At 67.8% G+C, this 55,092-nt stretch carries 36 protein-coding genes; 25 read left to right on the top strand and 11 right to left on the bottom strand.

Features of this window, described 5'->3' with window-relative positions; genetic code table 11:
• Nucleotides 1–272 precede the first annotated feature (272 nt).
• The 6 genes from IAE58_RS06315 to IAE58_RS06290 all read left to right on the top strand — a co-directional run bounded on the left by IAE58_RS06315 (nucleotide 273) and on the right by IAE58_RS06290 (nucleotide 5,384).
• Nucleotides 273–1,220 (top strand): hypothetical protein, encoded by a 948-nt coding sequence (locus tag IAE58_RS06315; protein ID WP_199933052.1) that lies wholly within the window; start codon nucleotides 273–275, stop codon nucleotides 1,218–1,220.
• The gene (locus tag IAE58_RS06310; RefSeq protein WP_199933053.1) at nucleotides 1,213–1,761 is read left to right on the top strand and encodes an ATP/GTP-binding protein; all 549 of its coding nucleotides are present in this window, start codon (nucleotides 1,213–1,215) and stop codon (nucleotides 1,759–1,761) included. The genes IAE58_RS06315 and IAE58_RS06310 overlap by 8 nt, the downstream gene beginning before the upstream one ends.
• Nucleotides 1,754–2,170 (top strand): roadblock/LC7 domain-containing protein, encoded by a 417-nt coding sequence (locus IAE58_RS06305; RefSeq protein WP_108751061.1) that lies wholly within the window; start codon nucleotides 1,754–1,756, stop codon nucleotides 2,168–2,170. Before IAE58_RS06310 ends, IAE58_RS06305 begins: the two co-directional genes overlap by 8 nt.
• Nucleotides 2,171–2,224: 54 nt before the next feature.
• Nucleotides 2,225–2,584: a hypothetical protein gene (locus tag IAE58_RS06300; protein ID WP_108751060.1), complete on the top strand. Its 360-nt coding sequence runs from the start codon at nucleotides 2,225–2,227 to the stop codon at nucleotides 2,582–2,584.
• 134 nt (nucleotides 2,585–2,718) lie between these two features.
• Nucleotides 2,719–4,449 (top strand): bifunctional isocitrate dehydrogenase kinase/phosphatase, encoded by a 1,731-nt coding sequence (gene aceK / locus IAE58_RS06295; protein ID WP_199933054.1) that lies wholly within the window; start codon nucleotides 2,719–2,721, stop codon nucleotides 4,447–4,449.
• A gap of 62 nt (nucleotides 4,450–4,511) precedes the next feature.
• Nucleotides 4,512–5,384 (top strand): energy transducer TonB, encoded by an 873-nt coding sequence (locus IAE58_RS06290; RefSeq protein WP_233614766.1) that lies wholly within the window; start codon nucleotides 4,512–4,514, stop codon nucleotides 5,382–5,384.
• A gap of 24 nt (nucleotides 5,385–5,408) precedes the next feature.
• On the opposite strand, the gene IAE58_RS06285 is transcribed toward IAE58_RS06290, so the two are convergent.
• The 4 genes from IAE58_RS06285 to IAE58_RS06270 form a co-directional block, all read right to left on the bottom strand.
• Nucleotides 5,409–6,983 carry a sensor domain-containing diguanylate cyclase gene (locus IAE58_RS06285; RefSeq protein ID WP_199933056.1) on the bottom strand — a complete coding sequence of 525 codons (1,575 nt, stop codon included), beginning with the start codon at nucleotides 6,981–6,983 and terminating at the stop codon, nucleotides 5,409–5,411.
• A 106-nt stretch (nucleotides 6,984–7,089) separates the two neighbouring features.
• Nucleotides 7,090–8,106 (bottom strand): cupin-like domain-containing protein, encoded by a 1,017-nt coding sequence (locus IAE58_RS06280; RefSeq protein ID WP_199933057.1) that lies wholly within the window; start codon nucleotides 8,104–8,106, stop codon nucleotides 7,090–7,092.
• Nucleotides 8,107–8,168: 62 nt separating this feature from the next.
• Nucleotides 8,169–11,156, bottom strand: a complete 2,988-nt coding sequence (locus IAE58_RS06275) for a TonB-dependent receptor (protein ID WP_199933058.1) — start codon at nucleotides 11,154–11,156, stop codon at nucleotides 8,169–8,171.
• 563 nt (nucleotides 11,157–11,719) lie between these two features.
• On the bottom strand, nucleotides 11,720–12,727 hold the full coding sequence (locus IAE58_RS06270; protein WP_199933059.1) for a LacI family DNA-binding transcriptional regulator: 1,008 nt from the start codon (nucleotides 12,725–12,727) through the stop codon (nucleotides 11,720–11,722).
• A gap of 341 nt (nucleotides 12,728–13,068) precedes the next feature.
• Here IAE58_RS06270 and IAE58_RS06265 point away from each other — a divergent pair, with 341 nt between their 5' ends.
• The gene (locus tag IAE58_RS06265) at nucleotides 13,069–15,600 is read left to right on the top strand and encodes a glycoside hydrolase family 3 protein (protein ID WP_199933060.1); all 2,532 of its coding nucleotides are present in this window, start codon (nucleotides 13,069–13,071) and stop codon (nucleotides 15,598–15,600) included.
• Nucleotides 15,601–15,738: 138 nt separating this feature from the next.
• Complete coding sequence (locus IAE58_RS06260) at nucleotides 15,739–16,713, top strand: hypothetical protein (RefSeq protein ID WP_199933061.1); 975 nt, start codon at nucleotides 15,739–15,741, stop codon at nucleotides 16,711–16,713.
• Nucleotides 16,714–16,946: 233 nt separating this feature from the next.
• Here IAE58_RS06260 and rho read toward each other — a convergent pair whose 3' ends face one another.
• Together rho and trxA are read right to left on the bottom strand one after the other, a co-directional pair.
• Nucleotides 16,947–18,698 (bottom strand): transcription termination factor Rho, encoded by a 1,752-nt coding sequence (gene rho, locus IAE58_RS06255; protein ID WP_108754357.1) that lies wholly within the window; start codon nucleotides 18,696–18,698, stop codon nucleotides 16,947–16,949.
• A gap of 227 nt (nucleotides 18,699–18,925) precedes the next feature.
• Nucleotides 18,926–19,255 (bottom strand): thioredoxin, encoded by a 330-nt coding sequence (gene trxA, locus IAE58_RS06250; protein WP_025878607.1) that lies wholly within the window; start codon nucleotides 19,253–19,255, stop codon nucleotides 18,926–18,928.
• A gap of 523 nt (nucleotides 19,256–19,778) precedes the next feature.
• On the opposite strand from trxA, the gene rhlB reads away from it, so the two are divergent.
• The 5 genes from rhlB (at nucleotide 19,779) to ung (ending at nucleotide 24,909) form a co-directional block, all read left to right on the top strand.
• Nucleotides 19,779–21,500 carry an ATP-dependent RNA helicase RhlB gene (gene rhlB / locus IAE58_RS06245; protein ID WP_108754356.1) on the top strand — a complete coding sequence of 574 codons (1,722 nt, stop codon included), beginning with the start codon at nucleotides 19,779–19,781 and terminating at the stop codon, nucleotides 21,498–21,500.
• 211 nt (nucleotides 21,501–21,711) lie between these two features.
• Complete coding sequence (gene ftsE, locus IAE58_RS06240; RefSeq protein WP_108751049.1) at nucleotides 21,712–22,398, top strand: cell division ATP-binding protein FtsE; 687 nt, start codon at nucleotides 21,712–21,714, stop codon at nucleotides 22,396–22,398.
• A 3-nt stretch (nucleotides 22,399–22,401) separates the two neighbouring features.
• Complete coding sequence (ftsX, locus tag IAE58_RS06235; RefSeq protein ID WP_199933062.1) at nucleotides 22,402–23,349, top strand: permease-like cell division protein FtsX; 948 nt, start codon at nucleotides 22,402–22,404, stop codon at nucleotides 23,347–23,349.
• 7 nt (nucleotides 23,350–23,356) lie between these two features.
• The gene (locus IAE58_RS06230; protein WP_108757344.1) at nucleotides 23,357–24,199 is read left to right on the top strand and encodes a response regulator; all 843 of its coding nucleotides are present in this window, start codon (nucleotides 23,357–23,359) and stop codon (nucleotides 24,197–24,199) included.
• The gene (ung, locus tag IAE58_RS06225; RefSeq protein WP_199933063.1) at nucleotides 24,196–24,909 is read left to right on the top strand and encodes a uracil-DNA glycosylase; all 714 of its coding nucleotides are present in this window, start codon (nucleotides 24,196–24,198) and stop codon (nucleotides 24,907–24,909) included. The genes IAE58_RS06230 and ung overlap by 4 nt, the downstream gene beginning before the upstream one ends.
• A 21-nt stretch (nucleotides 24,910–24,930) precedes the next feature.
• Here the strand turns inward: ung and IAE58_RS06220 are convergent, their stop codons facing one another.
• Entirely contained in the window at nucleotides 24,931–25,281 is a 351-nt protein-coding gene (locus IAE58_RS06220; RefSeq protein WP_233614767.1) for a helix-turn-helix transcriptional regulator, read from the bottom strand.
• A gap of 432 nt (nucleotides 25,282–25,713) precedes the next feature.
• Here IAE58_RS06220 and IAE58_RS20080 point away from each other — a divergent pair, with 432 nt between their 5' ends.
• The 4 genes from IAE58_RS20080 to rpoH all read left to right on the top strand — a co-directional run bounded on the left by IAE58_RS20080 (nucleotide 25,714) and on the right by rpoH (nucleotide 43,705).
• Nucleotides 25,714–27,798 (top strand): DUF11 domain-containing protein, encoded by a 2,085-nt coding sequence (locus IAE58_RS20080; RefSeq protein WP_199933065.1) that lies wholly within the window; start codon nucleotides 25,714–25,716, stop codon nucleotides 27,796–27,798.
• A 110-nt stretch (nucleotides 27,799–27,908) separates the two neighbouring features.
• Nucleotides 27,909–38,891 (top strand): Ig-like domain-containing protein, encoded by a 10,983-nt coding sequence (locus IAE58_RS06210; RefSeq protein WP_199933066.1) that lies wholly within the window; start codon nucleotides 27,909–27,911, stop codon nucleotides 38,889–38,891.
• A gap of 10 nt (nucleotides 38,892–38,901) precedes the next feature.
• Complete coding sequence (locus tag IAE58_RS06205; RefSeq protein WP_199933067.1) at nucleotides 38,902–42,510, top strand: hypothetical protein; 3,609 nt, start codon at nucleotides 38,902–38,904, stop codon at nucleotides 42,508–42,510.
• Between the two features lie 319 nt (nucleotides 42,511–42,829).
• Complete coding sequence (gene rpoH, locus IAE58_RS06200; protein ID WP_199933068.1) at nucleotides 42,830–43,705, top strand: RNA polymerase sigma factor RpoH; 876 nt, start codon at nucleotides 42,830–42,832, stop codon at nucleotides 43,703–43,705.
• 133 nt (nucleotides 43,706–43,838) lie between these two features.
• Here rpoH and IAE58_RS06195 read toward each other — a convergent pair whose 3' ends face one another.
• Nucleotides 43,839–44,279 (bottom strand): hypothetical protein, encoded by a 441-nt coding sequence (locus tag IAE58_RS06195; protein ID WP_199933069.1) that lies wholly within the window; start codon nucleotides 44,277–44,279, stop codon nucleotides 43,839–43,841.
• Nucleotides 44,280–44,430: 151 nt separating this feature from the next.
• Here IAE58_RS06195 and IAE58_RS06190 point away from each other — a divergent pair, with 151 nt between their 5' ends.
• Nucleotides 44,431–44,820 carry a type II toxin-antitoxin system RelE/ParE family toxin gene (locus IAE58_RS06190; RefSeq protein ID WP_199933070.1) on the top strand — a complete coding sequence of 130 codons (390 nt, stop codon included), beginning with the start codon at nucleotides 44,431–44,433 and terminating at the stop codon, nucleotides 44,818–44,820.
• On the top strand, nucleotides 44,804–45,136 hold the full coding sequence (locus IAE58_RS06185) for a DNA-binding transcriptional regulator (protein WP_199933071.1): 333 nt from the start codon (nucleotides 44,804–44,806) through the stop codon (nucleotides 45,134–45,136). The genes IAE58_RS06190 and IAE58_RS06185 overlap by 17 nt, the downstream gene beginning before the upstream one ends.
• 117 nt (nucleotides 45,137–45,253) lie before the next feature.
• Here IAE58_RS06185 and purD read toward each other — a convergent pair whose 3' ends face one another.
• The 3 genes from purD to purH are packed head-to-tail and all read right to left on the bottom strand — an operon-like array spanning nucleotide 45,254 to nucleotide 49,063.
• Entirely contained in the window at nucleotides 45,254–46,537 is a 1,284-nt protein-coding gene (gene purD, locus IAE58_RS06180; protein WP_199933072.1) for a phosphoribosylamine--glycine ligase, read from the bottom strand.
• Nucleotides 46,538–46,595: 58 nt separating this feature from the next.
• On the bottom strand, nucleotides 46,596–47,462 hold the full coding sequence (locus tag IAE58_RS06175) for a hypothetical protein (protein ID WP_199933073.1): 867 nt from the start codon (nucleotides 47,460–47,462) through the stop codon (nucleotides 46,596–46,598).
• 17 nt (nucleotides 47,463–47,479) lie between these two features.
• Nucleotides 47,480–49,063 (bottom strand): bifunctional phosphoribosylaminoimidazolecarboxamide formyltransferase/IMP cyclohydrolase, encoded by a 1,584-nt coding sequence (gene purH / locus IAE58_RS06170; RefSeq protein ID WP_199933074.1) that lies wholly within the window; start codon nucleotides 49,061–49,063, stop codon nucleotides 47,480–47,482.
• Between the two features lie 181 nt (nucleotides 49,064–49,244).
• On the opposite strand from purH, the gene IAE58_RS06165 reads away from it, so the two are divergent.
• The 6 genes from IAE58_RS06165 to IAE58_RS06140 are packed head-to-tail and all read left to right on the top strand — an operon-like array spanning nucleotide 49,245 to nucleotide 55,035.
• Nucleotides 49,245–49,862 (top strand): CDP-alcohol phosphatidyltransferase family protein, encoded by a 618-nt coding sequence (locus tag IAE58_RS06165; RefSeq protein WP_199933075.1) that lies wholly within the window; start codon nucleotides 49,245–49,247, stop codon nucleotides 49,860–49,862.
• A gap of 24 nt (nucleotides 49,863–49,886) precedes the next feature.
• Complete coding sequence (locus IAE58_RS06160) at nucleotides 49,887–51,638, top strand: bifunctional alpha/beta hydrolase/class I SAM-dependent methyltransferase (protein WP_199933076.1); 1,752 nt, start codon at nucleotides 49,887–49,889, stop codon at nucleotides 51,636–51,638.
• A gap of 23 nt (nucleotides 51,639–51,661) precedes the next feature.
• Entirely contained in the window at nucleotides 51,662–52,972 is a 1,311-nt protein-coding gene (locus tag IAE58_RS06155; RefSeq protein ID WP_199933080.1) for a phosphatase PAP2/dual specificity phosphatase family protein, read from the top strand.
• Nucleotides 52,969–53,406: a hypothetical protein gene (locus IAE58_RS06150; protein WP_199933077.1), complete on the top strand. Its 438-nt coding sequence runs from the start codon at nucleotides 52,969–52,971 to the stop codon at nucleotides 53,404–53,406. The genes IAE58_RS06155 and IAE58_RS06150 overlap by 4 nt, the downstream gene beginning before the upstream one ends.
• Before the next feature lie 10 nt (nucleotides 53,407–53,416).
• On the top strand, nucleotides 53,417–54,046 hold the full coding sequence (locus IAE58_RS06145; RefSeq protein WP_199933078.1) for a lysophospholipid acyltransferase family protein: 630 nt from the start codon (nucleotides 53,417–53,419) through the stop codon (nucleotides 54,044–54,046).
• Nucleotides 54,043–55,035 carry a phosphatidate cytidylyltransferase gene (locus tag IAE58_RS06140; protein WP_199933079.1) on the top strand — a complete coding sequence of 331 codons (993 nt, stop codon included), beginning with the start codon at nucleotides 54,043–54,045 and terminating at the stop codon, nucleotides 55,033–55,035. Before IAE58_RS06145 ends, IAE58_RS06140 begins: the two co-directional genes overlap by 4 nt.
• Nucleotides 55,036–55,092: the final 57 nt, after the last annotated feature.

The following is a 55,092-nucleotide window of genomic DNA, read 5'->3' as shown; positions in this document are numbered from 1 at the left end:
AACAACACCCCGGGGCTCGGGCGGGGTTTTTTTTTTGCGGGGGCCGGGGGGGGGGCCGGGGTCGGATCCCGCTGCGAAGCAGAGGGCTCCGACCCCTTTCTCCAATGCCGTCAACACGGCATGAAACTTGCCCCCGATGGCCGTCGCAGAACCGCTGTGTGCCCCTTCACCACCCGCTGCAATCTGAGCAATGGGTCACGGCCTGCCGCGTCTCACTTGTCCTAGCCTTGGCCTGCGAAACCGCCGGGGAGGCGGTTGCCCGGGGAACTCGGATGGCACGCGTGCTGGTGGTGGGAACCGATATCCAGGGCGAGCAGGCACTGCTGCAGCGCCTGCGTGTGGCCTCGGCATTGCCCGACGGGCAGATCCGCCGCAGCCAGGATCTGGACGACTGCGATCTGCTGGTGATCCGCGATACGCCGGCACTGCGCAATGCGGCACTGCGCATGCGCCAGCAGCGGCCCCGCCTGCAGTGCTGGATAGAAGACATCGGCGGGCAGCTGCGCCGCGGCGATGGTGGCCACGATGTGCTGGACGACGGCGCCATCGGCCATGCATTGCGCGGCATGCAGGCCGCACCGCCGTCCACACCGGTACGCCTGGCCGACGGGGCCCATGCCATCACCCGCCTGCTGCGCGAGCGCCTGCCGTTGCGCCAGGGCCAGTTGCAGCTGGGCCTGGATGGCCAGCCCCTGCTGCTGATGGATATCGACCAGGACCAGGCGGTGCTGTTGCAGGAGCCGGCCGCGCAACTCGTGGAGCGCCTGGCCGACGGATTCGAACGCCTGCAGCTAGATGCGCTCACGGCCGCGCAGCTGCAGGCGCTGGCCGGTACGCGGGCGCGCCAGCCACTGCGCCCGCTGCTGTGGCAATGGGCGCAGCGCAGCCGCCACTGGCAGGCGCTGGACGAGCGCCTGCGCGGGGCCACGGTGAAGCTGCTGCGTTGGCCGGATTTCCGCGTGCTGGGCCACGATCACGATGCCTTCCGCCTGTGCTCGCTGCTGCTCAAGCGCGCCAGTACGGTGGACGAATGCGCGATGCTGCTGGAGCTTCCCGCCGCGGCCGTGCGTGATTTCGTGCATGCGGCCTACCTGTGTGGTTACGCCCAGTTGCAGGGTTCGGCCATATCCACGGCCACGCCGCTGCGCAGCACCAGCCCAGACCCTGGCCTGCTGGCCCGTCTGTGGCGCAGCCTGCGCGGGAACGAGCGCCATGCGTGAACACAAGGTGGTGGTGCTGGGCGGCATGGGCAGCGGCAAATCGACGCTGGTACGCAGCATCGCGGCCGGCGCGGTGATTGATACCGATGTGGCCAACAATGATCGCGGCGGTGCCGACAAAGCATCGACCACTGTGGCCCTGGACTACGCCGATATCGACCTGCCCAACGGCGAACGCCTGCGCCTGTACGGCACGCCGGGCCAACAGCGCTTCGACTTCCTGTGGCCGATCCTGCTGCAGGGTGCGGGCGGTGCGGTGCTGCTGCTGGACGCCCGTCGCAGCGGCGTGGCCACCGAACTGGACACCTACCTGCTGGCCCTGCAGCCCTTCGCCGGTTCGCTGGCGCTGGTGGTGGCGGTCACCCACCTGGACCTGGCACCGGCGGGGGCACTGGACGACTGGGCGGCACGCGCCGTGCTGGACGGACAACCGCTGCCGCTGCTGCCACTGGATGCCCGCGATCGTGAGCAGGGACTGCTGCTGATGGATGTACTGATGAGTGAAATGGAAGCGCACGCCCTGGTGGCCGCGCATGGCTGACGGACAGCCGGCCCTGCTGCCGGACGAACGACAACGCGCCCGCCTGCAGCCGTTGTTGCACGACCTGCGCCAGCGCGTGGAAGGCGTGCGTGCGGTGGTGCTGGCCAGCGTGGATGGCTTTGCAGTGGTCAGTGCCGGTGCCGAAGGGCGCGGTGAACGGCTGGCGGCGATGACCAGCGCCATGCTGGCGCTGGCTGGCGCGGTGGGCCGCGAACTGGTGCTGGGCGAACTGCAGACGCTGATGCTGGAGGCCGCCGGCGGCAAGGTGCTGATGCTGGCCATTACCGCCGAAGGGCGCGCACCGCTGCTGCTGATGGCCGCGTGCGACCAGCGAAGCGTGATCGGCCAGGTGCTGTGGCAGAGCAGGGAATGTGGCCGGGAGATCCTGGCCGAACTCGGCGGAACGTGAGCCCGGCCGCAGGGGAACCAGGGGCTCGAACCAACAAGATGAAGGGGAGCGCACGTGGCTGGACTGACTGAATCGCTGAATGCACTGATGGGTATCGACGGCGCGCAGGCCGTGGCCCTGGTCGATTACGAGAGCGGCATGCTGCTGGGCGAGGCCGGCGCGGGCATGGACATGGAGGTGGCGGCCGCCGGCAACACCGAAGTGATCCGCGCCAAAATGAAGACCGCCGCCTCGCTGAACCTCAACGACAGCATTGAAGACATCCTGATTTCGCTGGGCAAGGCGTACCACATCATGCGCCCGGTGGCGCGCAAGAAGGGCCTGTTCTTCTACATCGTGCTGGACCGGACCAAGAGCAATCTGGCACTGGCCCGGCGCAAGGTGCAGGACGTGGAAGCCGAACTGGCGATCTGACCGCCGGCTTTCGTAGAGTCGAGCTTGCTCGACTGCTTCTACTCAAAGCAGTCGAGCAAGCTCGACTCTACGGAAAGGCAGTCGAGCAAGCTCGACTCTACACAAGCTACCCCACGGCGGCGTATGGTTGGCCCATGGCCGCCCTCGACTTTCCCCCGGAACTGCCCCTGCGCCTTGCCCAGGCCGTCGCGGCCGGCTTCGAGGATTACCACGCGCGCTTCGCCGCGATCACGGCGCGCGCGCGCGGCCGCTTCGAGCAGCGCGATTGGGTCGGCGCGCGCCAGGACGCGGTCGAGCGCATTGCCCTGTACGACCGGTGCATTGCCGAACGCATGGATGCCCTGCGGCGGTTGGCCGGCGGGGCCGTCGGCGAGCGCGCGCTGTGGCTGCAGGTGCATGCGCACTTCACCACCCTGCTGCAGGGGCTGATCGACGCCGAGCTGTACAAGACCTTCTACAACACGCTGTCACGGCGCTTGTTCGGCACCCGCGGCGTCGATCCGGCGGTGGAATTCATCGCCTTCGACATCGAACCCTCCGATGCGATTACCCACCCGGTGGCCCGCCACACCTACTCGGTCTCGGCCACCCGGCCGGTGGAGGCCCTGCAGCGGGTGCTGGCCGACTATCGTTTCGATGTGCCGTATGCCCACCAGTTGCGCTGCGCTGCGGCCATCGCGGTGCGCCTGCAGGATGACCTGGCCCACTGGGGCGATACCCCGGTGCGCAGCATCGAACTGCTGGATACGGTGTTCTACCGCGAGCGCCGCGCGTACCTGGTGGGTCGTGTATTTGGCGAACACCGTTTCTCGCCCTGCGTGATTGCCCTGGTGAACGATGCCGGCGGCCTGCGTGCCGACGCCGTGCTGACCCGCCGGCGCGATGTCGCCCACCTGTTCGGTGTATCGCGCAGCTACTTCCAGGCCGACCTGGCCACGGTGGGCGATGCGGTGGTGTTCCTGCGCAGCCTGCTGCCGGGCAAACCCATCGATGAGCTGTACACCGTGCTGGGCCGCGCCAAACAGGGCAAGACCGAGCGCTACCGTACGTTCTTCCGCCATTTCGGCGACCATCCCAACGAACAGCTGGTGCATGCCGAAGGCACGCCGGGCATGGTCATGGCGGTGTTCACCCTGCCCAGCTATCCGCTGGTGTTCAAGCTGATACGCGACCGCTTCGCCTGGCCCAAGGCCATGTCGCGGCAGCAGGTGGAAGAGAAATACGCGCTGGTGTTCAACCTGGACCGGGTGGGGCGCCTGCTGGACGCGCAACCGTATCGGCACCTGCGCTTCCCGCGCGCGCGCTTCGCCCCGGCGCTGCTGGACGAGCTGCTGCAGCAGTGCGCGCAGAGCGTGCGCGTGGATGGCGATGAGATCGAGATCGCGCTGTGCTACGTGCAGCGCCGATTCCGTCCGTTGAATCTGTACCTGCGCGAACAGAGCGGCGACGCGGTGCGTGCAGCGGTGCTGGACTACGCGCAGGCGATCACCGACATGGCGCGCAACAACATCTTCCCGGGCGACATGCTGCCGAAGAACTTCGGCGTATCGCGGCACGGGCGCGCGGTGTTCTACGACTACGACGAACTGTGCCTGGTCAGCGAATGCGTGTTCCGCGCCTGGCCGCAGCCGCGCTCGCCGGAAGAGGCCATGGCCGACGAACCCTGGTTCCATGTGGGGCCGCGTGACGTTTTCCCCGAGCGCTTCGGCCCGTTCATGGGGCTGCCCGCGCAGGAGCTGGCGGCGGTGCGCGAGCACTATCGCCATCTGTTCGATCCCCTCTGGTGGCAGGGCCTGCAGGACCGCTTCGCGGCCGGCGACTACCCCGATACTCCCCCTTACGCGGCGGCGCACCGCCTGGCCTGAGCCTTGGATGCCCTGCCCGGGATGGGGTAGCCTGTGGGCTTCATGCACAAGGAGTGGCTGTGATGCGTAGATCTCTTTTCCTGGCCGTGGCCCTGGCAGTGGGTGCCGGCGCAGTGACCTTCGACAGCGCGCAGGCGCAGACCGCGCGCCAGGTGCGCAAGCAGGCCGAAGCCAGCATGACGCTCAGTGGCGTCATCGACATCGGGCGCGAAGGCCAGGTCGAAGGATTCCAGCTGGATCATCGTGACAAGGTCGCCGTTGACGTGGCGGCGATGGTGGATGGCGCCGTGAAGTCCTGGCGCTTCGAGCCGGTACGGGTCGATGGTCAGTCCGTGCCTGCGCGTACCGAGGTGCGCCTGCGCCTGCAGGCGGCCAACATGGCCGACGGCACGATGCAGGTGCGTCTGGCGGACGCGAATTTTGGCCCGGCGCCAGATGCGCACGCGAAGAACACCGATGATGTCACCGCCGTGCGCATGCAGCCGCCGGCGTTTCCCTCCCGTGCCGCGGAGATCCGGGGCCAGGGCCAGGTGATGCTGCTGCTCAAGGTGGGGCGCGATGGCAAGGTTGCCGACGTGATCGCCGAGCAGACCAATCTCACTGTGGTTGCACCCGAGCGCACCATGCAGATGCTGCGTGACGCGTTTGCCAAGGCAAGCATCGGCGCGGCCCGCAGCTGGACCTTCAACCCACCGACCACGGGTGAGGACAAGGACCGCGAGTTCTGGACCCTGCGGGTGCCGGTCACGTATGCCTTCGATTCGAAAGAAACGCGTTATGGGCGCTGGTCGGCCTATATTCCCGGCCCGCGTCAGCCAGCGCCGTGGAAGACCGGCGAAGACGGGAAAGCCACCGGCACCGACCTGCTGCCCGAAGGCGGCGTCTACATGGTTGGCCGCGACGACGGCCCGCGCCTGTTGACCCCGCTGGGCTGAGGCGGCGCCGCCATGCCCGCACGCTCAATCGGCGTGCGGGTACACCACCACCTGGTTGCGGCCCTGTTCCTTGGCCAGGTACAGGGCCTTGTCGGCCAGCCGCAACGCCTGCTCCACATCGGCATGGAAGCTGGGGAAATGGGCCACGCCCAGCGACACGGTGATCGTGCCGACCGGGGCGAAGGCTTCGTCGGCGATGTGCCGGCGCAGCCGTTCGGCGGCCTGGCGTGCGGCATCGGTGCCGACGCCCGGCAACAGCAGCAGGAACTCCTCGCCGCCGGCGCGGCACAGCACATCGGTTTCGCGCGAATGCCGGCGCATCTGTTCGGCAATATGCACGATGGCGGCATCGCCCACATCGTGGCCGTGCGTGTCGTTGATTGACTTGAAGCGGTCGATGTCCAGCGCCACGATCGCGAACGGTACGCCCTGCGCCTGCAGCAGCTCCAGTGCGTGCTGCAGGCCACGGCGGTTCAGCAGCCCGGTCAGCGGGTCGGTGCGGCTGGCCCGGTTCAGCGAACCGATGCGGTCCTGCAGGGCGTTGAAGCTGTACAGCACCGCCTGCTTCAACTGCGCCACTTCGAAATACCAGGCGCGGATGCCGGTCACGTGGTTGATCGCGTTGCCGGTGTCTTCGCCTTCCTGCACGTTGCGCGCCAGCTGCCACAGCGGCATCGAGATGCGCCGCGCGAACCACCAGGTGATCAGCAGCGACAGCACGCCCAGCGGAATGGCATTCCAGATGACCGAGCTCATCAGGCGCGACAGCGGCTGCAGGGTCGCCTCGGTGGGCCGCTGGGCGATGATGCCCCAGCCGGTGGCCGGCACCGGCGCGTAGCCGGACAGCTGGGCCACGCCATGGTTGTTGACCAGCTGCTGGCTGCCGGAACGGCCGCGCATCACCGCCTTCACCGCCGGGTTGTCCAGCGCGTAGGTGCCGACTTCCCTGGCATCGTTGTGGTAGATGATGCGACCGTTGTGGTCCACCACGTACAGGTACGAGCCATCGCGGTAATAGTGTTTGCCCAGCAGGGTGTGCAGGGCGCTGCGCTGGCGCAGATACAGGGTGCCGCTGACGTAGCCCAGGTAGCGGCCCTGGCGGTCGAAGACGGGGTGCGACAGTGAAATCAGCAGCTTGCCGGTGGCCGACTGGTAGGGATCGCTGATCAACGGCTGGCGCCGTGCCAGGGCCATCTGGCTGCCCACGCTCTTCAGCACTTCGCCCTGCAGCTGCAGGGTCTGCGGCGAGGTTGCAATGACCAGGCCATCCACGTTCACCACCAGCGAAGAGTTGAAGCTGCTGGACTGCAGCTGCAGGCGGCTGGCCTCGCGCTGCGCCTGTTCGGGTTCCAGGCCGGTTTCACCCAGCCGGGTTGCGGCGTAGGCCAGCTGCTGCTGCGCCGACAACAGGAAGTTCTGCGTGGTCTCGGCCAGTTTGCTGGCGTAGACCCGGTTGGCTTCCAGGGTGTTGCCCACCAGCTGGTCGCGCTGCACGCGGTAGCTGGCCAGCAGGGTATTGGCCAACGCAATGAGCGTACTCAGCAGGGCCAGCGCAAGAATCAGCTTGCCCAGGTTCAGGCGGTTGGAGATCGGTGGCATGCGGCAGCGGAGCGCGGCACGAACAATCGCAGCCAGCGCAGACGGTGGGGGAACCGCCATTATGGGCACATCCGCAAGCCTTGGGGTTAAGCACGGTGCCCCGGTGTCATCGTTGCAGGCGGCGCCGCAACGTATCGCGCACGCGTTCGGCACCGGCCGCCTCCAGCGGAGCGAGCACGCCACGCGCGTCCTGCGGCACATGCGCGGCTGTATGTTCGCCCGCCTCGAACACATAGTGGTCAAGCATCGTGCGCCAGTGTGCGCGTTGTTCCGGCGGCAGGTCGCGCAGTGCAAGGATGGCCAGCATCAGCGCGTTCATCGGTGAATCCATCCACGCCGGCACCGGTCGCCACCAGCTGTTCACCAGCACGTTGAACGCTTCCAGCCCTTCCATGTGGTGCCACCACAGCGACGGAATGAACACCGCATCGCCGGGCGCCAGCTCGGCCACCTGGGCCTGCGCCCACGCCTGGGCGAAGCGCGGGAAGCGCTGCAGGTCCGGCGCATGGAAATCGACCAGGCTGATCGCCTGCCCGGCCGGGGTGAAATCCAGCGGCCCCACGTACAGGTTGTCGATCTGTTCCGGTGCGAACAGGGTGACGCGGCGGCGGCCGGCCGCCACGCAGGCCAGGTTGTCCGGCACGTCCTGGTGGGCGGCGATGCGCGAGCGGTTGCCGATCCAGATGCTGGCCAGCGGGTCGGCCACGCCGAGGTGCAGCGGATTGGCCTGGCTGAAACCGGGCAGGAAGCTGTCCAGCGTGGTCGACGCCACATAGATGGACGGTGGCGCGGGATCACTGGCGTACTTCAGCAACGTGGCCAGCACCACCTTCAGCGGAATCTGTTCGCGGCGGAAATTGAAGCCGCTCATGTCTTCGTTGTAGAACAACCGGCCGCGGGTCTCGGGCGCGGCGGTGGTCGCCGTTACCGGCATCTGCCCATGGTCGAAGCCGGCCAGGTGGGCCACCGCTTCGGCCGCGGAGTGGCGCGCTGCAGCGACCAGTGGCCAGTGCGCCACCAGCCCACGGATCACCTTCGGCGTCGTCCAGATGGGCAGCTGCACGTGCAGCTGTGCCGGGTCCATGCCGTGGATCTCTTCGATGGGGCGGGGCTGGGGCAGCATGCGCGGGTATCCGGGGCAGTGTGGAGCCGGGCCTGGGCTCGGCTCCACACTACTGCAGCCGGTCAGAACTTGTAACGCACGCCGAACATGTAGCGCGGCCCGGTCTGGGTGGCGTAGCGCAGCATGTTGGTGTGGCGCGAGTAGGTGCGCATGGTCTCGTCGGTCAGGTTGATCGCCTCCAGGCTCAGGCTCAGCTGCTCGCTTACCGCGTAGCTGATGTTCAGATCCAACTGACCGTAGGCGGCGGTGTAGTTCGGGTTCGGGCCCTGGCCACCGATGCCGTTGAGGAACTTGTCGCGCCAGTTGTAAGCCGCGCGGACCTGCCAGGCGTTCTTGTCGTAGAACGCAACCAAGTTGGCCGAGTCGCTCAGGCCGATCATCGGGTACTGGTCACCCAGGCTGAGGTTGTTGAAGGTCAGCCCGGACTTCACCTTGGTGTAGTTGGCGGCCACGCCGAAACCGGACTGGCCGAACAGGTGCTGCACCGCCACTTCCCAGCCATCGAGGTGGTCCGAATGCTGGTTTGCCGGCACGGTGATGTCGAAGCCGGCCATCGGGTCGGTCGGCAGGCCTTCGATGGTGCCGGTCAGCTGCCCGGCCGAATTGACACCGGTGAAGTTCACGCCCGGGTCGCCGGCGTGGTTGGTGAAGATGTAATCGCGGATGCACGGCATGTCGGTGCCGCCGCACGAAGCCAGCGCCTCGTTCCAGTACGCACCACCGACCGGCGTGTGCAGGTTGCCGGCGTTTTCGCGCACCACGGTGTCGCTGATGAAGTTCTTGATGTTCTTGCGGAAGAAACCGGCCGAGGCGTAGCTGCCTTCGCCGTAGTACCACTCCAGCGACAGATCGAAGTTGTCCGAGATCAGCGGCTCCAGCCCGGGGTTGCCGCGGCTGCCGCTGCCGCCCTGGGTGCGCACGATGTCGGCCAGCGACTGGCCGCTCTGGATCTGCGTCCAGCTGGGCCGGCCCAGCGTGCGGCTGTAGCTGCCGCGCAGTGCCAGCGTCTCGCTCAGATCCAGCTTCAGGTCGACATTGGGCAGCACGTAGTCGTACTTGCCGCGGCCACCGACGAAGCTGCTTTCCGGTGCGTACACGATGTTCAGTTCATTGGCCGAGCCCCAACTGATGCCCGTGGGCACGCGCACCATCGCGCTGGATTCCACCTCGGTCTGTTCGTAGCGCACGCCGGCAGCCACGTGCAGCGGCATCGACCAGTCGAAGGTGGTGCGGTACTGCAGGAAGGCGCTGCGGGTCTTTTCGGTGGTGCGGATGTCTTCGGAGTACTCGGTGGGCGCGTAGTAGCAGGTCGGGCAGGCCGGATCGGCGTCGGTGCCGACCTGCGCGGCGCGGTCGATCAGGCGGTCGAAGTCGAACACCAGGAACTGGCCGGTCAGGCGCGGATCGCTGTGCCCGGAGAAGGCCTTGAAGTACTTGGCCATGTTGTCCGCATACCAGATGTCATCGGCATAGTCGGACGGCGAGCCCAGGCCGCCCCAGGTATTGCGCTGCATGATGGCCGAGGCCGAGCGGTTTTCCACCTGGGTGTGGCCGATGCCGAAATCCAGTGCCGAGTAGTCGGCGAAGCGGAACGTGCCGCGGCCCTGGTACTGCTGCACCTTGGATTTGTTGTAGCTGTTCTGGAACACCGAGCCGGTGACCAGCGCATCGGACGCCTGCACACCCCCCGGCGGCAGGGCGATGTTGATGATCGGCAGGTCACCGCTGTAGTCGACGGTGGTCTTGCCGCGCACGAAGGCGGCCACGCCGAGCACGCCGGCCGAGCCGTAGGGGCTGTCCGGCTGCGATTCGGCCTGGGAATTGTGTGCGTCGAACGACAGGTCCAGCGCGTCGTTCACTTCCCAGTCCACGTTGAACCCGAGCGAGTGCATGTCGGTCTTGGTCGCCAGCCGCGCACCACCCATCGACACGTCCGAGTTGGTCATGTCCTCGCTGTAGATGATCGGCGCCGCCACCGGGCCATTGGTCCAGGTGCTGTCGCCCGGGCCGTAGTTGAACCACACCGACAGCTCGCTGCGCTGCTGCTGCACCTTGTTCTCGACATAGGTGTAGTCCAGCGTGGTGGTGACATTGTCGGCCGGCTTCCACTGGAAGGTGGCCTGCGCGTTGGTGCGCTGGCGCTGCACGCCATTGACGTTGTACGCGGTGTTCTGCGGCCGCCCATACACATCGTTCGGACCCGGCCGGTTGGTGATGCGGTCCGAGTAGCCCTGGCCCGGCTGCGGCAGGGCACGGCCGTCAGTGGTGTTGTTGCCGTAGAACGTGGCCCAGCCCTCGGCCACGGTGGCCTGGTTGAAGCCCGAATCACGCTCCTGGTGGCTGGCACTGAGCGACACGCCGAAGCGGTCGTCGGCATAGCGCTGGCTGAAGATGCCCGACAGTTCGCCGGTCACGTTGGAACCCTGCAGCGTGCGCGGCAGGTTGTCGTTGGACGAATCGTTGACCGCCTTCAGGCCGAGGCTGATCACCGGTTCCGATTCGAGCGGGCGCAGAGTCTTGATGTTGATGGTGGCACCGATGCCGCCGGCCGGATTGTCGGCGCGGCTGGTCTTGTAGACCTCCACCGCCGAAATCGATTCCGAGGCGAGATTGGCGAAGTCGAACGAGCGCGACCCGTTCAGGCCACCACCGCCGTTGCCGAGATTGGACGCCGGCATCTGCCGGCCATTCAGCAGCACCAGGTTGTAGTCGGGGCCGATGCCGCGCACGGTCACCTTCGAGCCTTCGCCACTGGACGTGCGGTCGATCGAAACACCGCTGATGCGCTGCAGTGATTCGGCCAGGTTGGTATCGGGGAACTTGCCGATGTCCTCGGCAACGATGCCATCAACCACGCCCTGGCTGTCGCGCTTGAGGTTCATGGAAGACTGCAGGCTGCCGCGGATACCGGTGACCTGCACCGTATCGAGCGTGGCCGGGTCGGGAGCTTCGCCGGCAGGTGCGTCCTGCGCCCAGGCCGGTGCAGCGAGCGCTGCCAGCAGCGCGGAAGTGAGCATCGTCTTGCGAGGTACTGCCTTGTACGTCTTCATGGAAGCTCCCTCCCCAGGGAATTCGGTGGTGTCGTTGCGGCGTCTTCTCGATGGCGGGTTACTGCACGTGGCCGGATTGGAGCGATGGTTGACAGCGTTGTCAACAAACTGCCATCAAGTGCGCCTCGGCAACGTGCGCGCAGGCCGCGATGTAACCGTTGCCATGAACGCGCTCATGCTGATGAATTGCCTTTGGTTGCAGCATTTCCAGCGGTTTTCAAGCCATGACAGCGCTGCCAATGGATCGCTGCAACGGTGTTGTGCGGTGCAGAACAGAACTGCGCGGATGCAGGCGCAGCGTGCTGGAGGCGAGGGTGCTGCTGTGATTGACAGCGCTGGACAAACGGAATGCCCAGGGATGTCGTGCATGTCCTCTGCATGGCGTGAATCAATGACCGATAGGACAGGTTCTGGACACGACAACGACGACGGACGGACAACGCATGCAGCGCAGTGTGCGCGTGCAGGCTTGTCATCGCGCACGGCAAAGCCGCCGCCGCTCGCGTGCATGCACGTGTGTGGGAACCGGCAACGGACGCGCAGGTCCACTGCGGCAGGGGGCGTCAGCGTCGGCGCGGTGCGGCGGTCGATTCGCGGTCCAGCACCGCGTGTTCGACCGTGATCATGCGTCCGGCCGTCTCGGTACGGATGTGCTCGATCAGCTGCTCGGTGGCCAGCCGGCCCATATGCGCGGTCGGCTGGCGCACGGTGGTCAACGCCGGGTAGATGTGGCCCGCGATGGGCGTGTCGTCGAAGCCGCACACCGACAGGTCGCGCGGCACGCGCAGGCCACGCTCGCCCGCCACGCGGTACACCGCGGCGGCCATGTCGTCGTTGGCGGCGAAGATCGCCGTCGGCGGGTCATCCAGGTCAAGCAGGAGGTTGGCCGCGTCCACGCCGGACTCGAAAGAGAACTGGCCGCTGACCACCAGTGCCGGGTCGTAGGCGATGCCTGCCTCGCGCAGCGCTTGGCGGTAACCGGCGTGGCGCCACTGGCAGGCACCGTGCGCGCGCGGGCCCTTGATGTGGCCGATGCGGCGATGGCCCTGCGCGACCAGGTGGCCGATCAGTTCGACCACTGCGGTGGTTTCATCCATGCGCACGCCGATGCGGCCTTCCGGGTGGCGTGGCGCGATGCAGGCGAAGGGAATGTCCTGCTCTTCCAGGTAGGACAGCACCACCTCATCGTCGGTCAGTGGCGGGATCAGCACCACGCCGTCCGGACGCGAGTTCTCGAACAGCGCGGCCAGGTCGGGCAGGGTGCGGCGGCCGATGCCGACCGGGCCCAGGATCAGGTTGTAGTGCTGGGCATGACACGCTTCCAGCATGCCGCTCTGGATTTCCATCAGGTAGTTGCGCGACGGATTGTTGTAGACCAGCGCCAGTGCATACGAGCGCTGGCCGGCCAGGCTGCGCGCCGACAGGTTCGGCTTGTAGCCCAGCCGCGCCACCGCCGCCAGCACGCGTTCACGGGTCTGCTCGCGTACGTTCGGCTCATGGTTGAGCACGCGGGACACGGTCTTGATCGACACTCCGGCAACGGCGGCGACATCCTCGATTCGACTGCGCATGGTGCGATGGTTCCTCCTGGAAGGCGGCGGGCACGCGGCGATGGTAGTGCGTGCCGGCCCGGTCGATGTTGCCGAAGCAGGCGGATGTTGCCACGACATGAGGGGCGCTGGCACCTCCCGATTTCGTGTCGCGATGCAGCACCCGCGCAGGCCGTCGGCATGCGATGGGCGCGCCGGAGCCCGCTGTTGTGGGACACGCGCCCGGTTGCACACGAACAACGATTGACAGCAGCGGGGACGCCTTATATGACAGCGCTGTCAGGAGCGGTGCGCAAGCGCCCATGCCGACGTGTTGCCGCAGCCGAACACGCCAGGAACTTCATCCACGGAGGTAGAGCCCAGTGAATCGCCCCACCCAGACCCTTCTTGCCAGCTGCCTGCTGGCCGCCCTTGCCGCGCCCGTGGGTGCCGCACCGGCCAGCGGCGAACGCCTGCAGGACTGGCCGCGCGTGCACAGCGCGATCGCCACCAATGCGCAGCTCGAAAGCCGCGTGCAGCAGATCCTTTCGCAGATGACGCTGGCGCAGAAGATCGGGCAGATGACCCAGGCCGAGATCAAAACGATTACGCCCGAGCAGGTGCGCCGCTACTACATCGGTTCGGTGCTCAACGGCGGCGGCTCGTGGCCGGGCATGGACAAGCACGCCACCGTGCAGGACTGGATGAAGCTGGCTGACGCCTACCACGCTGCTTCGCTGGCCACCGATGCGAAGACGCCGGTGCCGGTGATCTGGGGCACCGATGCGGTGCATGGCCACAACAACGTGCTGGGCGCCACCCTGTTCCCGCACAACATCGGCCTGGGCGCGGCCGGCGATCCGGAACTGATCGAGCGCATCGGCGAGGCCACCGCGCGTTCGGTGCGCGCCACCGGCATCGGCTGGGTGTTCGCGCCCACCTTGGCCGTCGCGCACGATCCGCGCTGGGGCCGCACCTACGAAAGCTATTCGTCCGACCCGGCGGTGATCCGCAGTTTCGCCCACGCCTACGTCAAGGGCGCGCAGGGCGCGTTCAAGGATGACGGCAACGTGGTCACCACCGCCAAGCACTACCTCGGCGATGGCGCCACCGACAGCGGCCGCGACCAGGGCGAGGCGCTGGTCGACAAGGCGACGATGATCAACGTGCATGCGCAGGGCTACTACGGCGCGCTGGCCGAAGGCGCGCAGACGGTGATGGCCTCGTTCAACAGCTGGAACGATCGTGCCGCCGGCGTCGACTACGGCAAGATGCACGGCAGCAAGGCGCTGCTGACCGACGCGCTGAAGGACAAGATGGGCTTCGACGGCTTCGTCGTCTCCGACTGGAACGGCATCGCCCAGGTGCCGGGCTGCCGCAACGACAGCTGCGCGCAGGCGATCAACGCCGGCATCGACATGGTGATGGTGCCCGACGACTGGAAGGCCTTCATCGACAACACCACCGCGCAGGTGCAGAAGGGCGAGATCACGATGGCGCGCATCGACGATGCGGTGACGCGCATCCTGCGGGTGAAGCTGCGCGCCGGCCTGTTCGAGCACAAGCCGTCCGACAGCCGCTATGCCGGTGATGCCAGCGCCGTGCAGCACCGCGAACTGGCGCGCCGTGCGGTGCGCGAATCGCTGGTGCTGCTGAAGAACGACGACAAGGTGCTGCCGTTGCGCCGCGATGCGCGCGTGCTGGTGGTCGGCAAGGGCGCCGACAACATCGGTGACCAGTCCGGTGGCTGGTCGCTGACCTGGCAGGGTACCGAGAACAAGAACGCCGATTTCCCCAACGCCGATTCGGTGCTGGGCGCGCTGCGCGCCGAGCTGGGCGCGGACAAGGTCCGCTTCAGTGCCGATGGCCAGGGCGTCGACCCGAAGGCGTTCGACGTGGTGCTGGCGGTGATCGGCGAGACGCCGTATGCGGAAACCAACGGCGACATCCTGGCCTCGGACACCGTCAGCCACAGCCGTGCCTACCCGCAGGACCTGGCCGCGCTGAAGGCGGCGGCCGCGACCGGCAAGCCGGTGGTGACGGTCTACCTGTCCGGTCGCCCGATGTACACCAACGACCTGCTCAACCTGTCCAGCGCCTTCGTCGCAGCCTGGCTGCCGGGCACCGAAGGCAAGGGCGTGACCGACGTTCTGGTGGCCGGCAAGGGCGGCAAGCCCGCGCATGATTTCCGCGGCCGCCTCAGCTTCCCGTGGCCGGGCGTGCCCTGCCCGGCACCGATCGACCAGCCCGATGCGAAGAAGCCGTCGCTGTTCGCGCTCGGCTATGGCCTCAGCTACGCCAAGGGCGGCAAGGTCGCCCGTCTCGACGAGGCCGACCCGGACAGCTGCGGCGAAGTGACCGTGCTGCCGATCTTCAACCGCGCCGACACGCCGCCGTTCGCGCTGCACGTGGCGGCTGCTGGCGCGACCCAGCCGCTGGGCAATGATCTGAATGCCACCCTGCGCTGGCCGACTTCCACGCCGGTGGTGCAGGTGCGCACCGTGCAGGTGAACACCCAGCAGGATGCCAAGGAAGTGACCTGGCTGGCCCCGGCGCAGCTGATCGCACGCAGCACCTCGCGGCGCAACCTGGGCGCCCTGGCGCGCAGCAACGGCGCGTTGCAGTTCGACGTGCAGCTGGTGAAGCGCCCGGCCTCGCCGGTGATGGTGACCATGCAGTGCGGCAGTGGCTGCGAGGGCGGGGTGGACATCGCCCCGTTGCTGGCCAAGCTCTCGCCCGGGCAGAAGCAGACGGTGACCGTGCCGCTGGCGTGCTTCGCCAAGCAGGGTGTGGCACTGGGTGCGGTGGAAGCGCCGTTCGTGGTGACCGCGGACAAGCCGTTTGCTGCAGCGTTCACCCAGGTCAAGCTGACCGCCAACACGGCCAACGCCGAGGGTGCGGTGGCCTGCCCGTAAGCCGCGCGCCCGTGCGGGCGCACGCCGGTCCGCGCGGCAAAACGGGATGCTGTTCCGTCCGTTGATCCTGGTGCGCCGTTACACTGGCGCGCCAGGAAACGATCCGCGCATGGCGTGGATTCACACACAAGGACGATCATGCGGCGTTTGTTCCAGAGCGTGCGGCTGCTGCCGTACGCCTCGACCGTGAATGTCAGGCTTGTCGGCGAAGCGCAGGCCCTGCTGCAGCAGGTGCGCGAGGGCGCCTACGCCTCGGCTTCGGCCACCATGGCCGGGGTGCATGAAGGCGACCAGGTGAACTTCTATGCCTGTCTGGGTGAGCTGAAGGACGCCATGGCGATTGCTGCGCAGTGGCTCGCCGCCGAACCCGACTCCGCCGATGCTGCGCTGCTGCTGGCCTTCGCCGAACTGGGGGAAGCGTGGCGCGTACGCGGCGAGGATTACTACGACGACATTCCCGCTGCGCGCAGGCGCGCGTTTCCGCTGAAGTTCCAGGCCGCGCAGACGCGGTTCAAGGAACTGGCCGCGCGCATCGATCCGCCGCCGTTGGCGTTCTATGGGATGCTGCATTGCGATGTGGTGTGTGACATCGAACGTGATGCGCGCAGCGAGCGCTTCGCACAGGTAATGGCGATGGTCCCCTTCCACGCGCCGTCGGTGCACATGCTGGCCAAGGCCAGCATGGGCAAATGGGACGGCAGCGATGAGCAGATGTGGGCGTACCTGCGCTGGATCAGCGCGCACGCACCGCGTGGCCGCGATGCGCATGCGGTGATCGCCTGGCACGTGGTGGAATGGGCCGAGACGTGGGTGGACGAGTGCAATGCACCGCTGGAAATCGTCGGCGTGGTGCGCGGGCAGAGTGCCCGGACTGGCGGACCTGGTGCGCAAGGCGCTACTGGACTGGCTGGACGTGCAACCCGCCGGGCTGGCACCCGCATTGGCCGGGCTCACGTCCCTGCGCGAACGCCGTCACCTGAGCCAGTTCGCATTGGCGCTGTACTTCAGCGGTGCGTGGGAAGAAGCGCGTGTGGTGATGCAGGCGCAGGGCGGCAAGGTGCCGGTGGAGCCGTGGTGCTATCTGGCCTACCGCGGCAGCAGCATCCTCAGTGAAATGTTGGGCGGCACCCTGCGCTGCGCCGGCCTGGCCCACGACCGCATCTGCCGTGACATCGGCCTGGACCCGCGGCAGGTCTGCGCGTAAACCCATGCCGCCGGGCATGGCCCGGCGCTACCCGGGGGGATGCATCCGCCGGGCATGGCCCGGCGCTACCGGTAGATCCACGCCATGCGTGGATGGGGCCGTCCCGAAAGCAAAAAAAGCCCCGCAATGCGGGGCTTTTTTCTTATCGCTTCATGGAACCGAAGAACTCGTCGTTGGACTTGGTGTTCTTCATCTTGTCCAGCAGGAATTCCATCGCGGCCATTTCATCCATCGGATGCAGCAGCTTGCGCAGGATCCAGATCTTCTGCAGCAGTTCCGGTTCGATCAGCAGGTCTTCGCGGCGGGTGCCCGAACGGTTGATGTCGATGGCCGGGAACACACGCTTTTCAGCGATGCGACGGCTCAGGTGCACTTCGCTGTTGCCGGTGCCCTTGAACTCTTCGTAGATCACCTCGTCCATCTTCGAGCCGGTGTCGACCAGCGCGGTGGCGATGATGGTCAGGCTGCCGCCTTCTTCCACGTTGCGCGCAGCACCGAAGAAGCGCTTCGGGCGGTGCAGGGCGTTGGCGTCCACACCACCGGTCAGCACCTTGCCCGAGCTCGGCACCACGTTGTTGTAGGCGCGTGCCAGGCGGGTGATCGAGTCCAGCAGGATCACCACGTCCTTCTTGTGTTCGACCAGGCGTTTGGCGCGCTCGATCACCATTTCGGCCACCTGCACGTGGCGTGCGGCCGGTTCGTCGAAGGTCGAGCTGATGACTTCGCCGCGCACGGTGCGCTGCATTTCGGTCACTTCTTCCGGGCGCTCGTCGATCAGCAGCACGATCAGGTGCACGTCCGGGTGGTTGGTGGTGATGGCCGTCGCCACCTGCTGCATCATCATCGTCTTACCGGCCTTCGGCTGGGAAACGATGAGCGAACGCTGGCCCTTGCCCTGCGGCGCCATCAGGTCGAGGATGCGGCCGGTGATGTCTTCGGACGAGCCGTTGCCGCGCTCGAGGGTGAAGCGGCGACGCGGGAACAGCGGGGTCAGGTTCTCGAACAGCACCTTGTTCTTCGACGCTTCGATCGGCTCACCATTGATGGTGTCGACGATGTTCAGTGCGAAGTAGCGCTCGCCGTCCTTCGGGAAGCGGATGCGGCCGGAGATGTGGTCGCCGGTGCGCAGGTTGAAGCGGCGGATCTGGCTGGGCGAGATGTAGGTATCGTCCGGGCCGGCCAGGTAGCTGGCTTCGGCCGCGCGCAGGAAGCCGAAGCCGTCCGGCAGGATTTCCAGCACGCCGTCGGCGGCGACGCCGTCACCGTGGCGGGTCAGCACCTTCAGCAGGGCGAAGATCACGTCCTGCTTGCGGGCGCGGGCGACGCCTTCGGAGATCTGCAGCTGCTCGGCGATTTCCAGCAGCTTCTGCGCCGGCATGCGCTTGAGGTCGCTCAGCGAATAGACCGGGAAACCTTCCGGCACGTTGGCGTGCGGGCGCGGCACGAAGGGCTGCTGCTCGCCGCCGTCCTGCGGCATGCCGTCATCGCGGCCACCGCGGTTGCGGTCACGGTCGCGACGGTTGCGGAAGCGGTCGCGGCGGTTGCCCTGGCCCTGCTGGCCGTTCTGGTTGTAGGGATTGTTGTTCTGGCCCTGGTTCTGGCCGCCACCCTGACCACCCTGGTGGTTCTGCTGGCGCGGCTGGCCGGATTCGCGGCCTTCGCCGGCGTCACCGCCGCCGGAGGCGGGGGCTTCAGCGGCGGGCGCGCTCGGCGCGGGGGCGGCTGCGGCCGGTGCCGGCGCTTCGGGCGCGGCTGCCAGCGGCAGGGTCGGCTGCGCGGGGGCAGCGCTGGTTTCGGCGGCTGCCGGAGCGGCGGCCTTGCTCACGCGGGGCTTGCGCACGCGCTTTTCGGCGGGCGCATCGGCGCTGCCGGTTTCGGAAGTGTGATCGGACAAGAGCGTTATTCCTCGCTTGAAGGTGCGAGCGCCCGGCTGGGGCGGCGAACGTTGGGAATGGGTCTGGAAGAAACTGCGTCCAGAGGGTGCGGCACGCGAACGCGGCCGGATATGCCGACACTATCATCGGCCCGCGGCGCCTTGCAAGGGTCACCGGGAGTGGCATTCATGCGGGCGCGGGGCACCCAGCGGCAGCCGCGGTCAGCGGCTGCCGTGGAACAGCAGGATCAGGCCAGGGCCTTGTCCAGCAGGCCGGCCAGCTGGGCCTTGCCCACCGCACCGATCTGCTCGCCCACCTTTTCGCCGTCCTTGAAGACGACCAGGTAGGGAATGGAACGCACGTGGTACTTGGCGGCCAGCGCACGGTTGTTGTCGACATTGACCTTGGCGATCTTGGCGCGGCCCTGGTAGGCGTCGGCCAGTTCGTCCAGCGCCGGGGCGATCATCTTGCACGGGCCACACCACTCGGCCCAGAAATCGACCAGCACCGGTTCCTTGGAATTCAGCACTGCGCTATCGAAGTCGGCATCGCCGACGTGTACAACCTTGTCGCTCATCTTGGTTTCTCGTCTTGGATTGCACCCGGCCAGGCCGGAGGTGGGTGAACTGGGCCATGCCCGGTGGCGCGACCCTCGTCGTTGCCTCGCGGCGGTATGCCACGGTGCGTTCGGCGGGATGCCTGGACGCTCACGGCCGGCAGTGTACCCCTATCGCAGCGCGGGGACAGAGGCTGGCTGGAACCCAGCGTATCGTGACCGTGTCCGACGACGGTATGTGTCGGATTTCACTGTCTTCCCGGAATATGGGGGCACCTGACGGCCGGCCCAGGCCCCGCCTGCGGCGGGCGTTCAAGTGCGGTGTGGCTGGGTGAAGAGGGGGCTGCAGGGCGCGTCTCTTGGCTGGCTGAGACAGGTGCGCGGGATTGCCGGCCCGGTTGCGGTAAACTGAGGCATTGTGCGGCGTGCGGACCGGGTGGTCCCAGCCTGCCAACCCGCCGCAGGGGCCGCAGTTTGCGACGGTGCCCCTAGACGATGAAGTGCCAGCCGCCCCACGGGCCGGCGGCCATACCAAGACGGACTCATGAGCGACAAACCGCTGACCGATTTGACCTTCTCCTCCTTCGAGCTGCACCCGGCCCTGCAGGCGGGCCTTGAAGGAGCCGGATTCACCCGTTGCACCCCCATCCAGGCGCTGACCCTGCCGGTCGCGCTGCCCGGTGGCGATGTCGCCGGCCAGGCCCAGACCGGCACCGGCAAGACGCTGGCCTTCCTGGTCGCTGTCGTAAATCGCCTGCTGACGCGCCCGGCGCTGGCCGACCGCAAGCCGGAAGATCCGCGCGCACTGATCCTGGCGCCGACCCGCGAACTGGCCATCCAGATCCACAAGGATGCGGTGAAGTTCGGTTCCGACCTGGGCCTGCGTTTCGCCCTGGTCTACGGCGGCGTGGACTACGACAAGCAGCGCGAGCTGCTGCAGCAGGGCGTGGACGTGATCATCGCCACCCCGGGCCGCTTGATCGACTATGTGAAGCAGCACAAGGTGGTTTCGCTGCACGCCTGCGAAATCTGCGTGCTGGACGAAGCCGACCGCATGTTCGACCTGGGCTTCATCAAGGACATCCGCTTCCTGCTGCGCCGCATGCCCGAGCGCACCACCCGGCAGACCCTGCTGTTCAGCGCCACCCTCAGCCACCGCGTGCTGGAGCTGGCCTACGAACACATGAACGAGCCGCAGAAGCTGGTGGTCGAAGCCGAGACCATTACCGCTGCGCGCGTGCGCCAGCGCATCTACTTCCCGGCCGACGACGAGAAGATCCCGCTGCTGCTGGGCCTGCTGTCGCGCAGCGAAGGCGCGCGCACCATGGTCTTCGTCAACACCAAGGTGTTCGTCGAGCGCGTGGCGCGTTCGCTGGAAAAGGCCGGCTACCGCGTGGGCGTGCTGTCCGGTGACGTGCCGCAGAAGAAGCGTGAGAGCCTGCTCAACCGCTTCCAGAAGGGCCAGCTGGAAATCCTGGTGGCCACCGACGTGGCCGCCCGCGGCCTGCACATCGACGGCATCAAGTACGTCTACAACTACGATCTGCCGTTCGATGCCGAAGACTACGTGCACCGCATCGGCCGTACCGCGCGCCTGGGCGAAGAGGGTGATGCGATCAGCTTCGCCTGCGAGCGCTACGCGATGGGCCTGCCGGACATCGAGGCTTACATCGAGCAGAAGATTCCGTCCGAGCCGGTTACCAAGGAACTGCTGACCCCGCTGCCGCGCCCGGAACGTCCGGCCCCGGCCGCTGGCGAAGAAGGCGAGGAGAACGAGAGCGTCGGCCAGATCTTCCGTGAAGCGCGCGAAGCCCGCGCTGCCGAGGAAGAGCGCCGTGGCGGTGGCCGCAGTGGTGGCCGCTCCGGCGGTGGCCGTGGCGAGCGCCGTGACGGTGAACGCAGTGGCGAGCGTCGCCCGCGTGGCCCGCGCAAGCCGCGCGTGGAAGGCGAGCAGACGGCCGCCGCTCCGGTCGAGGGTGCCGAGGCCGCCGTGGCCCAGGCCCCGCGTCCGCCGCGCCCGCCGCGCGCCGAAGGTGCAGTGGAAGGCGCCGCCGAGGGCGAGCGCAAGCCGCGCAAGCGCCGTCGTCGTCGCCACGGCCGTCCGGTCGAAGGCGCCGAAGGCGTGCAGACCTCGTCGGGCAACGGCGCCAACCCGGTCACCCCGGTGCAGGTGGTGGCCAAGCCGGTGCGCACCGCCGCCGATACCGGTGATTCGTTCCTGACCCGCATCGGCCGCAAGATCCGCCGGATGCTGTCGGGCAGCTGATCGGCGCCGCCGATCAGCGGGTAGCGCCGGGCCATGCCCGGCGAGCGCAGCGGCAGATCGAGATTCCGCCAGGCATGGCCTGGCGCTACCAAGCGCCGCCGATCATCGGGTAGCGCCGGGCCATGCCCGGCGAGCGCAGCGGTTGAACGAGATTCTGCCGGGCATGGCCCGGCGCTACCGATCCGTCGCGTCGGTCCTGCATAATCGGGGCATGAGTGTCCTGCGCTTTGACAATGTCAGCAAACAGTACGCCGGTGGCCACGAGGCGCTGATCGATGTCAGCTTCGAAGTGGCCCCCGGCGAAATGCTGTTCGTCACCGGCCATTCCGGGGCGGGCAAGAGCACCCTGCTGCGGCTTATCCACCTGGACGAACGACCGAGCCGCGGCGCGGTGGTGTTCGACGATCGCAACCTGCTGAAGGTGCGCGGCGGCGATGTGCCGCGCCACCGTCGCGCGGTCGGCGCGGTCTACCAGGACCATCGCCTGCTGATGGACCGGTCCATCGCCGAGAACGTAGCCCTGCCGCTGATCCTGCGCGGCACGCGCCGGGCCGATATCGGCAAGCGCGTGCGCTCGGTGCTGGAACGCATGGGCCTGGGCCACCGCGAAAAGGCACTGCCGTCGCAGCTGTCGGCCGGTGAGCAGCAGCGCGTGGGCATTGCCCGCGCCATCGTGGGCGAACCCAAGCTGCTGGTGGCCGACGAGCCGACCGGCAACCTCGACCCGACCTTGGCCGCCGAGATCATGGCCCTGTTCGCCGAACTGCCTTCGCGCGGCACCAGCGTGCTGGTGGTCAGCCACGACCTGCCGCTGCTGCGCCGCATGCGCAAGCGCGTATTGATCCTGGACCACGGCCGGCTCGTGGATGACATCTCGCCGCAGGATCTGGCGGAGTAACCGATGGCCAAGAACGAAAACGCCGAAGCCGCCGCACCCTCGCGCCTGGGCGTGTGGATCCAGCACCACGTACACAGCGTGGTGTTCAGCCTGGGCCGCGCCTGCCGCAAGCCGTGGGCCACCCTGCTGACCGTGATGGTCATGGCGCTGGCACTGGCGCTGCCGCTGGGGCTGTCCATCGCGCTGGACAACCTGAAACAGTTCGCCGGCAGCGTGCAGCAGTCGCGCGACATCAACGTGTTCCTGAAGGCCGATGTGGACGGTCCCGGCGCGCTGCGCCTGGCCGGCGAACTGCGCGACCGCCAGGACGTGGCCAACGTGGCCGTGCGCACGCCCGAACAGGGCCTGGAGGAACTGCGCCACGCCGGCCTGGGCGAGGCGATCGACGCCCTCAACGACAACCCGCTGCCCTCGCTGCTGGTGGTGACCCCGGCGCAGGGCCAGGATGACGCGCGTCTGGCGCGCGCGCTGGAAAGCCTGCCCGGTGCCGACCTGGTGCAGCACGATGCGTTGTGGCGCAAGCGACTGGATGCCTGGCTGGCGTTCGGCGCGCGGCTGGTGCAGGTGCTGTCGGTGCTGCTGGGCATGGGCGCCGCGCTGGTGGTGGGCAACACCGTGCGCCTGGATATCCAGGCCCGCCGCGAGGAAATCGGCGTGCTGCAGCTGCTGGGCGCCAGCGATGGCTTCATCCGCCGCCCGTTCCTCTACCTGGGCGCGTGGTATGGCCTGGGCGCCGGTGCCGTGGCGCTCGCGCTGATCGGCGTGGCCGGTGCCGCATTGCGCGCACCGCTGGCCGACCTTTCGCGCAGCTATGGCAGCCCGTTCGTACTGCACGGGCTGGACCTGCTGCACGGCAGCCTGGTGCTGCTGGGCACGTTGCTGCTGGGCTGGCTGGGGGCGTGGCTGGTCACCGGCCACTTCCTGCGCCAGACCCGCCCCACCGACACCTGAGACCTGCATGCAACCGCAAGCGCTGAAGCATATTGAAGGGCCCGCGACGCGGGTGATGGTGGTCGACGGTTCCAAGCTGGTCCGCAAGTTGATTGCCGACGTGCTGCAGCGCGACCTGCCCGGCGTGGAGGTGATCGGCTGCGACAGCATTGAAGAGGCGCAGCAGGTGCTGGCGCAGGGGCCGGTGGATCTGGTCACCACCTCGCTCACCCTGCGCGATGGCGACGGCCTGGACTTGGCCCGCAAGGTGCGAGAGGCCGCCGGCCAGGCCTATGTGCCGGTGATCGTGGTGTCAGGCGACGCGCAGCAGCACCTGGAGCAGCGCCGCTTCACCGAATTCGTTACCGACTATTTCGACAAGTCGCTGGGCCACGAAGCACTGGCGACGTTCATCCGTGGCTACGTGCAGCCGCAGACCATTCCTGGCGCCACCATTCTGTACGTGGAAGACAGCCGGGTCGTGGCCGAGGCCACCAAGCGCATGCTGGAACGGCAGCAGTTGAACGTGCTGCACGTGGTCAGTGCCGAAGAAGCCTTCACCCTGCTCACCGCCGAATCGCTGGGCCGCAGCCGCCACCGCATCGACCTGGTGCTGACCGACGTGACCCTGAAGGGGGAACTGAGCGGGCGTGACGTGGTGCAGCGCGTGCGCGTGGATTTCGGTTACGGCAAGCGCCGCCTGCCGGTGCTGGTGATGACCGGCGACGGCAATCCACATAACCAGACCGGCCTGCTGCAGGCCGGTGCCAACGATCTGGTGCTCAAGCCGATCGAAGAACGCCTGCTGGTGACCAAGGTGCTGTTCCAGTTGCGCCTGGCCCGCTTGAACGATGGACCCGTATTGAAATGATCGACGAAGTAGTGGGAACCCCGGCGATCCAGCTGGAGCCGAGCTGGAAACAGCGCGTGGGCGATTATCTGCTGCAGCCGCAGATGCGCGAGCTGTCCGCGTTCCTGCGCCAGCGCAAGGCCAGCGGCGCAGCGGTGTTCCCGCCGGGGCCGCAGATCTTCGCCGCGTTCGACGCCACCCCGTTCGAGCAGGTGAAGGTGGTGGTGCTGGGCCAGGACCCCTACCACGGCCAGGGTCAGGCCCATGGCCTGAGCTTCTCGGTGCAGCCCGGCGTGCCGGTGCCGCCTTCGCTGCTGAACATCTACAAAGAGATCGAAGGCGACCTGGGCATTGCCCGGCCCGATCACGGCTGCCTGCTGCCGTGGGCGCAGCGCGGCGTGCTGCTGTTGAACGCGGTGCTGACGGTGGAGGAGGGCAGTGCCGGCGCCCACCAGGGCCGCGGCTGGGAAGGCTTCACCGACCACGTGGTGGACGTGCTGAACCGCGAACGCGACGGCCTGGTGTTCATGCTCTGGGGCGCGTACGCGCAGAAGAAGGGCAAGGTGATCGACACCGGCCGCCACCGCGTGCTGAAGGCGCCGCATCCCTCACCGTTGTCGGCACATCGCGGTTTCCTGGGCTGCCGCCATTTCTCGATGGCCAACGACTACCTGCAGCGCCAGGGCCACGCGCCGATCGACTGGTCGCTGCCGCCGCGCGCCCGCCTGTAATCCGGCAGGCACGCCGCAGCGTCACACGCCCAGCATCTCGATGATGTCGTGCGCCACCTGTCGCTTGCGCGGTGGCAGCCGCCGTACCAGCGACAGGATGTTGCCCTCCAGGTCGTTGCGCGCGTAGTCGGCGCTGGGGGGCGCCGCACCCAGTTCCTCATCATCGGGCTTTCCGCAGCCGCGGCCGGTGGCCAGCCATTCGAAACGGACCTGGGTCACCACCGCGATCCGGGCCAGATGCGACACGCTGGGATGGGTGCCGCCGCGCCGCTCCCACTGCGCCACCGCACTGCGCTTCACCCCGGTTTCCTGTGCCAGCTGTGTCTGTGAAAGTCCAGCCGCCGTGCGTGCACCGCGGATTCGATCAGCCATCGACAACATCGGTATTCCCCCTTTCCCTGTCCCTAGTTGATGGGTGGTTATCGATACTTACCGGGCAGCGATTCTTTTATGCGCCTGTACAAAATGACTGTCTGCCCTTGCCGCACCTGGGTTTCCCATCGTCTCCTCCCTGGCGACAGTGCTGCTTACTACGGTCTTCACGCCGTCTTGTTTGACCCCTGCGCGCGCAAACGTAATTAATCGCTCAACCGGCCACGCAGCGCCGGAAAACATCAGAAACATCGAAGCGTGTGCGTCACATGCCTCATCACCGGCAATGTCCGGGCGGTGCTGGGCGCGTGCAGCCGCGGCGCAGGGGATGGGGCGATGGATAAGGCTTCAGTCGTGAAGCGGGTGTCAGTGTTACTCACCAAAGTAAATGTCCTGCTATTTAGTGTGATCCTGTGCACATTAATAATGGTCGTGCCGACGGCCCGCGCCCAGGATGCCTGTACCGCCAATGGCGCCTGTGTCTCGGCCGGGCCGCGTCTGGTATCGGTCGATTCCACCCAGAGCCCGGTGTTGAATCTGTTGTTCAGCACGCTGCTGCCCGGCACCAGCGTCCAGCTCACCGCGTTGGACTGGAACAACCTGGCCGGCGCCGACATAAACCTCAACGCGCTGCTGACCCAGCTCAACGGCGGCGTGGTGGTCAGCGATCCCAGCCAGGTGTTGAACGCCAACATCACCCTGGCCCAGCTGCAGGCGGCGATGGTGTCGGTGCTGCAGGCCGACGGCAAGACCGCCGCGGCCAGCGCGCTGGGTCTGCTCAGCCCCTCCATCGGCGGGCTGACCGGCAACATCCGTCTGGCCGATCTGCTGCAGGTCAGCCTGCCGCCGGGTTCGCTGGCCACGGTGAACCTGGACGTGCTGGACCTGATCACCGGCGGCGTGCAGCTGTACAACTTCCGCAACGTGGTCACCACGCCCACGCCGATCACCCTGACCACCGCCCAGTTGGCGCCGTTGGGTCTGGGCGGGCTGGCCAACGTGCGCGTGTGGGCGCAGGTGGTCGAACCGCCGGTGTTCAACTGCGGCCCGGTCGGAACCAGCTTCCACAGCGCGGCGATCCGCCTCAAGCTGGATTTCGACATCGTGCAGGGCCTGAACGTGGCGCCGCTGATCTCGGCGGTGAACGGCCTGAACGTGGGCGGGCTGGTCTCGCTGTCGGGTACGAGCATCAATGCCTCGCTGGTGCATCTGTCGGTCTACGCCGATGTAGCACGCGCCGAAGGCACCATCAGCGCGGTCAGCCTGGCCAGCAACGCGGTCACCCTGCAGGCGCGGCCGGGCCTGGTGAATCTGTACGTGGGCACGATCAGCGACGCGGTGTTCTTCAACCGCAGCGCCGTGCTTACGCCGGCCAGCGTGACCCCGATCAACGCCACCACGTTGAACGTAACCGTTGCGGTCAGCCTGTTGTCCACCAGCGTGAAAGTGGCCGACGTGGATGTGCCGCTGACCGTGTCGGTGCGCGCCGTCGCCACCGCCACGCCCGGCGTGCAGTCGGTGGTGGTACCCGGTGCATTTCCACAGACACGCACGCTTACCGCGGGCACGGTCAGCGCCAGCACCATGGTCACCTCGCTGATCAATTCGCTGGATGTGACCATCACCAGCGGTACGCCGGTGGTGCGTCTGGTCAACGCGCTGGTTACCCTGCCACTGCCGGTGAACACCATCGTCAACGCGCTGGTATCCACCCTGCTGCCTCCGCTGCGCACCGTGGTGAACGCACTGGTGGGGCCGGTGCTGACCGCCGTACTGGGCGGGGTGGTCGACAACCTGCTGGCCTTGCTGGGCATCCGCATCGGCCAAGCCGTGTTCACCGTGGAAAGCATTTCGCAGAGCTGCGCTGCCACGGTGCAGCTGGTGAAGACGCTGGCGCCGACCACCGATACCGGTGTGTTCAACCTGAGCGTGGCACAGGGGGCCACGGTGCTGGCCAGCGTGGCCAACGTGGGTAACAACGGTGCCACCACGGCAGTGGTTACGACACCCGGCACGGTCTACACGCTGGCCGAAACCGCAGGCACCGCCACGGTCCTGGCGCGCTACGCCAGCAGTTGGGAGTGCAAGGACCAGGGCGGCACCACGCTAAGCAGCGGCACCGGCCAGAGCTTCAACTTCACCGCGCCGGCGCTGGCGGCGCAGCCGCTTACCGTGGTCTGCCGCATCACCAACCGCACGCGCCAGGCCGATCTGTCGATCAGCAAGAGCGATGGCAGTGCCACTTACACACCCGGTGGCAGCGCCAGCTATGTGCTGACGGTCAGCAACGCTGGCCCCGATGCGGTGACCGCCGCGCAGGTCAACGACACGCTGCCGGCGGGCGCCACCCTGAGCGCGCCGTGGACCTGCAGTGCCTCGGCCGGCAGCACCTGCAGCGCCGCCAGTGGCGGTGCGGCCGGCGGCACCAGCGTCAGCCTGGGGGTGAACCTGATCAATGGGGGGCAGGCCACGATCACCGTGCCTGTCAGCTTCAGCGCCGATCCGGGCGCGTACTAGCCGTATCCACCCGGGCCGCTGCGCTGTGCGCGGCCTGGCAGCAACGACGCTTCATGTGACGCGCAGGTTGGGAACGCCAGAGCCTGCGCGGTGCTATCGAGGATGACAGCATGCCCACCGCCCGCGCCCGTCGCTTGAACTGCCTGCCCGGCCACGCCTGCCTGCGCGCGCGCGCGCTGCAACTGGGCACCGCGCTGCTGGCCACGCTGGCCATGGCGGGCGCGCAGGCACAGGCGTACCGCAACCCGCTGGTGAACACCGCCACGGTGACCGCGCCGGCCGACGTCTCCGATCCCACCCCGGGCAACAACAGCAGCAGCGACAGCAACGCACTGGCCGCCAGCGCGCAGCTGAGCATCATCAAGACCATCACCACGCCGGTGCCGGTCGCGGCCGGTGGCGCGGTGCAGTACCGCATTGAAGTGCGCAACACCGGCCCGTCGCAGGCGGTGGGCGCTACCCTCACCGATTCGGTGCCTTCGCAGCTGAGCGCGGTCACCTGGACGTGCGCGGCCGTTTCAGCGGCCACCTCCTGCTCGGCGGCCTCGGGCACCGGCAGCCTGAACATCGGCGTCAACGTGGGCGTGGGCGATGTGCTGGTGGTGCTGGTGAACGGCACCGCGCCCACCGTCACCCCGGCGACCATTTCCGCCAACGCGGCCACCATCACGCCGCCGCCGGGCACCACCGATCCGACCCCGGGCGACAACACCGCCACCACGCCCACCATCGCCGTGCAGGCGGCCGCCATCGTCGCCAACAACGATGACTACAGTGCCGCGCCATTCCCGCCGGGCGGCGGTGGCAGCACGCCGCGCGTGTTCGGCAACGACACCCTGGCCGGCGCGGCGTTCGCCGATGCCGCCGTGGTCGCCACGCTGACCAACGCGCCGTCCGGCTATGCCATCGCGGCCAACGGCACCATCAGCGTGCCGGCCACCGCCGCCGCCGGGCCGGTCAGCCTGACCTATCAGATCTGCGAAGCGGCATCGCCCAGCAACTGCGCCAGCGCCACGGTCACCTTGCTGGTCAGCCCCGATGCGCTGGATGACAGCGTGGCCGTGCAGGCCGGGCAGGCGGTGAACGGCAACGTTGCCAGCAACGACAATGTCTTTACCGGTTCCACTTTCGTGCAGACCGGCGCGGCGCCCAGCCAGGGCAGCGTGGTGCTGCAGGCCAGCGGCGCGTTCACCTACACCGCCAACGCGGGCGCCACCGGCACCGATACCTTCGGCTACCAAGTGTGCCTGCCGGCACCGAACGCGGCGGTGTGTGACACCGCAACGGTCACGGTGAACCTGACCGCCAACACCATCGATGCGGTGAACGATGATTTCAGCGCCGCGCCGATCGCTGCGGCCAGCGGCGGCACCACCGCCAGCGTGCTGGGCAACGACACCTTCAATGGCGCCGCGGTGGTGCCGGCCAACCTGACCACCACGCTGATCACTGCACCGGCGGGGTATCTGATCAACGCCGCGGGCGCCGTCACGGTGCCGGCCAACGCCGTGGCCGGTCCGGTCACCCTGGGCTACCGCATCTGCCTGACCGCCGCGCCAACGCTGTGCGATACGGCCAGCGTGCAACTGGTCATCGCTCCCGACGCGGTGGACGATGCGATCGCCACGCCAGGTGCGGGGCAGCCGGTGTCCGCCAACGTCGGCAGCAACGACAACACCCCGGCCGGCTCCACCTTCAGCCTCGGCACCGCCGCCAGCAAGGGCGTGGTGACCGTGAACAGCGACGGCAGCTACACCTACACGCCCAATGCCGGCGTCACCGGCAGCGACACGTTCGGCTACCAGGTCTGCCTGCCGGCGCCGAACGCTGCGGTGTGCGATACCGCGACCGTCACCGTCACCCTGGGCGCCAATGCGCTGGTGGCCAACGATGATCTGTTCGCCACCCCGGTGCCCGGGCTTGCCGGCGGCACCACCCCCAGCGTGCTGGGCAACGACACCCTCAATGGCGTGGTAGTCACCGCCGGAGCGGTTACAGCAACGCTGCAGGCGCCGGTGGCGGGCTTCAGCCTGGATGCCAGCAGCGGCGTGATCGCCGTGGCCGCAGGCACCACGCCGGGTGCCACGACGCTGGCCTACCAGTTGTGCGAAGTGGCAGCCCCGGCCAACTGCGATACCGCCAGCGTGCAGGTGCTGGTCGCGCCGACGGCCGTGGCCGACAGCGTGCCGGTGCAGTCGGGCCAGGCCGTGACCGGTTCGGTGGCCAGCAATGACAACACCGGTACCGGCGCGGAATTCAGCGTGCTGGTCGCCCCCACCCAGGGCACGCTGGTGCTGGCCGCCGATGGCGGCTTCACCTACACCTCGGCCGCTGGCAGCAGTGGCACCGACAGCGCCAGCTACCAGGTCTGCCTGCCCGCACCGAACAGTGCGGTGTGCTCGACGGCGACGGCCACCTTTGTCATCACCGCCAACACGGTCGATGCAGTGGACGATGCCTTCGCCACGCCAGCCATCTCGCCGGTGACCGGCGGCAGCACGCCCAGCGTGCTGGGCAACGATCTGTTCAACGGCGCGGCGGTGACGTCCGCCCAGGTGAGCGTGAGCCTGGTGAACGCACCGCCGCCGGGTTACACCTTCACCAGCGCCGGGGTGATCAACGTGCCGGCCGGCGCCGCCGCCGGTGCGCAGACCCTGACCTATGAACTGTGCGAGGCCGGTACCGCCAACTGCGACACCGCGCAGGTCGCACTGGTGGTGGCGCCCGCTGCCACCGACGACAGCTACAGCACCTCGGCCGGGCAGCCCCTTGTGGGCGATGTCAGCTTGAACGACAACGCGCCCACAACGGCGACCTACAGCCTGGTCACGCCGCCGGCCGCGGGCACCTTCACCCTGCAGGGCAATGGCAGCTTCAGCTATGCACCGGCCGCGGCCGGGCCGCAGACCGCGCAGTACCAGGTCTGCCTGCCGGCGCCCGATACGGCCGTCTGTGCCACCGGCACGGTCACGATCACGGTGGTGGCCAACACCGTTGACGCGGTGGATGACAACTTCCGCAGCCCCGTGTTCGCGCCCGGTGCCGGCGGCACCACGCCCACGGTGTTTGCCAACGACAGCTTCAACGGCGCACCGGTGAATCCGCTGCAGGTCACGGCCAACCTGGTGGCCGCGCCCACCGGTTTCAGCATCGACGCCAACGGCATCATCACCGTGGCCAGCTACGCGCCGGCCGGTGCCACCACGCTCACCTATTCGCTGTGCGAGCAGGGCGGCAGCACCTGCGATACCGCCGCTGTGCAGGTACTGGTTGCGCCCGATGCCGTCGATGACAGCGGCAGCGTGACCGGCACCCAGCCGGGCACCTTCAATCTTGCCGCCAACGACAACGTGCCTGCCGGTGCCAGCTATACCGTGGTTACCCCGCCGACCCTGGGCAGCGCGGTGCTGTCGACCAGCGGCAGCCTGCAGTACACCGCCAACGCGGGCGCCAGCGGTGCCGACACCCTGACCTACCAGGTGTGCCTGCCGGCACCGGACGGTGCCGTCTGCGATACCGCCCAGGTGACGCTGACCCTGGCGGCCGCTGCACTGGTGGCGGTGAATGATGATTTCAGCGCCAGCGCGGTCCCGCCCAGCGGTGGCAGTACCGCCAGCGTGCTGCTCAACGACACCTTCAATGGTGCGGCCATCGTGCCGGGGACCACGCCTGTCACGGCCACCCTGACCACCCTGGTGTCCGGCTACAGCATGGCCGCAAATGGCGTCATCAGCGTCGCGGCCGGTACCTTGCCGGGCTCGGTGGCGCTGGGCTACCAGGTCTGCGAAACCGCTGCGCCGACCAACTGCGCCACCGCCACCGCGGTGGTGGTGATGAGCCCGGATGCGGTGAACGATGCACTGCCGGCCGCTGCCGGTGCGACCACCGTACTGAATGTACTGGCCAACGACGTGGCACCGGCCACGCCGGTGGTCACGGTCAGCGTGGCGCCGGTGAATGGCAGCGCCGTGGTCAATGCCGATGGCAGCATCAGCTACACACCCACCGGCAGTTTCAGCGGGCCGGATTCCTTCACTTACCAGCTGTGCCTGCCGGCACCGCACGGCAGCGTGTGTGATAGCGCCACGGTGGCGGTGACGGTCAGCACCACCTCGCTGGTCGCGGTGAATGACAGCTTCCTGGCCACGCCCATCGATCCGGCGGCCGGCGGCAGCACCACCAGCGTGCTGCTCAACGACACCTTCAGCGGCAGTGCGATCGTGCCGGGCACCACGCCGGTCACCGCATCGCTGGTCACGCCGGTGTCCGGCTACAGCCTGTCGGCCGACGGTGTGGTGAGTGTGGCCGCGGGTACGCGCCCGGCCGCGACCACCCTGAGCTACCAGGTGTGCGAGAACGCGGTGCCGACCAACTGCGCCGCCGCCACCGCACTGGTGGCGATCAGCCCCGATGCCGTCGCCGACAGCCTGCCGGCCACCGCAGGCGCCACCACGGTGTTGAACGTGCTGGCCAACGATGCCGCGCCGCTGAACCCGGTGGTCACCGTCAGCGCCGGCCCGAGCCAGGGCACGGCCGTGGCCAATGGCGATGGCACCATCAGCTACACGCCGACCGCCGGCTTCACCGGTACCGATACCTTCACCTACCAGCTGTGCCTGCCCGCGCCGGGCGGCACGGTCTGCGATTCGGCCACGGTGACGGTGACGGTCAGTGCCACCTCGCTGGTGGCCAGCAACGATGATTTCAGCGTCAGCCCGATTGCACCGGCCACCGGTGGCAGCACCAGCAGCGTGCTGTTGAACGACACCTTCAGCGGCGCGCCCATCGTGCCGGGCACTACACCGGTCACCGCCACGCTGATTGCCGCGCCGGCCGGTTACACGATCTCGGCCAGCGGTGTGATCACCGTTGCTGCGGGAACCACGCCGGCCGCGGCGACCCTGAACTACCAGGTCTGCGAAAACGCGGTGCCGGGCAACTGTGCCGCGGCCACCGCGCTGGTGGCGGTCAGCCCGGACGCTGTGGCCGATGCACTGCCGGCGGCTGCCGGCGCCACCACCGTGCTCAACGTGCTGGCCAACGATGCCGCGCCGCTGAACCCGCTGGTGACCGTATCGGTGGCGGCGGGCAACGGCACCACCCTCGTCAATGGCGATGGCACCATCAGCTACACGCCCACCGCCGGTTTCACCGGCACCGATACCTTCAGCTACCAGGTCTGCCTGCCGGCGCCAGCGGCGGCGGTCTGCGATACCGCGGCGGTCACCGTCACCGTGGCGGCCACGACGCTGACCGCGGCCAACGATGATTTCAGCAGCAGCCCGATCGCCCCTGCGGCCGGCGGCAGCACCAGCAGCGTGTTGTTGAACGACACGTTCAATGGCGTGGCCATCGTGCCGGGCACCACGGCGGTAACCGCTTCGCTGCTGACCACGGTGCCGGGCTACAGCATGGCAGCCGACGGCGTGATCACCGTGGCCGCAGGAACGCCGCCGGCGGCGACGACGCTGAACTACCAGGTCTGCGAAAACGCGGTGCCGGGCAACTGTGCGTCGGCCTCGGCCGTGGTCGCGGTCAGCCCGGTGGCCGTGGCCGATACCCTGCCGGCCACCGCCGGCACCACGACCGTGCTGAACGTGTTGGCCAACGACACCGCACCGCAGAACCCGGTGGTGACCGTGTCGGCGGCGCCGACCAACGGCACCACCACGGTCAATGCCGACGGCAGCATCAGCTACACGCCCTCGGCCGGCTACACCGGTGCCGACAGCTTCACCTACCAGCTGTGCCTGCCCGCGCCGGCGGCAACGGTCTGCGCCACTGCAACCGTATCGCTTGCGGTCAGCAACACGTCGCTGGTGGCGGCCAACGATGACTTCACCGCAGCGCCGATCGCGCCGGCCACCGGCGGCAGCACCACCAGCGTGCTGCTCAACGATACGTTCAATGGCGTGCCCATCGTGCCGGGCACCACTGCCGTGACGGCGTCGCTGCTGGCGCCGCCCAGCGGCTACAGCATGTCGGCCAACGGGGTGATCAGCGTTGCGGCGGGCACCACGCCGGCGGCAACCACGCTGAACTACCAGGTCTGCGAGAACGCGGCGCCGACCAACTGCGCGGCTGCCACCGCCGTGGTCGCGGTCAGCCCGGAGGCGGTGGCCGACGCGCTGCCCGCCGCCGCTGGCGCCACCACCGTACTGAACGTACTGGCCAACGATCGCGCACCGGCCAACCCGACGGTGACGGTGTCGGTCGCACCGACCAATGGCAGCACCACGGTGAATGCCGACGGCAGCATCAGCTACACCCCAACGGCGGGCTTCACCGGCACCGACAGCTTCACCTACCAGGTCTGCCTGCCGGCCCCCGGCGCCACGGTCTGTGATTCGGCGACGGTGACGGTGACCGTCAGCAACACCACGCTCAGCGCCCTGGGCGATGACTTCACTGCGGCGCCGATCGCTCCGGCGGCCGGTGGCACGACCGCCAGCGTGTTGCTGAACGACACCTTCAATGGCGCGGCCATCGTGCCGGGCACCACGCCGGTCAGCGCGTCGCTGGTGACGCCGGTGAACGGCTACAGCATGAGCCCGGCCGGCGTGATCACGGTGGCGCCGGGTACCACGCCTGCCGCGGTGACGTTGAACTACCAGGTCTGCGAAAACGCGGTGCCGACCAACTGCGCGGTGGCCTCGGCCATCGTGGCGGTCAGCCCGGAAGCGGTGGCGGACACCCTGACCGCGACGGCGGGGACCACCACCTTGCTCAACGTGCTGGCCAACGACACCGCTCCGCTGAACCCGGTGGTGACCGTGTCGGCGGCACCGGCCAACGGGACTGCCACGGTCAATCCAGATGGCAGCATCAACTACACGCCGACGCCCGGCTTCACCGGCGCGGACAGCTTCACCTACCAGTTGTGCCTGCCGGCGCCGGGCAGTGCGGTCTGCGATGCCGCCACGGTCAGCCTGACGGTGGGTGCCAATGGCATCAGCGCGCTCGCCGATGACTTCAGCGGCACGCCCATCGCACCCGCCACCGGTGGCAGCACCGCCAGCGTGCTGTTGAACGACACGTTCAACGGTGCGGCCATCGTGCCTGGTACCACCCCGGTTGCTGCCTCGCTGGTGACGCCGGTGGCCGGCTACAGCATGAGCGCAACGGGAGTCATCAGCGTTGCGGCCGGCACCACGCCTGCGGCGGTCACGCTGAACTACCAGGTGTGCGAAACCGCCGTGCCCACCAACTGCGCGCAGGCAACGGCGCTGGTGGCGGTCAGCCCGGATGCGGTGGCAGACACCCTGCTGGCCGCCGCCGGTACCAGCACCATATTGAACGTGCTGGCCAACGACACCGTGCCGTTGAACCCGGTGGTGACCGTGACCGTTGCGCCCGCCAACGGCCTGGCCACGGTGCTGGCAGACGGCACGATCCGCTATTCGCCGTCTGAAGGCTTCACCGGCAGCGACAGCTTCATCTACCAGGTGTGCCTGCCGGCACCGGCTGCCGGCGTCTGCGACACCGCCACGGTCAGCCTCACCGTTGCGGCCACCACCCTGGTCGCCACCGCCGATGACTTCACCGCCGCGCCGATCGCACCGGCCAGCGGCGGTACCACGGCCAGCGTGCTGCTCAACGACACCTTCAACGGCGCTGCGATCGTGCCGGGCACCACGCCGGTCACCGCAACCCTGATCAGTCCGCCCGCGGGCTACAGCATGGCCGCCAACGGGCAGGTCACCGTGGCACCAGGCACGCCGCCGGCCGCCGCAACGCTGACCTACCAGGTCTGCGAGAACGCGGTGCCGACCAACTGCGCGCAGTCCACCGCGGTGGTCGCGGTCAGTCCTGCTGCGGCCAACGACACCCTGACGGCAACGGCCGGCACCACCACGGTGCTCAATGTCACTGCCAACGACACGCTGCCGTCCAACCCCACGCTGACCGTGCTGGTGGCGCCGGGCAATGGTGCCGCGGTCGTCAACGCCGACAACACCATCAGCTACACGCCCACGGCGGGCTTCACCGGTGTGGACACCTTCACCTACCAGGTCTGCCTGCCCGCGCCGGCAGCAGGGGTGTGCTCCACCGCCAGCGTCACCGTCAGCGTGGGCACGACCAGCGTGAGCGCATTGAACGATGACTTCAGCGCGACGCCCATCGTGCCGGCCATCGGCGGCACCACCACCAGCGTGCTGTTGAACGACAGCTTCAACGGTGCGCTGATCGTGCCGGGTACCACGCCGGTAACCGCCACGCTGATCACGCCGCCCACCGGCTACAGCATGAGCCCGAGCGGCGTCATCACCGTCGCTGCGGGTCTGGTTCCGGTCGCCACCACGCTGAGCTACCAGGTCTGCGAAAACGCGGTGCCGACCAACTGCGCGCAGGCCACCGCACTGGTGGCGGTGCGCCCGAACGCGGCCGATGACACGCTGTCGGCCGGTACCGGCACGACCGTGCTGAACGTTGCCGCCAACGACACGCTGCCGTTGAACCCGGTGTTCACGGTGATCGTCGCGCCGCTGAACGGCACTGCCGTGGTGAATGGGGACAACACCATCAGCTATACCCCGAACCCGGGTTTCAGTGGCACCGATACCTTCACTTACCAGGTCTGTCTGCCGGCACCGAACCTCAACGTCTGCGACACCGGGTCGGTCAGCGTGACCGTGAGCGCCACGACCCTGCAGGCAGTCAGCGACAACTTCAGCGGCACGCCCACCTTGCCAGGCGCGGGCGGGTCCACGCCGTCGGTGCTGGGCAATGACCTGATCAACGGCGTGCCGGTGCAACCGGCGCAGGTCACGGTGTCGCTGATCGCACCGCCGGCAGGCGTCAGCATCGATGCCAACGGCATCATCAGTGTGGCCGGCAGTGCCGTGGCCGGTGCGCTCAACCTGACCTACCAGATCTGCGAAGCCAGCAATACGGGCAACTGCGCGCAGGCCACGGCGCTGGTGCTGGTGCGTCCGGATGCGGTGAACGATGTGGCCACCACACCGGCCGGGCAGGCGCTGAGTGGCAGCGTGGCTGGCAATGACAATGCCGGCGGCGGTTCGGTGTTCTCGCTGGTGACCGCACCGGCGCAGGGCACCGTGGTGCTCAATGCCAATGGCAGTTACACGTACACGCCCAACGCGGGCTACACCGGCAACGATTCCTTCATCTACCAGCTGTGCCTGCCCGCGCCATATGCCGGCGTGTGCGATACCGCCACGCTGACCATCACGGTCAGCGCCGCGGGTGGCACCCTGGTCGCGGTGGATGATGCGATTGCCGATGTGCCGGCCACCGGCGCCACCGCAGTGTTGAACGTGCTGGTGAACGACACGTTCAACGGCGCCGCGCTGGACCCGACCACGGTGCAGCTGACCCCCACCAACACCACGGCCATCACCATCCAGGCCAATGGCAGCGTGGACGTGGCCGCCGGTGTGGCCGGTGCCACCTACACCACCACCTACCAGATCTGCCTGGTCAACCAGCCCAGCGTCTGCGACATCGGTACGGTCACGGTGACCCTGGCCAACCCGCCGGCGGGCAGCCCCGTGCAGCCGGCCGACGATACCGCTACGACGCCGCAGGACAGCCCGGTGGTGGTGGCGGTGCTGGCCAACGACCTGGTTGCCGGCAGCCCGGTGGTGCCGGCGTCGGTGGCGGTGACCATCAGCACCGCGCCCACCTCGGGCACGGCCGAAGTACTGGCCGATGGCAGCGTGCGCTACACGCCGGCGGCGATGTTCAGCGGCAGCGACACCTTCGCCTACACCGTCTGCACGCAGGCCGCGCCGGTGCAGTGCGGCACCGCCAGCGTGACCGTGCAGGTACAGGCCAACGCGGTTGAAGTGGTGGATGAGACCGTGACCACGCCCGATGGCGAACCGGTCACGATCTCGCTGCTGGACAACATCAGCACCAGCGGCGCGCCGATCAACCCGCGTTCGCTGCGCGTGCTGGCCGCGCCGCGCTACGGCCGCCTGGGCTGCACCGACGGCGTCTGCATCTACACCGCCTTCGTCGGCTACAGCGGCCAGGATGCCTTCACTTACAACATCTGCGACGTGTCCATTCCCACCCCGGTCTGCGCCGATGGCCGGGTGAACATCAACGTCACCGCCAGCGGTGCCGTGCTGCGCCTGACCAAGCAGGCAGCGCAGCGCACGGTGAAGGTGGGCGAGCTGGTGCGTTACGTGGTGACCGTGGAAAACCTGGGCGAAGTGGATGCGCTGGGGGTGAACGTGGTCGATACGCTGCCGGCCGGCTTCACCTTCGTGCAGGAGGGCTTCGAGGCCCGCGACCTGGACAACGCCGCGTTCGTGAGCGCGCGCTCGCCGCTGCGGGTGGAACGGGTGGATATCGCCGCCGGCGGCCGCGCCACGCTGGTGTACTACCTGCGCGTGGGCGCCGGCGTGGGCCAGGGCATCCACACCAACCGGGTGACCGCGGTGGATGCGGTCAACGCCAGCATCGGCAACGTGGCATCTGCCGATGTAGAGGTGGTGGGCGATCCATTGCTGGACGAGAGCCTGATCCTGGGCAGCGTGTTCGAAGACCGCAACGGCAACGGCATCCAGGATGACGGTGAGCGCGGTATTCCCGGCGTGCGCGTGGCATCGGTGGAAGGCCTGGTGATGGAAACCGATGCCTTCGGCCGCTACCACCTGGTCGGCATCAACGGCGGCCAGGCACGCGGGCGCAACTTCATCCTGAAGGTGGACCCGACCACGCTGCCGGCCGACGCGCGCTTCACCACGCGCAACCCGCTGCTGCGGCGGATCACCCCGGGGCTGCCGGTGCGCTTCGACTTCGGCGTGCAGCTGCCCGATGCACGGTTCGACAGCGGTCGTCCGGCCCTGCGGCTGGAGTTCGGTCCCGCACTGTTCGTACCGGGCCGCGCCGAACTGACACCTGGCAACGAGGCGGTACTGGCAAAGGCGGCCAGCGCGTTGCAGGCACGCCAGGGTGGGGTGCTGCAGGTGCGTGCCGAGGCGGGCCAGGAGGCGTTGGCGGCAGACCGCGGCCGCGTGCTGCAGCAGGCCGTGCTGGCGCGGTTGCCAGACGGGTGGGCCGACCGGGTGCAGGTGCAGGTACTGCCTGCACCGGCCACCGTTGACCGCGCGGACCGCTGAGGAGAGGGCCATGATCAAGACGACCGCACTCATCACCCTGGCCACCGCGCTGCTGCTGCCTTCGGCCTGGGCGCAGACCGCAGCGCCCGCGCCGGAAGTGCCGCAGACCCTGTGCGGTGCCGAAGGCTGCCGCCGCGGCAACGACCTGCTGCTGCAGGTGCATGGCGATCCGACCCCGCAGACCGTGCCAACGCCCGCCGACGCGCGCGCGGCCGCACCGGGCGGGCAGTTCGTGACCGAGCTGCCTGACGGTGCGGTGGTGTGGGCCACCGAAGATCCGTCGCTGTCGGCGCCGGTGCTGAACGTGCAGACCGGTTCCATGGCGCCGTTCGAGAACGGGCGCCTGACCAAGCCGCTGCGCTTCCATGGCTACAACAACTACGCCTCGTTCATCGAACGCATCGAGATCACGCTGTATCGCGGTTCCGATACCGACCTGGTCACGCCGCTGGCGCGCATTCCCATGCCGGTGGACTACGTGGGCAACACCGAATGGGATGGGCAGCTGCCGGCCGGGCTGAACCTGCGCGAGGGCGACGAACTGCAGTACATCGCCCGCGCCTACGGCCACGATGGCGCGTTCGACGAAACCAGCGCGCAGCGCTTCCAGCTGGTGCTGCCCACCGACTACGAGCGGGGCACGCAGCAGGTGCGCGACAACGTGCAGAAGACCCTGGGCAAGGTGCTGAACGGCGAGGAGGCGCGCGACCAGCAGCTGACCAATGACATCTATGGACAGAACGCGCTGCGCCAGCAGAACATCGCCATCTACGGCTCGCGCGTGCGCATCTACGGCCGTGGCCTGGCACCCAACGCGCGCGTGCTGATCAACGGGCAGAGCTTCCCGGTGGATCTGGAGCAGAAGTTCGCCGCCGAATTCCTGGAGCCGATCGGCCAGCACCGCTACCAGGTGGAAGTGGAAGCGCAGGACGCGCCGCCCCTGCAGCGCACCCTGGACGTGGAGGTGACCGGCAGCTACCGCTTCCTGGTGGCCCTGGCCGATGTGACCCTTTCCAAGAACACCGCCAGTGGCAACCTGGACCCACTGGTGGCCGACCAGGACCGTGACGACAGCTTCCTCAGCGAAGGCCGCCTGGCGTTCTACCTGAAGAGCAAGCTGCGCGGGAAGTACCTGGTGACCGCGCAGGCCGACACCTACGACCGCGAGTTGAAGCGTCTGTTCAGCGGCTTCCTGGATGCTGATGCGCGCGATGTGTTCCGCCGCCTGGACCCGGACCAGTACTACCCGGTGTACGGCGATGATTCGACCACGTACCGCGATGTGGATACCCAGGGCAAGCTGTACGTGCGCGTGGACTGGGACCAGAACCAGGCGCTGTGGGGCAACTTCGCCACCGGCTTCACCGGCACCGAATACGGCCAGTACGTGCGCTCGCTGTATGGTGCGGCGCTGAGCTGGCGATCACGCGCGACCACGCCGCTGGGCGATCCGCGTTCCTACCTGAAGGCATTCGGCTCGGAGGCGCAGTCGGCCCTGGGCCACAGCGAATTCCTGGGCACCGGCGGCAGCCTGTACTACCTGCGCCACACCGATCTGCTGCCGGGCTCGGAGCAGGTGGTGCTGGAAGTGCGCGACCGCACCACCGGCCGTACCGAAGTGCGCAGCACCCTGCAGCGCGGCGTGGATTACGAAGTGAACGAGATCCAGGGCCGCATCCTGCTGACCCGTGCGCTTTCGCAGATCACCCGCGAGAACGTGCGCACGCTCACCCGCGACACGCCGCTGGACGGCTACGACCAGGTGCTGCTGGTCGATTACGAGTACGTGCCGGTGGGCTTCAGCACCGACGATGTCAGCGCCGGCCTGCGTGGCAAGCAATGGTTCGGCGACCACGTGGCGGTGGGTGGCACCTACGTGGACGAGAACCGCAGCGGCGACGACTACAGCCTGATGGGCGCCGACCTGACCCTGCAGGCCGGGCGCGGTACCTACCTGAAGCTGGAACAGACCCGCAGCGAAGCCACCGCCGCGCCGATCTTCTATTCCGACAACGGCGGTCTGAGCTTCATCCAGCGCAACCCGGTGAACGCGGCGCGCAAGGGCGATGCACGGGCCGTGGAAGCACGCGCCAACCTGCGCGAGCTGGGCTGGACCACGCAGGACTGGAGCTTTGGCGCCTGGTGGCGCGATGTGGATGCCGGCTTCTCGGTATCGCGCATGGACACCGGGGTGGCACTGGAAGAGTACGGCGCCGAGTTCCTCGGCTACTTCACCGACAACCTGAGCCTGTATGGCCGCCAGAGCCGCGCCGAACGCGGCGACGTGGCGCTGGAACAGTCGCAGCTGACGTTGGACTGGCGGCTGGGCAACAACGGCCAACTGGGTGCGGAGCTGCGCCGGGTGCGCGAAGAGAACGCAGGCGTGGACGTGGATGGCACCCTGGCCGCATTGAGCTACCGGCAGCGCTTCGGCGCCAAGTGGGAGCTGTACGGCACCGGCCAGCTGACCGTGGATGATGACGGCGGCGCTTACGAAGACAACAACCTGTTGACCCTGGGCACGCGCTATCTGTTCGGTGATCGTTCCAGCGTGGGCGCCGAAGTGAGCAGCGGCAGCCGCGGCGACGGCGCCAAGCTGGAAGCCGAGTACTGGATGACCCCCGAACACAGCTTCTACGGCAACTACAGCTACAGCACCGACCGCACCACCACCGACCCGCTGTACGACACCGGCCTGCAGTCGGGCTGGACGCTGGGCCAGCGCTGGCGCCTGAGCAACCAGGTAAATGTGTTCAACGAAAGCCAGTACCTGAAGGACCGGCGCGAGGACACCGCGGGCCTGGTCAACACCTTCGGCATGGATTTCTACCCAGCGCAGGGCTGGAACCTGGGCTTCAGCGTGATGGATGGCAAGCTGGACGCCACCACCGGCCGCGTCGATCGTCGCGCATACAGTGTCAGCGGCGGCCGTACCGACGCCAACACGCAGTGGACCAGCAAGCTGGAATACCGCCGCGACCAGGGTGCCGAACAGCGCGAGCAGTGGGTGACCACCAACCGCCTGCTGTACAAGATCAACGAGGACTGGCGCATCGCGCTGCGCGCCAACTACGCTGATACCCAGGACAGGATCAATGCACTGGCCGATGCCAAGCTGGTGGAATCCAACCTGGGCGTCGCCTGGCGCCCGCATGACAACACGCGCTGGGCCGCGTTCGGCAAGTACACCTATCTGTACGACGTGGCGTCGCTGGGCCAGGAAGGCGGCAACGTGTACGACCAGAAGTCGCAGATCATCTCGGTGGAGGGTGTGCGGCAGATCGGCGAGCGCTGGGAAGTGGCGGCAAAGCTGGCCGCGCGCTGGGGCGACTACCGCACCGGCCGCGGCGAAGGTCCTTGGCTGGACAGCCGGGTGAATTTCTCGGCGCTGCAGTTGCGCTACCGGCTGTGGTCGCAGTGGGAAGGCCTGGCCGAGTATCGCTGGCTGGATGTGCGCGACGGCGGCGACAAGAAGGGGTGGCTGCTGGGCGTGGACCGGCAGGTCGGGCAGAACTTCAAGATCGGTGCCGGCTACAACTTCACTGAGTTCAGCGACGACCTGACCGAGCTGCGCTACGAGAGCAAGGGCTTCTTCCTGAACCTGTCCGGCTATTACTGAGAGCTTTGGCCGCGGCCCGGGCTGCCGGGCCTGGCCCGGCACTGCCGGGCTGGGGCCGCCTGGGGCTGAATGACCGGCAACATTGCCGGGCTGAATGGGGTGCGGTGGTGGGATTTTGCGGCCCAAAAGCACAATTCATCCACCGGCTTTTGCGTAAGTGATTGTTTTTGAATGGTTTGATGCGTTCTGGGGCGTGCTCGCCATTGTCATCAATTCGCGATAGGGTATGGATGTTGAACGGCCCATTGTTTCGCCTGCGGAACACTGGAACTTCCTACCGCTTTAGCAGTCCAAAACCCGGACTGCTAAGATGAGCCCTATGAGCCAGAACACCTCTACTGCCCTTGTGGCAAACAATCTCCCGATTCCCAGTGCGCTCGGTTCGCTGGACGCCTACATCGGTGCCGTGCACCAGATTCCGGTGCTGTCGGTCGATGACGAACAGGACCTGGCCCGTCGTTTCCGCGACGGTGACGATCTGGACGCTGCGCGCGAGCTGGTGCATTCGCACCTGCGCTTCGTGGTGCACGTGGCCCGCGGTTACAACGGCTACGGCCTTGCGCTGGGCGACCTGATCCAGGAAGGCAACATCGGCCTGATGAAGGCGGTCAAGCGCTTCGACCCGGATATGGGCGTGCGCCTGGTGTCCTTCGCCGTGCATTGGATCCGTGCCGAAATGCACGAGTTCATCCTGAAGAACTGGCGCATCGTGAAGGTCGCCACCACCAAGGCGCAGCGCAAGCTGTTCTTCAACCTGCGCAAGTCGAAGACGCGCCTGGGCTGGATGAACGCGGCCGAAGTGAGCGCGGTGGCCAAGGACCTGAACGTGTCCGAGCGCGAAGTGATGGAAATGGAATCGCGCCTGTCCGGTCGCGATATCGGTTTCGATGCGCCCAGCGATGAGGACAACGAACACGCCCCGCCGTCGCCGGCCGCGTTCTTGGTCGCCAACGACGAAGACCCGTCGATGGCGTACGAGCGTGCCGACAGCGAAGACAACCAGCTGCAGCTGCTGCGCGAAGGCCTGGCCGAGCTGGATGCCCGCTCGCGCGACATCATCCGCCGCCGCTGGCTGGACGCCGACAGCAAGGTGACGCTGCAGGAACTGGCCGATGAGTACGGCGTTTCGGCCGAGCGCATCCGCCAGGTCGAAGCGAACGCGCTGAAGAAGATGAGGGCGCTGTTCAACGCGTAACGCGGTGCAGTGTTGGAAACAGGAAAGGCCCGGCAATGCCGGGCCTTTCTTGTTTGGTGGGTTCATCCCCACCGTGTGCCATCGCCCCCCGGTAGAGCCACGCCATGCGTGGCTGCCGCGCACTGATCCTGCCTCATGGCATCGGCTTTCCCGTCGTCTCCATCAGGGCCCAGACCGGGATCGATGCGTGTTGCCGGAAGTCGATCGTGTTGAAGGTCGCCAGACCGGCCAGCAACTGCAGGTCCCGGCTGAGTGCCGAGTGCTGAATGGCCAAGGCAGGCGTGGCAAAGCGCACGTAGCCGCCCCGGTTCCAGTCGTACACATGGATGCCGCGCGAAGCCATGGCCACACCGTCATCGGCACGGGGAACCTTCATGTGCATGACGGCCCTGCCAACCACCGGCAGCTCCATCCACATCATTTCGATATCGAAGATGTCCACCGCGGCTTGGTGCAGAAGCGCGGTAGGGATGTCTCCCTCGCCTGCGGTGACGAATGCCGCCACTGCGCCGGTCTGGTCAACACCCAGCCAGACACACTCAAAGCCGTCCGGATAATCCTGATGCTGGCGCATTCTGCATACTCCCGTCCCTGAAGCCCAGGCCTGGCGTTGCCGGGCCGCTTCTGTTCCTTCCTGCCGCCATACCGACGATCAGGTGCTCACAATCCCCACGTATGCAGGAGCCTGACGCTGATTTTCACGCCGTACCACTCGGTGGCACGGTATGATCACGCCACGTGTCTTCCGCACCCGAAGCTTCAACCGCAGCACACGAAAGCCAGCATTGTCCGACTCGGCATTGTGCCGCGCGGTGAGCGAAATGCGTCATGGGCTTATTGATGCCGATCTGGGTGGCGGTCTCTTCAAGAAACGCGTCGCGCTGCCGGGCCGCGGAAAGCGCGGTAGCGCCCGCACCATCGTGGCGACCCAGTTGGGGCGCTACTGGTTCCTTCTCTTCTGCTATGAAAAGAACGAGCGCGCGAACCTCACCAAGGCGGAACGGGATGCGCTTGAGTTATATGCGTCTGAGTTCTTGAAGATGAGCTCTGCACAGTTGGACAGAGCAGTGATGTGCGGCGATCTGCAGGAGATATGCCATGACCAAGCGTGTTGAACGTAGACGTGCAAAGAGCCCAATCCTTGATGCGGTGCATGAAGGCGCTGCAGGCCTTTATGCCAGCGGCTTCATCGACAAGCGACGAATGGGCATGTACGAGGCCCTGTGTCTGGAGCCCGTACCCGAATACAGCAGTGCCCAGATCCGCGCACTGCGCGCGTCGCTGCAACTCAGCCAGCCCGTATTCGCCGGTGTGCTCAATACGAGCGTTTCGACAGTCCGCAGCTGGGAGCAGGGCGAAAAGAAGCCGAGCGGGCCCTCGCTGAAGCTTCTGAACCTGATCGACCGCAAGGGTCTGGACGCAGTCCTCTGAAGCAAAGGCCCGGCATTGCCGGGCCTTTTTCGTTTGGTGGGGTTCATCCACGCATGGCGTGGATCTACTGCGATCAACCCGGGTAGAGCCACGCCATGCGTGGCTGCACCCCGCATATCACCCCTCGCGTGCGATCGCGCGCCAGCCGATGTCGGTGCGGTGGAACTCGTTGGCCCAGCTCACCTTGGCCACGCCGGCGTAGGCATTGGCCTGCGCGTCGCGCACGCTGTCGCCCAGCGCGGCCACGCACAGCACGCGGCCACCGGCGCTCAGCACCTGGCCCTGCGCGCCCAGCGCGGTGCCGGCATGGAACACCTTGGCGCTGGCCGGCACATCGGCCAGGCCGGAAATCACATCACCGGTGATCGGCGATTCCGGGTACGGCCTGGCGGCCAGCACCACGCCCAGAGACGGGCGCGGGTCCCACTGCGCCTCCACCTGGTCCAAGCGACCGTCGATGGCCGCTTCCACCAGGTCGACCAGGTCGGACTGCAGGCGCAGCATCACCGGCTGGGTTTCCGGGTCGCCGAAGCGCACGTTGAACTCGATCACCTTCGGTGCGCCGCTGGCATCGATCATCAGCCCGGCATACAGGAAGCCGGTGAACGGAATGCCGTCGGCGATCATGCCCTGCACGGTCGGGTTCACCACCTCGCGCATCACCCGCGCATGCACTTCGGCGGTGACCACCGGTGCCGGCGAATAGGCGCCCATGCCGCCGGTGTTCGGGCCGGTATCGCCGTCGCCCACGCGCTTGTGGTCCTGCGAGGTGGCCATCGGCAGCGCATGCACGCCATCGACCATGGAAATGAAGCTGGCTTCCTCGCCGTCCAGGAACTCCTCGATCACCACGCGCGCACCGGCGTCGCCGAAGGCATTGCCCGACAGCATGTCGCGCACGGCGTCTTCGGCCTCGGCCAGGGTCATCGCCACGATCACGCCCTTGCCGGCGGCCAGGCCGTCGGCCTTGACCACGATCGGGGCGCCCTTGTCGCGGATGTAGGCCAGCGCCGCGTCAACTTCGGTGTGCACGGCGTAGAACGCGGTGGGAATGTTGTGGCGGGCCAGGAAATCCTTGGCGTAGGCCTTGCTGCCTTCCAGCTGCGCAGCGGCGGCGGTCGGCCCGAAGATGCGCAGGCCGGCGGCGCGGAAGCGGTCGACCACGCCGGCCACCAGCGGCACTTCCGGGCCCACCACGGTCAGCGCCACGCCTTCGGCCTGGGCCAGCGCCAGCAGGCCGTCGATGTCGGTCACCTTCACCGCCACGTTGCGGCACTTGTCCTCGGTGGCGGTGCCGGCATTGCCGGGTGCCACGAGCACTTCACTGACCTGGGGGGATTGGGCCAGCTTCCATGCCAGGGCGTGTTCGCGGCCGCCAGAGCCGATGACAAGAACGTTCATCACGAGATTCCAGATTGCGTGGGAAGGGAAGGGCGACGTTCCCGGCAGGCCGTGTGCCTCACTCGCAGCCCTCGCGCAGCAGCGCGGCGGGGAAGGAATAGGTCCACGTCTTCGGGTCCAGGGTGAAGCGGTGCTGCTGGCGCACGGCGGTGCCACCGCAGGTGCTGCCGGTTTCTTCCACCAGCAGCGGCCAGACGCGCGCGCTGCGGTCGCTGTCGTCGAAGCGCTGGCTGAAGTCGATGTTGAACACCTTGCTGCGGCAGTCTTCGGCCGCGTCGGCGTCGTCGCAATCGTAGGCGGCGCCATTGTCGATATGGCTGCGCATGCTGCCGGTGTCGACCAGGCCCTTCGGGCCAGGCAGCACCAGCGATTGCGAGATCAGCGAATAGCCCTGGCCGAACCAGCCGTCTTCCACGCGGAAGCCGTAGAAATCGCTGCCCGCGCGCACAATCTGCACCGTGCCGGGCTGGCCGCTGCTGCCGTAGGTGCCACCGGTCAGCTCGGCGGCCACGTCGAAGCCGCTGGCCGTCGGCCGCAGCACGTAGAAGTCGATGGTGCCCGGTTCCGGGTGGCCGGCTTCGACCAGCGCACCGCAGACGGCCAGCAGCTGCTGCCAGCTGTCGCCGCTCACCACCGGCTGCTCGGCGCAGACCTGCCAGCTGACCGGGCGCGTTTCGCCGTCCTGGGTCCAGCTGCCGCGCCAGTCACCCGACAGCGCGGCACCCTGGCCGTAACGCTGGGCCAGGAAAGCCTGCAGGCGGGCGGTGCGGCTGATCGGCGTGGCCGGTTCGGCCGCCACCGTCGTGGCGGCCGGCGCTGCAGGGGCAGCAGCCGGCGCGGGATCGGCGGCCGGCGTGCAGCCGGCCAGCAGGACCGTGCCGGCCAAAGCGAGCACGGTGAGCGGTTTCAAAGAGACTGCAGACATCCGTGTCGCTCCCTGTATCAGTGGCGGAAGTGGCGAACGCCGGTGAACACCATGGCCAGGCCATGTTCGTCGGCGGCGGCGATCACTTCCGCATCGCGCATCGAACCGCCCGGCTGGATCACCGCCTTGATGCCGGCCGCGGCCGCGGCATCAATGCCGTCGCGGAACGGGAAGAACGCATCGGAGGCCATCACCGAACCCTCGACCACCAGGTTGGCGTCGGCGGCCTTGATGCCGGCGATGCGTGCCGAGTACACGCGGCTCATCTGCCCGGCGCCCACGCCAATGGTGCGGTTGTCCTTGGCGTACACGATCGCATTGGACTTCACGAACTTGGCCACGTTCCAGGCGAACAGCAGATCGGTGAACTGCTTGTCGGTCGGCGCCAGCTTGCTGACCACCTTCAGTTCGTCGCGGGTCATGCCGCGGTTATCCGACGACTGCAGCAGCAGGCCCGAGCCGACGCGCTTGCTGTCGAAGTTGTTCAGGCCATCACCGTGCGGGATGCGCAGCACGCGCACGTTGGCCTTCTTCTGCGCGTATTCCAGCGCGGCCGGCTCGTAGTCCGGGGCGATCAGCACTTCCACGAACTGGCGGTCCAGGATCACCTTCGCGGTGGCGGCGTCCAGCGGCTTGTTGAAGGCGATGATGCCGCCGAAGGCGCTGGTCGGGTCGGTGGCGTAGGCCAGTTCATAGGCATCGCCGTTGCCGGCACCCACGGCCACGCCACACGGGTTGGCGTGCTTGACGATCACGCAGGCCGGCGCGTCGAACTGGCGCACGCATTCCCACGCCGCATCGGCATCGGCCAGGTTGTTGTAGCTCAGTTCCTTGCCCTGCAGCTGCTGGAAGGTGGCCAGGGTGCCCGGCACCGGGTACAGGTCGCGGTAGAACGCGCCGCTCTGGTGCGGGTTTTCGCCGTAGCGCAGGTCCATCACCTTCACGAAGGTGGAATTCATCTGCGCCGGGTATTCGGCACGCACCGGCACGGCGGCGTCGGTGGCGGTGACCGCCGACAGGTAGTTGCTGATGGCCGCGTCGTACTGGGCGACGCGGTTGAACGCGGCCACCGAGAACGCGAAGCGGGTGGCGGCGCTCAGCTGGCCGTCGTTGGCTTCAAGCGAGGCCAGCAGTTCGGCGTACTGCGACGGGTCGGTGGCGACCGCCACGCGGGCGAAGTTCTTGGCCGCCGAGCGCAGCATGGCCGGGCCGCCGATATCGATGTTCTCCACCGCGTCGGCCAGGGTGCAGTCGGCCTTGGCGGTGACCGCTTCGAACGGATACAGGTTCAGCACCAGCAGGTCGATGGCGCCGATGCCGTGCTCGGCCATCACCGCGTCATCCAGGCCCGAACGGCCGAGCAGGCCGCCGTGCACCATCGGATGCAGGGTCTTGACCCGGCCGTCCATCATTTCCGGGAAGCCGGTGACGTCGGCCACGTCCTTCACGGCCAGGCCCATGTCGCGAATGGCCTTGGCGGTACCGCCCGTGGACAGCAGCTCGACGCCGCGGGCAGCCAGCGCGGTGGCCAGCTCAGCCAGGCCGGTCTTGTCGGAAACGGAAAGGAGCGCCCGACGGACGGGCAACAGATCAGCAGTCATGGGGACAGGGCAATCGGCAGCGGAGCGGGGCCGATATTGTAGTTCGTGGGGGCCGGTGGCGGGCGCTGCGCGGGGCGGTTTCCTGCCCCCGGTGCGTACAAGCGCCCGTATCGGCATGCTGGGCCGGGCACGCCATGGGGTAGGCTATGCCGGAACTGCCAGGGATCAGCGGGTTCAGATCGTGTCGATCTATGCATTGAAAGGACGTTTCCAGGACCTGTTGCGTCCGGCCGTGCGCGGTCTGTACCGCCTCGGCATCACCGCCAACACGGTGACCGTGGCCGCCGCCGTGGTCTCGCTGCTGGTGGCCGCCGCCGTGTGGTGCTGCGCCCCGGCGCAACCGCTGCTGTACCTGCTGCTGCCGCTGTGGATGCTGCTGCGCATGGCGCTCAACGCCGTGGATGGCATGCTGGCCCGCGAGTTCGGCCAGCAGTCGCGGCTGGGCGCCTATCTGAACGAATTGTGCGATGTGATTGCCGACGCCGCGCTGTACCTGAGCCTGCTCAGCGTGCCGGGCGTGAACCCGGTGGCGCTGTGGCTGCTGGCCTGGGCGGCGGCCCTGAGCGAATACACCGGCGTACTGGGCCTGATGGTCGGCGCCAGCCGGCGCTACGATGGGCCCATGGGCAAGAGCGACCGCGCCTTCGTGATCGGGGTGCTGGGCCTGCTGCTGGCCTTCGGCTGGGTGGGGGCCGCCACGGTGACGTGGGTGGCGGGCGTGGCCGCACTGCTGTGCGCGGTGACGCTGTTCAACCGGGTGCGCCGGGGCCTGCAGGAATCGGCGGTTTCACCGCAGTAAACATCACGACAATACGGAGATTGCATGCGTCAGGCGCAGGAACGGGAATTCCACAGCTTCGACCAGGTACCGCTGTTCTACCGGTACTGGGCGAGCACCACGGGCACCACGCCCAGCAAGGCCGTGGTGCTGCTGCATCGCGGCCACGAACATTCCGGCCGGGTCACCCACCTGGTCGATGAGCTGGACCTGCCCGATATCGCCTTCTTCGCGTGGGATGCGCGTGGCAATGGCCATTCGCCTGGTGCGCGCGGCGATGCCCCCGGGTTCCCGGCGCTGGTCCGCGACCTGGACAGCTTCATTGCCCATATCGGCGCCGAGCACGGCATCGCGGTGGAGGACATCGTGGTGATCGCGCAGAGCGTGGGCGCGGTGGTGGCCGCCACCTGGGTGCATGACTACGCGCCGCGCCTGCGCGCGCTGGTGATGGCCTCGCCGGCGTTCAAGGTGAAGCTGTACGTGCCGTTCGCGCGGGCGGGGCTGGCGCTGATGCAGAAGCTGCGCGGCAACTTCTTCGTCAACAGCTACGTGAAGCCGCAGTGGCTGACCCACGACCCGGCGCGGGTGGAAAGCTATCGCACCGATCCGCTGATCACCCGGCCGATTTCGGTGCGCGTGCTGCTGGGCCTGTACGAGGCGGCCGACCGCGTCGTGGCCGACGCGCAGGCGATCAGCGTGCCGGTGCAGCTGCTGGTCTCCGGTTCGGATTTCGTCGTGCACCGGGGCCCGCAGGACCGCTTCTACGAACGCCTGTCCAGCCCGATCAAGGAGCGCGTGCACCTGCCGGGCTTCTTCCACGACACCCTGGGCGAGCGTGACCGCGCACCGGCGCTGGCACGCATCCGCAGCTTCATCCAGGCACGCTTCGACGAGCCGCTGCGCGAACTGTCGCGGCGCGATGCGCACCGCCACGGCCCGACCTTCGAAGAATCGGAAATCCTGGCCTGGCCGCCGGAGTGCAACAGCCTGGCCGACCTGCGCTGGCGCGTGGTGCGTGGCGGCCTGCGTGTCGGCGGCACGCTCTCTGAAGGCATTGCCCTGGGCCTGCAGACCGGCTTCGATTCGGGCAGCACGCTCGATTACATCTACCGCGACCAGGCGCGGGGCAAGGGCCCGCTGGGCCGCATGGTCGACCGCAACTATCTGGATGCGATCGGCTGGCGCGGCATCCGCGTGCGCGGCCAGCACCTGCAGGAACTGCTGCGCGACGCCGCCCAGCGCCTGCGCGGGCAGGGCGCGCCGGTACGCGTGCTGGACGTGGCCGCAGGCCACGGGCGCTACGTGCTGGAAGCACTGGGGCAGGGCGAACAGCGCGCCGAGCGCATCGTGCTGCGCGATTTCAGCGAACTGAACGTGACCCAGGGCCAGGCCTTGATTGAACGCCTGGGGGCGGCCGATATCGCCCGCTTCGAACAGGGCGATGCATTCGACCCGGCGCAGTTGGCGAAGGTGGACCCGGCGCCGACGCTGGCGGTGGTATCGGGCCTGTACGAGCTGTTCCCCGACAACGATGCGGTGCTGCGCTCGCTGCAGGGCATTGCCGCGACCGTACCGGCGGGCGGTTACCTGGCCTATACCGGTCAGCCGTGGCATCCGCAGCTTGAGTTCATCGCGCGTGCGCTCACCAGCCACCGCGGCGGCGCGGCGTGGGTGATGCGCCGCCGTACCCAGCAGGAGATGGACGAGCTGGTGCGCCTGGCCGGGTTCCAGAAGGTCGCCCAGCGCATCGATGCGTTCGGCATCTTCACCGTGTCGCTGGCGCGCCGGGTCGGTTGATGTCTGCCGTCGCTGCCACCCCGGTGGCCCCCATGGCGCGCCCCTGGCGGCGCGCTCTGTTGTGGCTGGTGCTTCTGGGGCCGTTCTTCTTCGCCAGTTACGGCTTTGCCAACTGGATGGCCGGTCGCCACACCGACGTGCCGGTGCTGGCCTTCGCCTGGGAAGCCCACGTTCCGTTCGTGGCCTGGACCATCGTGCCGTACTGGTCCATCGATCTGTTCTATGCCATTTCGCTGTTCCTGTGCCGGCAGCGGCTGGAACTGGACCGGCACGCGCTGCGCTTGTTCAGTGCGCAGCTGATCGCGGTGAGCTGCTTCCTGCTGTGGCCGCTGCGCTTCAGTTTCCAGCGGCCGGAGATCGACGGCGTATTCGGCTGGCTGTTCGATGTGCTGCTGGGCTTCGACAAGCCGTTCAACCAGGCGCCGTCGCTGCACATCGTGCTGCTGATCGTGCTGTGGGTGAAGTTCGCCCAGTACCTGCACGGCGCGTGGCGCTGGGTGCTGCATGGGTGGGCGCTGCTGATCGGCATTTCGGTGCTGACCACCTTCCAGCACCACTTCGTCGATGTACCCACCGGGCTGCTGGTGGGCTGGCTGTGCGTGTGGCTGTGGCCCGACCAGGGCGTGCCACCGCTGCGTGCATGGCGCACCGCGCGCGACCCGAAGCGATGGCGCCTGGCGCTGCTGTACCTGCTGGGGGCGGCCGTGTTGCTGCTGCCGGTGCTGCAGTGGCGCGGCACGGCGCTGTGGCTGCTGTGGCCGGTGCTGTCGCTGCTGCTGGTGGCACTGGCGTATGCGGGGTTGGGCACGGCGGTGTTCCAGAAGCGCGCCGATGGCCGGCTGAGCATGGCCGCACGCTGGCTGCTGGCGCCGTACCTGGCCGCGGCATGGATCAATTCGCGGCTGTGGACACGGCGTGCGCCGCAGCCGGTACAGGTGGCCGATGGTGTGTGGCTGGGGCGCCTGCCCAGCGGCCGCTTGCCGGCGCCGCTGCAGGGCGTGGTTGATACCTGTGCCGAGCTGTCCTGCCGCGCCCCGGGCGCGGTCCATGCCGGCGTGCCGATGCTGGACCTGGTGGTGCCCAGCGCTGCGCAGCTGCGCGCCGCCGCCGCGTCGATCGAGCGCCTGCACGCGCAGGGGCCGCTGCTGGTGTGCTGCGCGCTGGGTTATTCGCGCAGTGCCGCCAGCGTGGCGACCTGGCTGCTGTGCAGCGGCCGCGCTGGCGATGCCGCGCAGGCGGTGGCGCAGGTGCGCCAGGCACGGCCGTCCATCGTGCTGCACGACGTTCACCTGTTGGCGATCGCGGCCGCTGCCGCACAGGAGACCACCGTATGAGCCAGGCCCCGGACCTGCCGATGATCCACCTGCTGCTGCGCCAGGGCCGCTGGCCCGCCGTGCTGTCGCTGGGACTGTTGCTGGTGGGGCTGTTGCTGCTGGGTATCGAGCCGGGGCTGGCGATGATCGCCGCCGGCCTGGTGCTGCTGAGCGTGGCGCTGGGCCTGGTGCAGGCGTACTTCGCGGTGCGCGTGCAGTTGGATGCCAGCCTGCTGCAGTTGCTGCTGCAGGAAGGTCTGCAGGGCGAGGCGGCAGCGCACCGGGTCGACCAGGCCCTGCACGTGGCCGGGCTGCGCCGGCTGCCGGCCGATGCGCCGCTGCGTGGCTGGGACGCGCGCTGGGCGGGCATGCGCGGCCTGCTGCTGCGCCAGTATCTGTTCACCGCGCTGCAGTTCGTGGCAGTGCTGCTGGCCGTGTTGTGGCCGCAGACCTGAGGGGAAGGTGATGTTCGCAAGAATGATTGCCCGCGCCTGCAGTGGCGCCATCCATGTGCTGACCGGTGCGCGCGCGCTGTGGATCGGCTGCGCGCCCTCCAGCGACCACCGCGTGTACTACGGCAACCATGCCAGCCACGGTGACTTCGTGCTGATCTGGTCGTCGATGCCGCCCGCATTGCGCCGCCAGGTGCGGCCGGTGGCTGCGGCCGAGTACTGGCAGCGCGATGGCCTGCGCCGCTACCTGATCGATGCGGTATTCAACGGCGTGCTGGTGGAACGCGAGGCCGCGCGCCGCCAGCAGGATCCTCTGCAGGTGCTGCGCGATGCGGTGGATGAAGGCTGTTCGCTGATCCTGTTCCCGGAAGGCACGCGCAACACCGGCGAGGAGCCGCTGCTGCCCTTCAAGAGTGGCATCTACCATCTGGCGCGGCAGCGCCCGGAACTGGAGTTCGTACCGGTGTGGATTGACAACCTGAAGCGGGTGATGCCCAAGGGCCGCTTCCTGCCGCTGCCGTTGCTGTGCACGGCAACCTTCGGCGCACCGCTGCGCCTGCAGGCCGAAGAGGACAAGGCGGCGTTCCTGGCGCGCAGCCGGCAGGCGCTGCTTGACCTGGCACCGAACGGGGGCCGCGCATGAGCTTCTTGATCGATGTGTCCGGCGATCTGGCCACGCAGAGCGTGGGCGAGCAGACCGGTCTGCTGTTCGGCGGCATCGGCGCGGTGCTGGTGCTGGCCACGGTGGTGGCCGAGACCCTTCGCTGGCGCCAGCGCGGCCAGCCCAGCGCGGTCATTGCCAATCTGGTCTCGCGCATCCGCGCGTGGTGGGTGATGGCGATCGTGGTGGGTGGCGCGCTGTTGTTCGGCCGCGCCGGGGTGATCGTGCTGTTCGCCATCATTTCGCTGTTCGCGCTGCGCGAATTCATCACCCTGGCGCCTACCCGGTCTGGCGATTACTACGCATTGCTGGCGGCGTTCTACATCGTGCTGCCGTGGCAGTACTACCTGGTGTGGATCGACTGGTACGGCATGTACACCCTGTTGATTCCGGTCTACGCGTTCCTGTTCCTGCCCATCCTGTCGACCATCGGCGGCGATACCACCCACTACCTCGAGCGCACGGCCAAGGTGCAGTGGGGGCTGATGATCTGCGTGTTCTGCATTTCGCACGTGCCGCTGCTGTTGAACCTGCAGGTGCCCGGCCATGACCCGGCGCGCAACGTGCTGCTGTTTGCCTTCCTGGTGATCGTGGTGCAGTCATCCGATGTGCTGCAGTACATATGGGGCAAGCTGCTGGGCCGGCACCTGATCGCACCGAAGCTGTCGCCGTCGAAGACGGTGGAAGGGTTCGTGGGCGGGGTGCTGAGCGCCAGCGCGCTGGGTGCGGCGCTGTGGTGGATCACCCCGTTCACGCCGCTGCAGGCGTTCGGGCTGTCCCTGCTGATCAACCTGATGGGGTTCTGGGGCGGCCTGGTGATGTCGGCCATCAAGCGCGACCGCGGCATCAAGGACTGGGGGCACATGATCGAAGGCCATGGCGGCATGCTCGATCGGCTGGATTCAGTGTGCTTCGCCGCGCCGGTGTTCTTCCATGTGGTGCGGTATTACTGGAAGGCGGGCGGGGGCTGAGGGCTTCATCCACGCATGGCGTGGATCTTATCTCTTGCCGATCTGGCACCTTGGGTG

This window comes from Stenotrophomonas sp. S49 (assembly GCF_016624905.1).
Taxonomy (GTDB): Bacteria; Pseudomonadota; Gammaproteobacteria; order Xanthomonadales; family Xanthomonadaceae; genus Stenotrophomonas.
Note: the sequence above shows the minus strand (reverse complement) of the source record. Positions and strands in the feature narration are given on the sequence as shown.

Excerpts from the sequence above, each read along its gene's own strand:
- ftsE (WP_108751049.1), top strand. The coding sequence starts at position 21,712 with ATGAGTGTCCTGCGCTTTGACAATGTCAGCAAACAGTACGCCGGTGGC.
- IAE58_RS06230 (WP_108757344.1), top strand. The coding sequence starts at position 23,357 with ATGCAACCGCAAGCGCTGAAGCATATTGAAGGGCCCGCGACGCGGGTG.
- IAE58_RS06140 (WP_199933079.1), top strand. The coding sequence starts at position 54,043 with ATGAGCTTCTTGATCGATGTGTCCGGCGATCTGGCCACGCAGAGCGTG.
- trxA (WP_025878607.1), bottom strand. The coding sequence starts at position 19,255 with ATGAGCGACAAGGTTGTACACGTCGGCGATGCCGACTTCGATAGCGCA.
- purH (WP_199933074.1), bottom strand. The coding sequence starts at position 49,063 with ATGACTGCTGATCTGTTGCCCGTCCGTCGGGCGCTCCTTTCCGTTTCC.
- ung (WP_199933063.1), top strand. The coding sequence starts at position 24,196 with ATGATCGACGAAGTAGTGGGAACCCCGGCGATCCAGCTGGAGCCGAGC.
- IAE58_RS06315 (WP_199933052.1), top strand. The coding sequence starts at position 273 with ATGGCACGCGTGCTGGTGGTGGGAACCGATATCCAGGGCGAGCAGGCA.
- IAE58_RS06290 (WP_233614766.1), top strand. The coding sequence starts at position 4,512 with ATGCGTAGATCTCTTTTCCTGGCCGTGGCCCTGGCAGTGGGTGCCGGC.
- rpoH (WP_199933068.1), top strand. The coding sequence starts at position 42,830 with ATGAGCCAGAACACCTCTACTGCCCTTGTGGCAAACAATCTCCCGATT.
- IAE58_RS06205 (WP_199933067.1), top strand. The coding sequence starts at position 38,902 with ATGATCAAGACGACCGCACTCATCACCCTGGCCACCGCGCTGCTGCTG.
- ftsX (WP_199933062.1), top strand. The coding sequence starts at position 22,402 with ATGGCCAAGAACGAAAACGCCGAAGCCGCCGCACCCTCGCGCCTGGGC.
- IAE58_RS06150 (WP_199933077.1), top strand. The coding sequence starts at position 52,969 with ATGAGCCAGGCCCCGGACCTGCCGATGATCCACCTGCTGCTGCGCCAG.
- IAE58_RS06270 (WP_199933059.1), bottom strand. The coding sequence starts at position 12,727 with ATGCGCAGTCGAATCGAGGATGTCGCCGCCGTTGCCGGAGTGTCGATC.
- aceK (WP_199933054.1), top strand. The coding sequence starts at position 2,719 with ATGGCCGCCCTCGACTTTCCCCCGGAACTGCCCCTGCGCCTTGCCCAG.
- IAE58_RS06190 (WP_199933070.1), top strand. The coding sequence starts at position 44,431 with ATGATCACGCCACGTGTCTTCCGCACCCGAAGCTTCAACCGCAGCACA.
- IAE58_RS06160 (WP_199933076.1), top strand. The coding sequence starts at position 49,887 with ATGCGTCAGGCGCAGGAACGGGAATTCCACAGCTTCGACCAGGTACCG.
- IAE58_RS06310 (WP_199933053.1), top strand. The coding sequence starts at position 1,213 with ATGCGTGAACACAAGGTGGTGGTGCTGGGCGGCATGGGCAGCGGCAAA.
- IAE58_RS06275 (WP_199933058.1), bottom strand. The coding sequence starts at position 11,156 with ATGAAGACGTACAAGGCAGTACCTCGCAAGACGATGCTCACTTCCGCG.
- IAE58_RS06280 (WP_199933057.1), bottom strand. The coding sequence starts at position 8,106 with ATGCTGCCCCAGCCCCGCCCCATCGAAGAGATCCACGGCATGGACCCG.
- rhlB (WP_108754356.1), top strand. The coding sequence starts at position 19,779 with ATGAGCGACAAACCGCTGACCGATTTGACCTTCTCCTCCTTCGAGCTG.
- IAE58_RS06305 (WP_108751061.1), top strand. The coding sequence starts at position 1,754 with ATGGCTGACGGACAGCCGGCCCTGCTGCCGGACGAACGACAACGCGCC.
- purD (WP_199933072.1), bottom strand. The coding sequence starts at position 46,537 with ATGAACGTTCTTGTCATCGGCTCTGGCGGCCGCGAACACGCCCTGGCA.
- IAE58_RS06210 (WP_199933066.1), top strand. The coding sequence starts at position 27,909 with ATGCCCACCGCCCGCGCCCGTCGCTTGAACTGCCTGCCCGGCCACGCC.
- IAE58_RS06220 (WP_233614767.1), bottom strand. The coding sequence starts at position 25,281 with ATGGCTGATCGAATCCGCGGTGCACGCACGGCGGCTGGACTTTCACAG.
- IAE58_RS06185 (WP_199933071.1), top strand. The coding sequence starts at position 44,804 with ATGACCAAGCGTGTTGAACGTAGACGTGCAAAGAGCCCAATCCTTGAT.
- IAE58_RS06195 (WP_199933069.1), bottom strand. The coding sequence starts at position 44,279 with ATGCGCCAGCATCAGGATTATCCGGACGGCTTTGAGTGTGTCTGGCTG.
- IAE58_RS06285 (WP_199933056.1), bottom strand. The coding sequence starts at position 6,983 with ATGCCACCGATCTCCAACCGCCTGAACCTGGGCAAGCTGATTCTTGCG.
- IAE58_RS06145 (WP_199933078.1), top strand. The coding sequence starts at position 53,417 with ATGTTCGCAAGAATGATTGCCCGCGCCTGCAGTGGCGCCATCCATGTG.
- IAE58_RS06260 (WP_199933061.1), top strand. The coding sequence starts at position 15,739 with ATGCGGCGTTTGTTCCAGAGCGTGCGGCTGCTGCCGTACGCCTCGACC.
- IAE58_RS06175 (WP_199933073.1), bottom strand. The coding sequence starts at position 47,462 with ATGTCTGCAGTCTCTTTGAAACCGCTCACCGTGCTCGCTTTGGCCGGC.